This is a genomic window from Agrococcus versicolor (assembly GCF_039531815.1).
Classification (GTDB): domain Bacteria; phylum Actinomycetota; class Actinomycetes; order Actinomycetales; family Microbacteriaceae; genus Agrococcus; species Agrococcus versicolor.
In genome coordinates this window covers 310627-363838 of record NZ_BAAAQT010000005.1, presented here as the reverse complement: position 1 = coordinate 363838, position 53212 = coordinate 310627, and the positions used below count along the sequence as shown (strand labels likewise).

The window sequence follows — 53212 nt, the reverse complement described above, 5'->3', positions numbered from 1 at the left end:
GCACCGCGATCATCGCGGTCGTGCTCGCCGTGATCGGCGCGCTGCCGCTGTGGATGCTCGCCGTGCTCATCGTCTTCGACGTCGCCTCCACCCTCTTCGGCGTCAAGGCGGCCGCCGAGGGCCGCCTGCCCGTCACGTGGGTGGGCAAGGTGCGCACCTTCGTGCTCTTCCTCGGCCTCGTCTCGCTCGTCGCGGCCGTCACCGTCGCGCCGTGGCTCCTCGTGCCCGCGTACGTGCTGCTCGTCGCCGGCCTCGTGCTCCACGTCTGGGCTGCGGTCGGCTACATCTCGTCGGCGCTGCGGCAGGCCCGCGAGCGCCGCGCCGTCCGCTAGCGGTCAGCCTTCGCCCTCGAGCGTGCGCGCCACGCGCTGCAGTCGGCGCCGCGTCGCACGACGCATGTGCCGCGCGAAGCGCGTCACGACCTGCTCGACGAGCTCCGCGTTCGGGTTCGCCGGATCCCAGCCCGCGATGAGCGGGAACGTCACGGGCTCGCGATCGGCGACGACCGGCACGGCGACGCAGCCGGGGAACGGATCGTCGGTGAGCACGGCGACGCCCTGCCCCGTCCGCACGAGCACGCGCGCGATCGACGGATGCCGCACGACCGTGTGCTCGCGGTAGGCGGCACCACGGGCGTGCACCGCCTCGTCGAGCACCCTTCGTGCGGCGCTGTTGGGCGTGAGCAGCACGAGCGGCTCGGCGAGGAGCTCGTCGACCTCGACGCCACCGCGTCGCGCGAGCGGATGCGACGCCGGCATGTGGGCGCGCACGACGCCGTCCGCGAGTCGCCTGTGGACCCATCCCGGCGCGGGGGCGCGCGTCGAGACGCCGAGGTCCGCGCCGCGCGCGCGGGCGACGTCGAACACGCGGAACGGATCCGCGGCCTCGCAGTCGAGCACGGGCAGGCCCTCCCCGTCGGCGACGAGGAACGGCACGATCGCGGAGTCGATCGTCGCGGACGGTGCGATGACGTGGAGGCTCGTGCGCTGCTGCTCCGCCTCCTGCTTCGTCCGACCGATCACGTGCTCGGCCTGCGCCAGGAGGTCGGAGACGCGATCGTAAAATCTCGCCCCGTCCCGGGTCGTGCGCAGCGCGCCCGCGCCGCGCACGAGGAGCGTGACGCCCAGCTCGTCCTCGAGCGCGCGCATCTGCCTGCTCATCGCGGGCTGCGTGATGCCCACGCGACGCGCACCGCCCGACACCGACCCCTCCTGGACGACGGCGACGAAGGAGGCGAGCACGCGCAGGTCCGGCATGCCTCCAGAGCATAGGGACCTGCAGAGGATGCATTCGACAACCTGTCGGTGCCGTCGCACGATGGGTCGCACGCATCAGCGCGTCATCGAGAGGACCCCATGACCACGACGGCAGCAGCGACCGACCCGCGCACGCGGGCTCGCAGGGCGCGCTTCGGCTCCTTCGTCGGCACCGCGATCGAGTGGTACGACTTCTACCTCTTCGGCACGGCGGCCGCGCTCGTGCTCCCGGCGGTGTTCTTCCCGGACGCGGACGCCGCCACGGGCCTGCTCGCGTCGTTCGCGACGTTCTGGGCCGGCTTCCTCGCCCGCCCGCTCGGCGGCCTCGTCTTCGGCCACTTCGGCGACCGGCTCGGCCGCAAGCACACCCTCGTCATCACGCTCATGATCATGGGCGTCGCGACCTTCTGCATGGGACTGCTCCCCGGCGCCGACTCGTGGGGCGTCGCGGCACCCGTGCTGCTCATCCTCCTGCGCGCGCTGCAGGGCATCGCCGTCGGCGGCGAGTGGGGCGGCGCCGTGCTCATGGCGTCCGAGAGCGCCCCGAAGGGCGAGGGCGTGCGCTCGGGCATGTGGGTGCAGCAGGGCTCCCCCGTCGGCAACATCCTCGCGACGGTCGCCTTCCTCGCGGTCGGGACCCTCGACATGGACGCGTTCCTCGCCTGGGGCTGGCGCATCCCGTTCCTGCTGTCGGCCGTGCTCGTCGTCGTCGGCCTCGTCATCCGCCTCAAGGTCGAGGAGTCGCCGGAGTTCGAGCAGCGCAGCGCCGAGCACGTCGTGCCGCGCCTGCCGCTCGGCGAGCTGCTGCGTCATCACTGGCGCATGCTGGTGGTCGGCACCCTCGCGTGCGGCCTCGGCATCGGCGGCGCGTACTTCACGTCGACGTTCATGCTCTCGTACACGACCACCGAGCTGGGCGTCGATCGGCAGACGATGCTCATGGTCCTGCTCGCGACGGTCGTCGTGCAGTTCGCCTGGCAGCCCGTCGCCGCGCGCCTCGCGGAGCGGTTCGGCACGACGAGGTTCATGGTCGTCGTGCTGCTCGTCGCCATCGCGATCGCCTTCCCGGCGTTCCTGCTGATCTCCAGCGGCGAGCCATGGGCGATCCTGCTCGTGCTGTGCGCCGTCATGCTGCCGACGTCCGGCTACTACGCCGTGCTCGCGGGCTTCCTCGCGCAGGCGTTCCCCGTGGAGATCCGCTACACCGGCATCTCGGCGTCGTACCAGCTGTGCGCGACGCTCATCGGCGGCACGACGCCGCTGCTCGCCCAGCTCTCGCTCACCCTCGCCGGCGGCAGCTGGGTCGGCATCGCCGCCTTCTACGTCGTGCTGATCTCGGTGACGCTCGTCGGCGTCGTCGGCGTCGGCCGGATGTCGGGCTTCTCGGCTCGCTCCGAGCGCGCCGCGCGCGAGGAGGTGGCCGCATGAGGCTCGACGCCATCCTCGAGCACGGCAGAGTCTGGACGGGCGACGCCGCACGGCCCAGCGCCTCGCGCGTCGGCGTCCTCGGCGGGCGCATCGTCGGGCTCGACGAGGAGCTCGACGGCGTGACCGCCGACGCCGTCGTCGACCTCGGCGGCGCCCCCGTCGTGCCGGGCTTCCACGACGCGCACCTGCACTTCTCCCTCTACGGGCAGAAGCTGCTGCGCCTCGACCTCTCCGCGACGGCCTGCCCCACGCTCGACGACGTCTACGCGACCGTCCGCGCAGCCGTCGACGACGCCCCTGCGGGCACCTGGATCCTCGGCCGCGGCCACGACCAGAACAAGCTCGGCGCGCATCCGACGCTCGCCGTCCTCGACAGCATCGCGCCGGAGCATCCCGTCTACCTCGAGCACACCTCCGGGCACATGGGCGTCGCGAACGGCGCCGCCCTGCGCGATGCCGGCCACGCCGACCTCCTGCGGGTCCCCGACCTGCCGGGCGGGCACGTCGAGCGCGACGCGGACGGCATGCCGACGGGACTGCTGCAGGAGCGCGCGCAGGAGCTCGTCACCCACCGCTTCCTGCCCGTCGACCTCGCGACGCATCGCGCGGGCTCCCGGCTGGCGTCCACGGCGCTGCTCGCGATGGGCATCACGTCCGTCACGGAGCCGGGCATCGGCGCACCGGGCCAGGTCGGGCAGAGCCCCGTCGAGCTGCGTGCATACCAGGACGGCATCGAGGCCGGGGACATCCGGCTGCGCATCGACGCGATGCCGTACCACCGCGTGCTGCACGACCTCGGCGGCATCGGCGGCGGCGAGACGGGCTTCGGCCTCGACCTCGGCATCCGCTCGGGCTTCGGCGGCGACCGGCTGCGCATCGCCGGCGTCAAGGTGCTGAGCGACGGCTCGCTCATCGGCCGCACGGCGGCGATGTGCTGCGACTTCGACGACGATCCCGGCAACGCCGGGTTCCTCATCGACGACGTGCAGGACCTCACGCGCACGATCGTCGCAGCGCACGCCAACGGGTGGCAGGTCGCGACGCACGCGATCGGCGATCGCGCGCTCGACGCCGTGCTCGACGCCGTCGCGGAGGCGCAGCGCGTCGCCCCGCGCCACGACCCCCGCCATCGCATCGAGCACTGCGGCGTCTCGCGCCCGGACCAGCTCGATCGCGTCGCATCGCTCGGCCTCATCCCGTCGCCGCAGGGTCGCTTCGTGTCGGAGACGGGCGACGGACTGCTCGCGGCCGTGGGGCCCGAGCGCATGGCATGGGTCTATCGGATGCGGTCGTGGCTCGATCGCGGCATCGTGCTGCCGGGCTCGACCGACGCGCCGATCGTGCACGCCGACCCGATCTGGAGCATGCAGGACATGGTGTCCCGCCGCACGGCCGCGGGCGCGCCGCTCGCGCCCGACGAGGCCGTCACCGCCGAGGAGGCGCTGCGCGCCTACACGTTCGGGTCGGCCTACGCGACGCGCGACGAGGCCAACCGCGGCTCGATCGCCCGCGGACGCCTCGCCGACCTCGTCGTGCTCTCCGACGACCTGCTGCAGGTCGACCCGTCGCGCATCGCCGACGTGCGCGTCGGCGCGACGATCGTCGGCGGCGAGGTCGTGCACGACACGGGTGCCGTCACGGTGCGGTGATCGTGCGCAGGATGCACGTGTCACCCGCGCGGGTGACGCATCGTGCGCAGGCGGCGCGTCGTCGATTGCGCGCATCGCATCGCACCGGGAGCATGGGTGCCACGCCGCGCGATCCGCGGCAGCCCATCGCGAAGGAGCGAGCCCCATGAGCGCCATCCCCGACCTCGGCCACGAGCACGTCGTCACCGCATCCGGATCGAGGTCGGGCCTGCCGATCACGGTCGCCCTGCACTCGTCCGTGCTGGGTCCCGCCCTCGGCGGCTGCCGCATGTGGACGTACCCGACCTGGGCGGACGGGCAGGCGGACGCGCTGCGGCTCTCCGCCGCGATGACGCTGAAGAACTCCGCGGCAGGGCTCGACGCGGGCGGCGGCAAGGCCGTCATCGCGGTGCCGATGGGGACGGTGCTCGGCGCCGACCTGCGACGCGCGGCGCTGCTCGACCTCGGCGACCTCGTCGAGACGCTCGGCGGCCGCTACCGCACCGCCGAGGACGTCGGCACGACCGAGCGCGACATGGTCGTCGTCCGCGAGCGGACGCGCCACGTCGTCGGCCTCCCCGCCGAGGTCGGCGGCGTCGGCGAGCCCGCCGTCGGCACCGCGCTCGGCGTCCTCGCCGCCGTCGCGCCCACGCTCGAGGAGGCCTTCGGCGACGGCGGCATCGCCGGTCGATCGTTCGTCGTCTCCGGGCTCGGCCAGGTCGGCGGCCGCCTCGCGCGCATGCTCGCCGAGGCCGGCGCCGACCTCGTCGTCACCGACGTCGTCCCTTCGAAGCGCGCGCTCGCCGACGAGCTCGGCGCGCGGTGGATCGCGCCCGAGGAGGCGCTCGTCACGCCCGCCGACGTGCTCGTGCCCGCGGGGCTCGGCGGCGTCCTCACCGCCTCCGCCATCCGCTCCCTGCCGGTGCGCGCCGTCGTCGGCCCCGCCAACAACCCGCTCGACGAGCGCGCGGGCGCCGTGCAGCTCGCCGAGCGCGGCATCGTCTACGCGCCCGACTTCGTCGTGAACGCCGGCGGCGTCATCCACCTCACGCTGCTCGCCGACGGCGCGTCCGCCTCGGAGGTCGAGGCGCGCCTGCTCGGCATCGGCGACACGACGCGTCGCGTGCTCGCATCGGCGCGCGAGCGCGGCACAACGCCCCTCGAGGCGGCCGAGGCCCTCGCGGCCGAGCGCATCGACGCCGCACGCCTCGTGCACGCCTGAGCCGCGTCGAGGCCGCCCTCGCTCAGTCGGCGGGCGCGGCCTCGGCGATCGCGCGCAGCCGCGCGACGTGCTCGGCCCACCACACGGCATCCTCCCCCGGGAGGTTCGAGACGTCGCGGCGCATGCCTGCGGCGCCGTCGACGCCCTCGCGCAGCACGTCCATGTGGCCGGCGTGCCTCGCGACCTCGGCGACGAGGTGCACGAGCACGCGGTGCAGCGTCACGGCCTCGCCCTGCTCGCCCCACCACGGCACCCGGCCGACGGCGCCGAGGTCGAGCGCCGCGACCGTCGCCTCGGCATGCGCCTGCACGCGCAGGTAGCGGTCGACGACCTCCGCCATGGGCTCGTCGGCGGCGGCCCACATGTCGGCGTTCGGCTCGGCCTCGTCGTCCATCCACGGCATGGGCTCCGGCCACGGCCGGTCGAAGCACAGCCCGAGGTACTCGGCCTCGGTCGACGCGACGTGCTTCACGATGCCGAGCAGGCTCGTGCCCGTGGGCGTGCGCGGCATCCTCGCCTCGCGCTCCGAGAGGCCCTCGAGCTTCCACAGCAGCGCGTCGCGATGCACCTGCAGGTATCGGAGCAGCGTCGCCTTCTCGTCCATGCCGACAGCATGGCGCACGCCACCGACGACCGCGCGCGCGAACGAGGCCGCTCGACGACCGCCGTGCGGTGCCGAGCGGCCTCGATCGATCGGGTCAGCCGCGCTCGCGCAGCGTCTGCTCCAGCAGCGTCACGAGCGTCTCGAGCCGCATGTCGACGCTCGTCGCATCCTGCTCGATGCCGTCGAGCGCCGCCTGCGCGAGGCCGGCCTTCGAGTCGAGCAGCTCGGCGATGCGCGTGTCGACCGTGTGCGCGGCGACGATGCGCCACACCGTGACCGGCATCGACTGGCCGATGCGGTGGATGCGGTCGATCGCCTGCGTCTGCTCGGCATCCGTCCACGAGAGCTCGGCGAGCACCATGTTCGACGCGACCTGCAGGTTGATGCCGATGCCGGCGGCCGTGAGCGAGCAGACCGCGACGGCGACCGTGGGGTCGTTCACGAACGCGTCGATCGCGGCCTGGCGGACGGCGGGCGTCTGGTCGCCGCGGATCGAGACCGTCTTCAGGCCCCGCTCGGCGAGCGTGCGCTCGGCGATGTCCATGGCATCCACGTGCTTCGCGAAGAGCACGACCTTGCCGACGCTGCGCGCGAGCTGCGCGGCGTAGTCGGCCGCGAGCGCCGCCTTCGCCGTGCCGATCTGCCGCACGAGACGGAAGACGTTCTCGCCGGAGCCCGCACCGTCGTCGCCGTCGACCTCGCTCGTCGCGATGCGACGCACGAGGGCGAGGTCGATGCCGTCGGTCGGCTCGGTGCGCGCCGCGACCGCGCGGTCGTAGCGGGCGACGAGGCGCGCGGCGAGCTCGCGCTCGGCCTCGCGGATCGACCTCGCGGCGACGGCGTCGAGCTCGACCGGCAGGTCGGCGATCGTGCGCGCCGGGATGTCGGAGGCGACGTCGACCTTGCGCCTGCGGACGATGCCCATGTCGACCACCGCGTGCCGTGCGGCACGGTAGAAGGCCGAGTCCATCGGCGTCAGGTGCGTCGCCTCGAGGGCGTCGGTGAGCTCGGCGTTCGGCTGCCGACCGTCGATCCAGCCCAGCAGCTGCCAGATCGCGCGGAAGTCCTCGATGTCGTTGATGAGCGGCGTGCCCGTGAGCGCCATGAGGAGCGGCCGACCGTGGCGCGCGCGGATGGACGCCGCGATGTCGAGCACGTGGCGCGACCGCTTCGAGGTCGTGTTCTTGATGAAGTGCGCCTCGTCGACGACGAGCCCCTGGAAGCCATGGCGACGCAGCCAGCCGACGTGGCGGTCGAGCACCTCGTAGTTGATGACGATGACGTCGGCGAAGCCGTCGAGCCTCGCGCCGTCGCCCTGGACGATCGAGACCGAGCGTCCGGGGATCCAGCGCTCCGCCTCCCGCGCCCAGTTCATCTTCACGACGCTCGGGCTCACGACGAGCAGCGGGAAGGCGCCCGCGGCCTCGGCCGCGATGAGCGCCTGCGCCGTCTTGCCGAGGCCCGGCTCGTCGGCGAGCAGGAAGCTGCGGTGACCGTCGGAGACCGCACCGACGAGCTGCGCCTGGTGGCGCATGAGCTCGAGGCCGCGGGGCGTGAAGCGGTCGACGCCCTCGGGCAGCTCCATCGTCGCCGCCGTGCCGTCGGCGCCGTACTCGAACGAGTGGAACAGCGGGTCGAGCAGGTCGAAGCCCGCGAGGCGGTCGGGCTTCGGCGCGCGACGCGGCACGTCGAGGTCGGGGGCGAGGAACGGGCTCGCGAGCTGCTGCGCCTCGACCGACGACGGCACGACCTGCCGCTCGAGCTCGATCGTCGCGACCGGGTCGGGCACGGGCTGCGGCTCGGGCTCGACCTCGATGCCCGCGGCCTGCAGCATCGTGCGACGCGCCTCCTGCGCGGCGGCCGACGGGGGCGCGCCCTCGCCGAGCAGCGGCAGCAGGGAGGGGTCGCGCGAGGCGGCCTTGCCGAGGATGAGGGCGATGCCGTCGAGGCGCTTGAGCTCCTCGGCGCGGCGCTCGTGGCCGAGCCCCGCATCCCCCTTCACGCGCGTGCGCTCCTCGCGCACGAGCATCGCGGCGGCCTGGAGCTTGGCGCGAGCGCTGCGGCTCGCGGCGCCGCGCTGCACGCTGCCCTCGACCTCGCGCGCGGCACGCGCGAGCCTCGGGATGATGCCGCCCTCGCGACGCTGCTGCTGCTGGTGACGCTGCGAGTCCGGCCGATCGGCCGTCGCAGTGCCCGCTCCCTGCGGATCTGCCACTGGTCTCCTCTCGACGCTGTCGCGTCGTCGTGTTCGCACGTCGCGTCGAGGTCGCCGTCCGCGAGCCTGGTGGATCCGCGAGCGCGGATCGGCCATGGGCCTGACGGTGGCGGGGGCGGGATCGGTCGTGCCCGAGATCAGGGCGACGACCGGCCGGACGCCGGTGCTGCACGCCATGCTACCCCGTCGCGGCGCCGAGCGCCCCTCGGGCTGCGGGGGCGTGGCGGCAGGGGTCGGACGCGAGGGCAGGACTGGTCGCTGTCGCACCTCGGATGTGGCTCGTGGGGTGCAACCGTGACCAGTCGGCGTGCAACGGTGACCAGTCAGGGTGCAACGGTGACCAGTCGGGGTGCGAGCGTGTCCGGTCGGGGGCGTCGGCGCGGACGCGTCGGGCGGGGAACCGTCAGGGCGCGCGGTGCGGGCGCTCGCGCACGGCCGCTCGGAGGGCGTCGGTCGCGAGGGCGACGACGAGCACGAGGGAGCCGACGAGGGCGAGGGTCATCGCGACGAGCATGCCCGGCAGCACCGACAGTCCGACGATCCACGGCACGACGAGCGCGAGGGCGAGCGTGATCGCCGCGACGACCGCGAGCGCGCCGGCGGCGGCGACGATCCGGAGCACGCGCCGGTCGAGGACGGCGAGCACGACGCGGTCGTGCCAGGCGTGCCAGCCGTCGACCACGTCGTCGATCGTCCGCGCGTCGCGATCGTCGATCGGCACCGTCGCGACGGCGAGCCCGAGCGAGGTCGCGACGATCGGGATGCGCGCGATGCCGCCGTCGACGCGGTCCGCGACGACGTGCACGACGTCGGCGTGGAGGACGACGAACCCGGGCGCGGCGCTCGCGGCGAGGCCGTCGCCGACGACGACGTCGACGTCGCCCGTGTCGAGGCGGGCGAGCAGCGTCGGCAGCTCGGCGGGGTCGTTGCGGCCGTGCCCGCCGAGGACCGCCACGACGTCGGCACGGCTCGCGGCGACGCGCAGCGCGTCCGCGAACGCCGTCGCGCCCTCCACGCCGGGCGCGACGGGGACGACCTCGATCCGCGCGTCGGTCGCGGCGTGATCGGCGGCGGCGACCGCGACGTCCGCGGCGGCGGGCACGACGAGGACCTCGACGTCGAGCTCGGCGCCCTCCGCCGTGCCGAGCAGCTCGGGCACGAGGACGTCGAGCACGTCGGCGTCGTGCGACGGCACGACGATCGCGATGCGCAACGGGGAGGATGCGTCGGACGCCGACGCGTCGGGCTCGTCCATGCCGCCGAGCCTACGACCGGGAGCCGAGCGCCTCCCGAGGGCGGGTCAGGACGCCTGGACGAGCATGTCGTCGGCGTTGTCGCCGATCCACGCGAGCAGCGGCAGCATGCGCTCGACGAGCTCGCGACCGCGGTCGGTGAGCCGGTAGTCGACGTGCGGCGGCACCGTCGGCAGCGACTCGCGCTCGACGAGGCCGTCGGCGACGAGGATGCGCAGCGTCTGGGCGAGCATCTTCTCGCTGATGCCGTCGACCTCGCGTCGCAGCTCGCTCCAACGATGCGTGCCCTCGCCGAGCGTGCACAGCACGAGCACGCCCCAGCGGCTCATCACGTGGTCGAGGACCGTGCGGGTCGGGCACGCGTGCGTGAACGCCCCCGGTCGATCGGCCCGGATCTGCGCAAGACTCACCATCACGTCAGTACCCTACTGGAAGGTGGGTACCCGCCGATGGGAATGCTTCCTCCGCCTCCGTCGCTGCACGTCGATGGACCGCGCGGCGACCGCGCGGCAGTCTCGGAAGGACTCCCCATGACCATCCTCGTCACCGGATCCACCGGCCACCTCGGCCGGCTCGTCGTCGAGCGCCTCGTCGCACGCGGCGCCGCCCCCGCCGACGTCGTCGCCGGCGCCCGCTCCCCCGAGCGCGTCCAGGCTCCCGAGGGCGTCCGCACGGCGCACGTCGACTACGACCGCCCCGAGACGCTCGAGCCCGCCTTCGCCGGCGTCGACACCGTCGTGCTCGTCTCCGGCTCCGAGCCCGGCCGCCGCACGCCCCAGCACCGCGCCGTGATCGACGCCGCCGTCGCCGCGGGCGTCGGCCGCATCGTCTACACGAGCATCTTCGGCGGCGACGGCTCCCCCCTGCCGCTCGCGCCCGAGCACGTCGAGACCGAGGCGGCGCTGCGCGCCTCCGGCATCCCCGCGACCATCCTCCGCAACGGCTGGTACACCGAGAACTACGCCGCCGACGTCGCACGGGCGCGCGAGACGGGCGAGATCGCCGGCTCGGCGGGCGACGGCCGCGTCGCGAGCGCGAGCCGCGTCGACTTCGCCGACGCCGCCGCGGTCGTCGCGCTCGACGACGCGCACGCCGGCCGCACGTACGAGCTCGCCGGCGACGTCGCCTGGTCGTACGACGACCTCGCCGCCGCGATCGGCGAGGTCGTCGGCCGCGAGGTGCGCTTCGTGCGCCTGACGACCGACGAGCACGTCGCCGCGCTGCAGGGCGCCGGCCTCGACGCGGGCACCGCGGGCTTCGTGGCCGCGCTCGACGGCGGCATCTCCGCCGGCGCGCTCGACACGTCCGACCGCACGCTCTCGCGCCTCATCGGTCGCCCGACGACGCCGCTCGTCGACGGGCTGCGCGCCACCGCCTGATCCGCGAGCGGATGCGGGATGCGCGTCGCCCAGGCGATGCGCATCTCGCACCGCCGTCCCCGGCCGACGGTGCCTGCGGTGTCGATGGTGCCGCCTACGCTCGCCGCCATGACGCTGCGACCCGTGGAGTGGGAGATCCGCCACCCCCTCTCGGGCGAGCTCGTCGCCATCGTGCGGGTCGTCGCGCTCGGCGCGCGGCACGAGTGGTACGCCCGTGCCGTCACCCCCGAGGACGACCGCGCGAGGCGCACCCTCATCGGCTACTGGGGCAGCCCCGACGAGGCGCATCAGGGCGTCCTCGCCCTGCACGAGCGCCGCACGGGTCGCTCGCTCGCGCCCGGCGGCGAGGGCGCGCCCTCGGTGCCGCTCGTGCCGATGAAGCCCCCGCCCGACGAGCAGCGGCAGCGCGGCATGGCGGCTCGCCCGCGGCGCCACGCGGCGCGCGCCTGAATGGTATGCACCACGACACGCGCCGCGCCGGGCTGGTAGCGGGCCTCTCACCCGTCGGCTCGTACCATCGGATCCGCTGCGCGCGTGCGACGCGCGCGGACGATGACTCAGGAGGCACCGTGTCGACTGCCAAGAGGCTGCAGGCGATCCGCGACGAGACGACGGCGCGCGCCATGCGCGCCGACATGCCCGCGGAGATGACCGAGGCGATGCTGGGCATCTGGGCCGCGCTCGAGGAGATCGCGACCGCCGTGGACTCGCGCGGACGCGCATCGTCCGGCGACGGCATCACCCCTCGCGAGCTGAGCCGCGAGATCGGCCAGCCCGACCGTCGCATCCGCGCGTTCCTGCGCGAGCCCGACGACGGCGGTCCCGCCTTCTCGCACACGAAGCACAAGCACTGGAGCCTCGACCCCGACGAGGCCGAGCGCGTCCGCAGGCGCTTCGCAGCCTGACGCGTCACCCGCTCCGCGGCATCCGCGGAGCCCTCGCGGCCGCACCGTCCGTGGGCCGACGGATCCTGAGCGCGCGCCGAGTGCGCCGCGCCGGCGATGGCCTACGATCGTGGCACGGAAAACCCTATGTCGCAGGAGGATTCCGATGAGCACGTCAGGAGCCGTACGAGCGATCCGCGAGCGCGCGATGGGGCGCATGCGCGCCGAGCAGGACCCGGCCAAGGCCGTCGCGTACGCGCTCGCCGGGCTGTGGGATGCGGTGGAGGTGCTCTCGCTCGCGCTGGACGACGTCGAGCACGTGGACGCCGAGGCGCGTGCCGAGCTCGAGCATCTCGTGCGCTCGCTCCCCGCACGCCTCGCGAGCGTCGACGACGAGGGGCTCGCGACCGCTGCGGTCGCCGAGCACCTCGCGGAGGTGCTCTCGCTGCGCACGCGCGCGCACCGCGTCGAGGCGACCCCCCCCGACCAGCCCGGTCGTCGGCGCTGCGGCGCCTGAGCGCGGCGCGACCCGCTCGACCACGCGGAGGAGGGCCCGGCATGCCGCCGGGCCCTCCTGCGTGCTGCGCCCGGTCGACCCGGGCATGCGATCAGCCCTTCGCGCTGCGGCGGCGGACCACGACGATCGCGACGACCGCGATGGCCGCGAGCGCCGCGACGATCGCGACGACGATGCCGACGGGTGCGCCCGCCTCGTCGTCGTCGGCTGCCGCGGCCGGGGCGGCCTCCGCGGGCTCCGAGGCTGCCGGGGCCTGCGACGCCGACTCGGCCTCGACGGCCTCGAGCTGGCCGCGCACGACGCCGGGCAGGAAGTCGGCCGTGTGCGAGTCGCCCGTGAAGGCGGCCGGGTCGGCCTCGAGCTGCGCGAGCGAGAAGCCCGTGCCGGTGTCGACGCCGTCGGCGCTCAGGATGCCGGTGGCGAACGGCCCCTGGAGGCAGCCCTCGCTCCTGCGCTCGTCGCCGGTGCCCTCGGGGTTCGGGAACGCGATGCGCGGCGGTCCCGCAGCACCCGCGGCGGCCTCGTGGACGTGCGTCGCCGTGATGGCGGGGCTCTGGTACTCGCCCGTCACGCCCGTGAGGGTGATGGCGTAGCAGACGATCTCCTCGTCGGCGTTGATGCGCAGCTGGAAGTCGCCCGTCGCGCCCTCCTCGCCCGGAGCGGCCGAGCCGTCGCTCGCGATGACCTGGTCGGCCGTCGCGGCGACCGCGAGGGTGCTCGTGAACGTGTCGGGCTCGTCGACCTCGAGGGCGCCCTGGGCGAGCTGGCCCCGCACGACGCCGGCGGTGAAGTCGACGGTGTGCGCGTCGCTCGTGAAGCCCGCGGGGTTCGCCTCGAGCTCGGCGAGCGAGAAGCCCTCGCCGGTGTCGACCCCCTGCGCGTCGAGCACGCCGGTCGTGAACGGGCCCTGGAGGCATCCCTCGCTCACGCGCACGCCCGAGCCGTCGTCGACGGGGTTCGGGAAGGCGATGCGCGGCGGCCCGGGCTGCCCCGCCGCCGCCTCGTGGATGTGCGTCGCGGTCTCGGCGGGGCTCTGGTAGTCGCCGGTCACGCCCGTGAGGCGGATGGCGAAGCAGATGATCTCCTCGTCGGCGTTCACGCGGTACTCGAAGCGGCCGGTCGCGCCCTCCTGGCCGGGGGTCGCGACGCCGTCGTTCGACACGACCTGGTCGGCCGTCGCGGTGACGACGAACGCGCTCGTGAACTCGGCGGGCTCGGAGACGTCGGTCGCGGCGTGCGCGACGACGGGTGCGGTCATCGCGAGCGCGGCGGCTGCGACGCCGCCGATCGCGATCGCGCGGATGGATCTGCGGTCGGACATGCTGTGCTCCCTCTCGGTGGGTGCCCGCTCGGTGCGGCCTCATGAGGGGGTACGCCCGGATCGCCCCGTCCGTTCATCGAGGGCGAGGATCCGCATCCATCACGAGGATCCGCATCGGCGGATCGGATCCGTCGCGTCGGCGAACGCGGCGCCCTGCTCCGACGTACACCCTCGTGGGAGGACCGCACGGCGCGGCTACCCTGGGGAGGCGACGGTGACGATCGCGATGCCGAGGTCTGCGGCGGGACGGGGGCGCATGCGCGAGCACCGGGACGACGCCGCCGCGGGCGTCCACGCCGCTGCGAGCGACGCGCGCTTCGACGTGCGTGCGGCGTTCGCCGAGCACGGGCCTGCGCTGCTGGGCTTCGCCGTCAACGCCCTGCACGACCGTGCGCTCGCCGAGGACTGCGTGCAGGAGACCTTCCTGCGCGCCTGGCGCGCTCGCGCGTCGTTCGATCCCGCCCGAGGCAGCCTGCGGACGTGGCTGTTCGCGATCGAGCGCCGGATCGTGCTCGACGTGCACCGTGCCCACGCGCGCAGGCCGAGGCTCGTGCCTCAGGGCGAGCATCCCGAGCCCGTCGCCGACGTGCGCGATCCCCTCGAGCGGCTCGGCATGGTCGAGGCGCTCGCGCGGCTCAGCGCGCCGCAGCGCGAGGCGATCGTCGCCGTGCACCTGCACGGCCTCTCCTACGCCGAGCACGCGGCGGCGACGGGCGTGCCCGCCGCGACGCTGCGCACGCGCGTCTTCGCGGGGCTGCGAGCCCTGCGCACCACCCTCGACGAGATGGACGCCACCGATGCATGACGACACCCCGGACCGGCACGCCGAGCTCTCCGCAGCGGCGCTCGCCGGCGAGCTCACCGCGGCCGAGGAGGCCGAGCTCGCCGCGCTCGACGCCGCGAGGCCGGACGCGGAGGCGGAGCGTGCCGAGCTCGCGGCGCTCGTCGCACGGCTCGAGGGCGTCGAGGCGTGGGACGACGCCGAGCCGTCCGACCCGCTCGCGGCGCGCATCGCCGCGATCGACGACGCGGCGGACGTCGCGGCGCCCGCGCCCGCGATCGCACCCGCTCCCCCGACCGCGCCCGTGGCCGCACCGGTCTCGCTCGACGCCCGACGGCGGCGCCGACGTCGGCTGCTGCCGCTCGTCGCGGCGGCCGCGGCGTGCCTCGCGATCGGCGTCGGCATCGGGGCCGCTGCGTTCGGCGAGCGCGGCGGCGAGGACGTCGCCGGTGCGCCCGGGGCGCTCGGCGCGATCGAGGAGGTCGACTTCGTCGGCGCCCCCGCGAGCATCGCGATCGACGGCGCGGTCGTCGCCCACACCTGGGGCACCGAGACCGTCCTGACGATCGAGGGCCTCGCCGCAGGCGAGACCTACACGGTCGTCGTCGTGGGCGAGGACGGCACGGAGCACGCCTCCGGCGCCATGCTCGGCTCCGAGGTCCCCGTCGACTGCCGCCTGAACGCCGCCGTGCTGCGCGAGGACGTCGCGAGCGTCGAGATCCGCACGTCGTCGGGCGACGAGCTCGCGCACGCCGACGTCGTCGACGTGTGAGACGTCGGTGGCTCGTGCTGGACTGGATGACATGGACGAGGGCTCGCACGCATCGCGCATCGCGGCGGAGCGCGTCGTCGCGCAGGAGCGGATGACGCGGCTCGAGCAGCAGCTCGTCGAGCTGCGGGCGCTGCGGCGCGGCGAGTCGGACGACGACGAGCACGACCCGGACGGCGTGCCGCTGTCGGAGGAGTGGTCGCGGCTCGAGGGGCTGCGGGAGGCGGCGGCGCGGGCGATCGTCGAGCTCGACGCCGCGGCCGATGCCGTCGCGCGCGGCGAGGCGCCGCGCTGCGTGCGCTGCGGGGCGCCGATCCCGGCCGGCAGGCTCGCAGTGCGGCCGCAGGCGCGCACGTGCGTGGCGTGCGCGGCATGAGCGCCGAGCACGGCCGCCGGGTCGATGTCCACCCCGCGCGCTCGCGCGGGCGCATGCCTAGCGTGGTCGCATGAGCGACGAGCGCCCCACCGACCCCGACCGCGATGCCGACGACGCCCTGCTGGGCGGCACGGAGGACGCCGCGGTCGACGAGCGTGCGGAGGCGCTGCGCGACGAGGGCATCATGCCCGACGTCGCGTCCATCCGCGCCGACGAGCGCGAGCGTCCGGGCGCCTGAGGTCGGCGAGCCGGGTCAGCGCAGGTAGCGCTCGGCCTTGCGTCGCAGCGCCTCGCCGCGCGTGGGGTCGAACGTCCAGCCGGCGGTGCGTGCCGGACGACGCGTGTCCTCGCGGAGCACGTCCGTCTCGAGCGCCGCGACGTCGAGCCTGGTGGTGGAGAAGCCGAGGCGAGCGAGCTGCGTGTGGAGCGCCTCGACTGCCTGATCGCGTGTGTCGTAGTGGTCGCCCATCCTCGCAGTCTGACAGGTCGGTGGCCCGCCGCGCGCCGCGAGCGAGCGCCAGCGGGCGCGATGGCGCCGGCCGCCGCCTATGCGGAGCTTGCGATCGCGAGCTGCGAGGTCTCCTCGTTCGCGGGCACGCCGGAGCCGCGGATCGTCCAGGGCAGCCCCGCGGCACGCGCCGGGCTCGCGACGTCCTGCCGCTGGCAGTGCACGTGCGGCTCCGTCGAGTTGCCTGTGTTGCCGCACTCCCCCAGCAGGGCTCCCGCGACCACCGCGTCGCCCACGCGCACGTCGACGCTGCCGTGACGCAGATGGGCGATCGCGAAGTGCGAGCCGTCGCCGAGGCGCAGCACGACGTGGTTGCCGAGCATGCCGCGCACGCCGCGCAGCTCGCGCGGGATCGACGCGAGCACGAACCACGCCAAGCCGAGCCACGACGAGCGGCTGCGGTGGTCGCGGATGCCGTCGACGACGCGCACGACCGTCGCGTCTGCGGGGGCGTGCACGGGCCTGCCGAACGCGGGGAACCGCTCGGGCGGCAGGAACGCGGCGCCGGCCTCGCCGAACCTCGGACGCTCGACGCCCTCGGGCGCGTAGACGAGGTCGACGGCGTACGCCTGCCCGTAGCCGTGCGTGCCGTGGCTCGGCACCTTCGTCGTCGGCGAGTTGAGCGCCATCCACGGCCCGTCCACGGGGCTGTCGAGCTCGAGCGGCTCGCCACCGACGACGGGCGCGGCGAGCGACAGCATCGACGAGGCGACCATGAGCACGACGCCCGCGACGACGAGCATCGCGCCCACGATCCCCATCTCGACGACGCCGGCGACGTCGAGCGCGATGAGCGCGAGCGCCGCGAGCACGACGAGCACGCCGATCGTCTGGATGGGCATCCGAAGCCTCGCGCACAGCACCGCCATGCGCCGAGCATCCCAGCCCAGCCTGACCGCGGGCGTGGAGGTCAGCTGGCCCGCGCGACGCGTCGCCGCAGCGCCGCGGCGAGGAACGGCGCCGTCGCGCTCGCCTCCGACGCCGCGACCTCCTCGGGCGTGCCCTCGGCGACGACCATGCCACCGGCCTCGCCCGCACCCGGACCGAGGTCGACGACCCAGTCGGCCTCGGCGACGACGCGCATGTCGTGCTCGACGAGGATGACGGTGCTGCCGCCGTCGACGAGCCGCTGCAGATGGCCGAGGAGCCGATCGGCGTCGGCCGGGTGGAGGCCGGACGTGGGCTCGTCGAGCAGGTACAGGGTGTCGCCGCTGCGGGCGCGACGCAGCTCGGAGGCGAGCTTGACGCGCTGCGCCTCGCCGCCGGAGAGCTCGGGCGCGGGCTGTCCGAGCGCGACGTAGCCGAGCCCGACGTCGAGCAGCGCGTCGAGATGCCGCACGACCTCGGCGTCGTCGAAGGCCTCGCGGGCGTCGGCGACGCTCAGCGCGAGGACGTCGGCGATCGAGCGGCCGTCGAGCTCGATCTCGAGCGTCTCGGGCGAGTAGCGGGCGCCGCCGCATGCGGCGCACGGCGCCTGCACGGTCGGCAGGAAGAGCAGCTCGACCTCCATCGTGCCCTCGCCCTTGCACGTCGGGCAGCGGCCGCTCGGCTGGTTGAACGAGAAGCGACCGGCGCCGTAGCGGCGGCGACGCGCCTCGGGCGTCGCGGCGAAGAGGGTGCGCACACGATCGAAGAGGCCCGTGTAGGTCGCGACGTTCGAGCGCGACGTGCGCCCGATGGGGCGCTGGCTCACCTGCACGACGCGACGCAGCCGATCGCGCGGCCCGACGACGCGCCCCGTCGTCGGCGCCGGTCCGGGCGCGAGCAGCAGCTCGTCCGCCGCCGGCGCGGCCGTCGGCTCGTCGGCGTCCGTCCCGTCGTCCTCCGCGCCGAGCAGGTCCGGGATCGCCTGCGTCACGAGCGACGACTTGCCGGACCCCGACACGCCCGTGACGGCCGTGAGCGCGCCGATGGGGAAGCCGACGGTCAGGCCGCGGACCGTGTTGCGCGTGAGGTCGACCACCTCGAACCGCTCGTCGACCGGCCGCCGCTCGCGCAGCGGCGCTGCGGGACCGTCGACGTCGTCGAAGAGGTAGCGGCGCGTCACCGACTCCTGCGCGTCCCGCAGCCCGTCGAGCGGGCCCGAGTAGACGACGGTGCCGCCCGTGGTGCCGGCGCCCGGACCGATGTCGACGATCCAGTCCGCCGCGCGGATGACGTCGAGCGCGTGCTCGACGAAGAAGACCGAGTTGCCGGCGGCCCGCATGGCGCGCAGGATGCCGAGCAGCGCCTCGGTGTCGGCGGGATGCAAGCCCGCGGACGGCTCGTCGAGCACGAACACGACGCCGAAGAGCTGCGAGAGCACCTGCGTCGCGAGCCGCATCCGCTGCAGCTCGCCCGACGACAGCGTCGGCGTCGCGCGGTCGAGCGACAGGTAGCCGAGGCCGAGGTCGGCGAGCGGCCGGATACGCCCGAGCGCCTCCCCCGCCAGCCGCTGGGCTGCGAGGCGGCGCTCCGCCGCCATCGGCGCGGTCTCGTCCTGCGGCGACCAGTCCGGCGCGAGCGCGCGCTCGAGCAGCGCCGCGACGTCGTCGATCGGCATCGCCGAGAGCTCGGTGACGTCGCGACCCTCGAAGGTCACGGCGAGCGCCTCCGCCTTCAGCCGCCTGCCGTCGCACGCGGCGCACACGACGCTCACCATCGACTCCGCCGCGCGCTGCCGCATGCGGGCGCTCTTCGAGCCGGCGAAGGTGTCGAGCACGTAGCGCCGCACGCCGACGAACGAGCTCATGTACGACGGCTCGTCGCCCGCCTCGACGGCTGCCCAGACCTGCCGCGGCGTCAGCCCGCGATAGACGGGCACCTGCGGCGTCTCCCACGTCTGCAGCGCCCACTCGCGGCGCTCCTCGGGGATGTCGCGCCACGGCACGTCGGGGTCGTAGCCGAGCGAGACGAGGCTGTCGCGCAGCTGCTGCCCGTGCCATGCGGTCGGCCAGGCGGCGAGCGCGCCCTCGGCGATGCTCAGCGCGTCGTCGGGCACCATGCGCTCGACGGGCACGTCGTAGACGCGGCCGATGCCGTGGCAGACGGGGCACGCCCCCTCGACCGTGTTCGCCGAGAAGTCCTCCGCGAGCAGCATCGGCGCGCCCGCCGGGTACGTGCCGACGCGGGAGAGCAGCATGCGCAGCACGTTCGCGATCGTCGTCGCGCTGCCGACGGTCGAGCGCGCGCTGCCGCCGGATCGCTGCTGCGGCAGGGCGACCGCGGGCGGCAGGCCGTCGATGGCGTCGACGTCGGGCGTGCTCACCTGGCTCATGAGCCTGCGCGCGTAGGGCGCGACCGACTCGAAGTAGCGGCGCTGCGACTCGGCGTAGATCGTGCCGAACGCCAGCGAGCTCTTGCCGGACCCCGAGATGCCGGTGAACGCGACGAGCGCGTCGCGCGGGATGTCGACGTCGACCGCGCGCAGGTTGTGCGTCCTCGCTCCGCGGACGGCGACGCCGTCCGCGCCGGTGGCTCGCTCGCGCTGCGACTGCTCCACGGATCCCTCTCGTCGACGACGTCCGCCACGGCTCGGTGCACGCGGCGGTCGCATCCAGCCTGGCAGCCTCCTGAGCCCACGCCCGGCGGATGCGCTCGCGGCGTAGGCTGCGCCCAGGAGCTGCACCCGGTTCCCCGACGATGGGAACCCGATGACCGCCCCGGCTCGCACGACCGCCGACCTGCTCACCCTCGGCCTGCTCGCAGGCTCGTCGATGGAGAACGAGCAGCGGCTCCCCATCCATCCGCACCATCTCGACCGCATCGACGACGACGTGCGCGCGGCGATGATCGTCGAGCACGGCTACGGCGCCGACCTGCTGCTCGCACCCGGCTACGTCGAGTCCCGCGTGGGCAGGATGGGCACGCGCGAGGAGGTGCTCGCCGCCGCCGAGGTGCTGCTGCTGCCGAAGCCGCAGCACGACGACGTCGCCGCGATCCCCGAGGGGCGCGTGCTGTGGGGCTGGCCGCACTGCGTGCAGGACGTGGGGATGACGCAGGCCGCGATCGACCGGCGGCTCACGCTCATCGCGTTCGAGGCCATGCACCACCGCAACCGTCGCGGCGAGTACAGCCTGCACGTCTTCCACAAGAACAACGAGCTCGCCGGCTACTGCTCCGTCCTGCACGCCCTGCGCCTCGTCGGCTCGACGGGCGACTACGGCCCGCGGCTCAGCGCCGTCGTCATCGGCTTCGGCGCCACGGCGCGCGGCGCCGTCACCGCGCTGAAGGCGCACGGCGTCCACGACGTGCAGGTGCTGACGCAGCGCGACGTCGCGGCCGTGAGCGCGCCCATCCACTCGGCGAACATCGTGCAGCTCTCGACCGACGGCGGCGAGGACGGCGCGACGCACCTGAGCGAGGTGCTCACCCCCGACGGCGAGGTGCTGCTGCCCGACTTCCTCGCCTCGCACGACATCGTCGTGAACTGCACGCTGCAGGACGTCGCGGCGCCGCTGACCTACCTGCGCACCGAGGACCTCGCCGGGTTCGCGCCCGGGAGCCTCATCGTCGACGTCTCGTGCGACGAGGGCATGGGCTTCGAGTGGGCGACGCCGACGACGTTCGAAGACCCGATGCTCGTCGTCGGCGAGGGCGTGCACTACTACGCCGTCGACCACAGCCCGTCGTACCTCTGGAACTCGGCGTCCTGGGAGATCAGCGAGGCGCTGCTGCCGTTCCTGCGCACCGTGCTCGAGGGGCCGGCGTCGTGGGCCGAGGATGCGACGATCGCGCACGCGATCGAGATCCGCGACGGCGTGGTCGAGAACCCGAGCATCCTCGACTTCCAGGGCCGCGCGGCCGAGCACCCGCACGCGCGCATCGCGTCGTAGCGACCGGGAGCGCGGGGTCGGCTAGCCGTCGACGCGCGAGGGCTGCAGCCGCGCGAGGCGGGTGCGGGCGAGCAGGAAGACGCCGAACACGCCGAGGCCGACGGCGATGAGGAGCAGCAGGACCGTGCCGAGCGGCAGCTCGACGATCCAGCGCAGCGCTCCGTCGAGGCCCGTGGCACGGTGGGCGTCGCCCGTGACGACCGCCGTGACGACGACGACGCCGACGATGCCGAGCGCGACGCCCTTCGCGACGTAGCCGATGGTGCCGAGCAGCAGCACGACGCCGCGCATCCGGCCGCCGGGCAGCCGGATGAGCCTCGCGAAGGTGCCCCGCACGCCGATGCTCGCGAACCCGATGCCCACGCCGAGGAAGGCGCAGCCGACGCCGAGCAGGATGACGACGCCGGGCTCGCTGCGCAGCAGCGCGTCCGCGAGGCGCGCGACGTCGGCCGAGCTCGGACCGGAGGCGCCGAGGGCGACGAGCAGGGCGCTCGAGCCGAGCACGAGGTAGACGACGCCCTTGGCGGCCTCGACGACGCGCTGCCCCCAGCGCCGCAGGCGATGCGGCTCCTCGACGAGCACGAGCGCCTGCGTCACCTGCCACAGGCCGAGGGCGAGGAGTCCGACGACCGCCGCCCACAGCAGCACGACGCCGAGCGGCGTGCTCGCGAGCTGATGCAGCACGCCCGACTGGTCGACGGAGGCGTCGTCGGCGTCGCCGAGCGCGAGGCGGATCGCGATGCCGGCGAGCAGCAGGTGGAGGAGGCCGTTGAGCGCGAAGCCCGAGCGTGCGACGCGGCGGAAGCGGCGGATGCTCGTGCGCGGCAGCGGCGAGGCGGTGCGCGCAGGCGTCATCCCTCGTCCCTCCCGTCGGCGTGGCGCCGCGCCGATGGGTTCGCGGCGGGCTCCGGCAGAGACTACGCGTCGCAGCAGCCACGAGGCGCGAGCGCGCGAGGCGTGCGGCATGCTCGAGGGATGGACGACCTCGTCGTGGCTCCGGGCCCGGGTGCGCCGCGCGGCCTGCGCATCCCGGCGACCGAGCTCGACGAGCAGTTCTCCCGCTCCTCCGGTCCCGGCGGCCAGGGCGTGAACACGGCCGACTCGCGCGTGCAGCTGCGCATCGACCTCGCCACGACGACGGCACTGAGCGACGTGCAGCGCGCGCGGGTGCTCGATCGGCTCGCGCCGCGGCTGGCCGGGACGGTGCTGACGATCGCGGCCGAGGAGCATCGCTCGCAGCGGCAGAACCGCGTCGCCGCGCGGCAGCGCCTCGCGACCCTGCTGCGCGACGCCGTCGCACCGCCCGTCCCCCGCCGGGCGACGCGACCCACGCTCGGCTCGCGCCGTCGACGGCTCGACGAGAAGCGCAGGCGGGGCGAGACGAAGCGCCACCGCGGCCGGCCCGGATCCGACGGCTGAGCGTCGACCGGACGCGCCGCGCGGTCGGCGCAACGGGTCGCGCACGATCGAGCGACGGAGGATCGTGTCCGTCATGAGCGACACCATCAGCGGCAGCATCGGCGATCCCACCGAGTCCGACCCCGACTTCGCGACGGACCCCGCGACCGAGGAGCCCGTCGCCGACGGCCCCGAGGGTGCGCCCGGCACCGACGAGATCGAGCCCGAGGAGTACGCCTCGCCGACGGCGTAGTCGCGGGCGAGCCGCGGTCGAGCCGCGGTCGTCAGGCCGCCGGCGAGCGGGCGTCGAACCGGCGCCGGTAGCTCGACGGGGTGCTGCCGAACGCGGCGACGAAGCGCTGGCGGAGGGTCACGGGGCTGCCGAAGCCGCATGACGCCGCGATCTCGTCGATCGGCAGGTCGGTCGTCTCGAGCAGGCGCCGCGCCTCGTCGAGCCGTCGCGACCGCACCCACGCCGCGGGCGTCCCGCCCGTCGCGACGCGGAAGGCGCGCACGAACGTCCGCCGGCTCATGTGCGCGGCGGCGGCGAGCCGCTCGACGCTCAGGTCGTCGGCCAGGTGCTCGAGCGCCCACGCCGACGCGACGGCGACGGGATCGGTCGTGGGGCGCTCAGGCGCCATCGGTCGCTCGACGAACTGCGCCTGCCCGCCCTCGCGGTGCGGTGCGACGACGAGGCTGCGCGCGACGCGGTTCGCGGCCTCCGCCCCCAGCCGCGTGCGCACGACGTGCAGGCAGGCGTCGAGCCCCGACGCCGTGCCCGCCGAGGTCAGCACGTCGCCATGGTCGACGTACAGGGCGGACGGATCGACCTCGACCAGCGGATGCCGCTCGCCCAGCGCGTCGGCGGCGAGCCAGTGCGTCACGGCGCGGCGGCCCTGCAGCACGCCGAGGTCGGCGATCGCGATCGCGCCGAGGCACAGGCCCGCGAGCGTCGCGCCGCGCGCGCGCGCAGCGAGGAGCGCACGGCGCAGCCCGGGGCCGGGCGGCGGCCCGTCGACGGCCCACGAGGGCACGACCACGAGGTCCGCGTCGGCGGCGGCGGCGAGCCCCGCGACCCTGCCGATCGCGTAGCCCTCGTCCGTGCGCACCGAGCCCGCGCGATCCGAGAACAGCGTCGTGCTCCAGTCGGCGAGCCCGAGCCGGGCCACCTCGTCGAAGACCATCTGGGGCACCGCGAGGTGGAACGTCGTGATGCCGTCGAAGGCGTAGATCGCGATCCGCATGCCTGCCTCCCGTGGCCTGGTCGCAGCGTGGGTCTGCTCGTCGCAGCGTGGGTCAGGCCGCGGCTGCCGCGCCCTGCATCGCCGAGGTCACGAGGTCGCTGCCGGCGATCGGCGAGGACGCGGCCACGGCCTCAGACCACGCCGACGTCGTCGAGACGGCCGCGAAGTTCGAGTGCAGCAGCACCATGAGCGTCTCGTGCACCTGCCTGGCGGAGACGGTCCCCGCCTCGTTCGAGAGGTGGATCGCCCCGGTCGCGTCCGAGAGCACCTCGACGGCGAGGCCGAGGGGCTCGGCGGCCGCGGCGGAGCCGAGGACGCAGTTGTTCGTCATGAAGCCCACGAGGGCGACGGTGTCGACCTCGCGCTCGCGCAGCCACGCGACGAGGGCCTCGTCGGCGAAGACGCTCGCGACGGTCTTCGTGCTGCGCAGCCACTCGGGCCGCTCGCGCTCGGCGACGCCCGGGTGCAGGCGCCAGCCGTCGGAGCCCTCGGCGAAGATCGGCGCGCCCGCGGGCAGCTGGTGCTGCACGGCGACGATCGGCAGACCGGCAGCCTCGGCCGCGTCGATCGCGGCGGCGACGTTGGCCGCCGCGACGTCGCGATCGGGATGCTGGACGGCGAGCGGGCCGTCGAAGTAGTCCTGCTGCACGTCGATGACGACGAGTGCGCGGCGGGGCTGGGTCATGGCGATCCTCCTTCGATGCCGCCGAGCGGCGACCCCCTCAGCCTCGCGCGTCGCCGCGCTCGTCGCGAGGGGCACGTGCGACGTCGACCGATGGGATCGGGCCACGCTCGCGGGTTCCCTACGAGCGGCCGGCCACGGCGACCTCGCGCTGCTCGGCCACCTCGTCGGGGTCGGGCGGCAGCGGCACGGTCACGGCCCACGCATCCATCGCCTGCAGCACGGGCTCGAGGCTGCGCCCGAGGTCCGTCAGCTCGTAGACGACGCGCGGCGGGATCTCGGCGTGGACCGTGCGAGTGACGATGCCGTGCGTCTCGAACGTCCGCAGGCGGCGCGTGAGGGTGTGGGCGCTGATGCCCTCGAGGCCCTCGCGCAGCTCGGTGAAGCGCGCGGGACCGAGCAGGAGGTTGCGGACGATGAGCGTCGCCCACGGACCCTCGAGCAGCGAGAGGAAGCGTGCGACGCCGCAGTCCGGCCAGGGTGCGCAGGAGAACGACATGGCAGCAGGCTACCGAGTCGGTGCAGTTGATGTAACCGATGCATCGCATGCACCATCGGAGCATGACCTCACTCATCCACGGCGCCAACGGCGCTCAGGGCGGCCCTGTCGCCGCCGTCCTCCGCGCATCCGGCACCACCGTCCACGCCGCCGTGCGCGACGCCGCCGCCTACCGCGGCGACCACCACCCCGTCCAGGTCGACCTCGCCTCGGCCGACTCGCTCGAGCAGGCCTACCGCGGCGTCGACGGCGTCTTCGTGCACCTGCCCGTCGGCGCACCCGACGTGCAGCTCGCGCACGCGCACGCCATCGTCGCCGCCGTCGCGGCCGCACGCCCCGGTCGCGTCGTCGTCTCCACGAGCGGCTACGCCACGACCGCGGGCACGCCGGTCGGCGAGCTCGTCGAGGGCATCGAGCGCACGGGCGTCTCGCTCGCCGTCGTCGCGCCGCGGCTCTTCCTCGAGAACCTGCTGCTGCCGACGGTCGTCGCCCCCGTGCGCGCCGACGGCGTCCTCCGCTACCCCATCCGAGCCGACTACCGCGTCTCGTGGGCGTCGCACCTCGACGTCGCGGACGTCGTCGCGCGCCTCCTGACCGACCACGCCGTGACGGGCGTCGTGGGCGTCGGCGCCCTGCCCGGCCTGCTCGGCACCGACCTCGCCGCCGGCTTCGCCGCCCACCTGCGCCACGACGTGACGTTCGAGCCGCAGGACGTCGACGCCTTCGGCGCCTCGATCGAGCCGATGTTCGGCGCCGAGGGCGCCGCCCCCGTCGTCGACTCGTACCGCTGGCGCGCCGAGCAGCCCGACGAGCTCGTCGACGAGGCCACGAGCGCGCAGCGCCTGCTCGGCCTCGAGCCGCGCACCGTCGAGGCCTGGCTGGGCGACCTGGGCGTCTGACGCCCCGGGCCCGCGCGACGCGCCGGGTCAGGCGAGCAGCACCTCGACCTGCCCGGCGACGTCGCGCACCAGCGCCTCGTTCGAGGCCCCGGCGTTCGCGGTGGATGCGAGGGTGACGAGCATGATCGCCGAGACGATGTGCGCGAGCGCCGCCGCGCGGACCGCGGCGTGCCCGTGCCGTTCGAGCACGGCCGCGATGGCCGCCTCGGTCGCCGCCGTGTGGCCGAGCGCGGCGCGGTGGTGCGGCTCGGTGGGATCGCCGAAGACGATCTCGCGCAGGTAGGTGCGCCCGTTGTCGACCTGCGTGCGATTGCACGCGACGATCGGGCGCACGATGGCGAGGATCGCGCCCAGCGCGTCGTCGACGTCGGCGGCCGCCGCGATGCCGCGCTCGAGGGCGAGCTCGTAGGCGGAGTTCTGCACGAGCAGCAGGAGCTCGCCCTTCGTCCTCGCGTAGAGGAAGAGGGTGCCCGCACCGATGTCGGCGCGCTCGGCGATCTCCTGGGTCGTGACGTCGTCGATCCCGCGATCGGCGAGGAGCTCGCTCGCGGCCTCGACGATGCGCCGCAGCTTCTCCTGCTTGCCCCGCTCCCGCCGACCGGGCGCCGAGGAGACGGATGCCATCGCCTGCCCTTCCTGCCGAGGTGAACGGACTCGCAAGCGACTCTAGCCATCGTGCCGTGCGGGCTCGACGCCATCGTCCAGGCGCGCGCCGCATGATCGGGCGGCTCAGCGCGGCACGTCCGACAGCGTCTCGGCGAGCTGCGCCTGCAACGTCGCTCGCGCGCGGGCGTGCCTGCTGCGCACGGTCGCGGCGTTGAGCCCGAGCAGCCGCGCCGCCTCGGCGAGCGTGAAGCCGTCCCAGTAGACGAGGCGAATGATCTCGCGATCTCCCTCCCGCAGCGTCTCGATCGCCGCCCGCAGCTCCTCGAAGTCGTCCGCGGGAGCCTGCACGATCGCCTCGCGCACCTCGAGCGCGAGCCGCTCCCCCAGGCTGCGGCTGCGCCGCACCGACCGTCGATGCTGCGAGAGCACCTTGCGGGCGACGCCGAACATCCACATCCGCGCCTCGGTGGGATCGAGCGGCACCGCGCCCTCCCGACGCCAGACGACGACGAGCGTCTCGCCCAGCAGGTCGGCGGCGTCCTCGGGCGATGCGACGCGACGCAGCAGGTAGTCGAGCACGCGCGGCGCCTCGCGCGCCACGAGCGCGGCGATGCGCGCCGAGCCCGGCGCGCCGTCGACATCCGTCGGCCGGCTGCGAGCGCTCAATGCAGCGCTCCCGTGCACGTCGACGTCATGCCCATGCCGCCGTCCGTGAAGATGTCGGGCGCGCCCGCGAGGAGGACGTCGTTCTCGGCCTGCGCCCACGGCGACACGCGCCCCTCGTCCTCGTACCGCAGCGCGAGGTCGTAGACGCGCTGGCCGACGCCCGACCAGTCCTGCGCGGCGAAGTACGCGACGGCCTCGAGGTTCGTCTCGACGTAGTCGGTCTCGCCGTTGAACAGGTCGACCTCGCACGCGATCGACGTGCCGGTGTCGGTCACGTACGTCATGGGGATCGTGAGGTCGGGCACCTGGCGCACGTCCGTGCCGCCGGTGAAGACGAGGGCGCCGGGGATGATCGCGAGCGCCGGCAGCGCCACGATCGCGACGCGTCGCCGCGCACGTCGCCTGCCGTGCGCGACGGCTCGCGCCCGCTCGGCCATCCGATCGATCTCGATGCGCACGGCGGCGTCCGCCGCGACCGTGGTGGGTGCGCTGCTGCGCAGCAGCCGGGTGATGCTCGCGTCGTCCATCGTGGACCCCTTCGTTCGCTCTACCCCGTACGTGGCCGGCTGCGACCGAAGCGTTGCACGCCGGCGGTCGTCCGCGTGGGCGTGTCGTCGTGCTCGCGTCGACGCGGCGGCCCGCCGACCGCCGTGTCCCCCGCGTCCCGCACCGACTGCGCGCCCCTCGGCGCGTTTGCTATCCTGGGTGCAGCAAGGGGAGTACTCCCGTCTGCGGCGAACCCGTCATTCCGAGCGCTTGCGCTCCGGGTCGTCGGTCCCGCGTCGACGTCGTCGATGCGGGGCGGAGGAGACCTTGGTGTCCGATACGCACACCAACCCCTGGAGCATCTCCATGCAGGTCACACCCATGGTCTGGGTCATCACGATCGCGGTCACGATCGCGTTCTTCGTCTACGAGTTCTTCGCGCACGTGCGCAAGCCGCACGAGCCGACGATCGGCGAGTCCGCGCGCTGGTCGGCGTTCTACGTCGGGCTGGCGCTGCTGTTCGGCGTCGGCATCGGCGTGACGAACGGCTGGACGTTCGGTGGCGAGTACTTCGCCGGCTACCTGACCGAGAAGGCGCTGTCGCTCGACAACCTCTTCCTCTTCATCGTCATCATGACCGGCTTCGCCGTGCCGAGGATCTACCAGCAGAAGGTGCTGATGATCGGCATCGTCATCGCGCTCATCATGCGCGGCGGGTTCATCGCGGTCGGTGCGGCGCTCATCGAGAGCTTCTCGTGGGTGTTCTACCTCTTCGGCGCGCTCCTCTTCGTGCTCGCCTGGCAGCAGCTGAAGGGCGATCACGGCGACCCGGCCGACAACGCCTTCATGCGCCTCGTCCGCCGCATCCTCCCCGTCACCGACGAGTACCACGAGGATCGCCTCGTCGTCCGGAAGGACGGCCGGCGCTTCGTCACGCCGATGCTGCTCACGATCCTCGCGATCGGATTCATCGACCTGCTGTTCGCGCTCGACTCGATCCCCGCCATCTACGGCCTGACCGAGGAGGCCTACATCGTCTTCACGGCCAACGCGTTCGCGCTCATGGGCCTGCGGCAGCTGTACTTCCTCATCGGCGGGCTGCTCGAGCGACTCATCTACCTCGGCCAGGGGCTCGCGGCGATCCTCGGCTTCATCGCCGTGAAGCTCGTGCTCCACGCGCTCCACGTCAACGAGGTGCCGTTCATCAACGGCGGCCAGCCCGTCGAGTGGGCGCCGGAGATCCCGATCTGGCTGTCGCTCGCCTTCATCGGCACGACGATCGCGGTCGCGACGGTCGCGAGCCTCGTCGCGACCCGCGGCGGGCGCGCCCCCGGCGGTCACGCACGCGAGGTCGAGGAGCATTCCGACGCGAGCGCCTGACGCCCGAGGGCGAGGTGCGGCACGGCGCAGGCGGGACACCCGCCTGCGCCGTGCCCGTTCCGTGAGTACACTCATTCCTGAGCACGATCACCGAGCAGGGAGTGCAGCATGCGAGCGTTCGCCGTCACGCGCTACGGGCAGCCGATGACCGAGATCGACGCGGCCGAGCCCGTCGTCGGCGAGGACGACGTGCTCATCCGCGTCGAGGCCGCAGGTCTCAACCACATCGACGAGCGGATCCGCAGCGGCGACTTCCGGCAGATCCTCCCCTACCGGCTGCCGCAGGTGCTCGGCGCGGACGTCGCGGGCACCGTCGTGCGCGTCGGCGCCCGCGTGCGCGACCTGCAGCCGGGCGACGCAGTGTTCGCGAGCCCGGCCTCGGCACGCATCGGCGCCTTCGCCGAGCGCATCGCCGTGCGCGCGAGCGAGGTCGCTCCCCGCCCCGCATCCGTCGACGTCGTCGAGGCCGGATCGCTGCCGCTCGTCGCCCTCACGGCCTGGCAGGCGCTCGTCGAGCGCGGCCGGGTGCAGCCGGGCCAGCGCGTGCTCGTGCACGCGGGCGCCGGCGGCGTCGGCACCATCGCCATCCAGCTCGCGAAGCATCTCGGCGCGACGGTGGCGACGACCGCGAGCGCCGCGAACGCCGACCTCGTGCGTTCGCTGGGCGCCGACGTCGTCATCGACTACCGCTCGGAGGACTTCGGCGCCATCCTCCACGACTACGACCTCGTCCTCGACAGCCTCGGCGGCGAGAACCTCGAGCGCTCGCTGCGCGTGCTCCGGCCCGGCGGCATCGCGATCGGCATCGCGGGACCGCCCGATCCCGCCTTCGCGCGCAGCCAGGGGCTTCCGCTGCCCGTGCGGCTCGTCATCCGCGTGCTGAGCGCTCGGATCCGCAGGCTCGCGCGACGCCTGGGCGTGCGCTACGAGTTCCTCTTCATGCGTGCCGACGGCGCGCAGCTGCGCGAGATCGCGGCGCTCGTGGATGCCGGCGTCATCCGCCCGATCGTCGACCGGGTCGTCGACCTCGACGACGTCCCGAGCGCCGTCGAGGGACTCGGATCGGGCGGCGGGCGCGGCAAGCGCGTCGTACGCGTGGCGGGCTGAGGCCGAGATCCCGGCGAGGGTGAGGGCGGACGGCCCGACGCAACCCGGTTGCCTGCAGGCGTGCACGCGACGAGCCTCGAGCGCATGACGGACTCGACGCACGACGACCTCCCGAACGACCCCGCCGCACCGGGCGACGACGAGACCCTGCTGCCGGACTCGGCGCCGCGCAGCGGCCCGCTCGCACCCTCCGACGACCCCGACGGCGACGACGACGAGTCGACGGTCGGCAGCCCTCCGTGAGGATCGCGCGACGCTCGTAGGGTGGCCTCGGGGCCCGACGCCGGGCCCCGACCGCCGCCCACGACCGTCAGGACCCCGATGCCGCTCGACGTCGCCTCCCTCCGCGCCCGCTTCCCGTCCCTCGGCTCGGGCATCGCCCACTTCGACGGACCCGGCGGCACGCAGACGCCCGCGATCGTCGGCCAGGCGATCGCTGGCGTGCTGTCGCGGCCGCTGTCGATCCGCGGCACGGGCATCGAGAGCGAGCAGAACGCCGAGGATGCCGTCGTCGGCTTCCGCAGCGCGGTCGCGGACCTCGTCGGCGGCGACCCGCGCGGCATCGTGTTCGGACGGTCGGCGACGCAGATCACCTACGACTTCTCGCGACACCTCGCGAAGACGTGGGGCCCCGGCGACGAGATCGTCGTGTCGCAGCTCGACCACGACGCCAACGTCCGGCCGTGGGTGCAGGCCGCCGAGGCCGTCGGCGCGACAGTGCGCTGGCTCGCGCTCGATCCCGCGACCGCCGACCTGCGGCTCGACGAGCTCGACGAGGTCGTCACCGAGCGCACGCGCCTCGTCGCCGTGACGGCAGCGTCGAACCTGCTGGGCACGCGCCCGCAGGTCGCGCGCATCGCCGAGCGCGCCCATGCGGTCGGCGCGCTCGTCCACGTCGACGGCGTGCACCACGCCGCGCACGCGAGCATCGACGTCGACGCGCTCGGCGCCGACCTCTACGTCTGCTCGGCGTACAAGCTCTTCGGGCCGCACTGCGCCGCGCTCGCCGCCTCGCCCGCGCTGCTCGAGACGATCGTGCCCGACAAGCTCGTGCCGTCGACCGACGTCGTGCCCGAGCGCTTCGAGCTCGGCACGCTGCCCTACGAGATCCTCGCGGGCGTCACGGCCGCCGTCGACTTCACGGCGTCGATCTCGTCGGCCGAGGGATCGCGCCGTGCGCGCCTCGCCGACGCGCACGCGCTCGTCGACGCGCACGAGCTGCGGATGCGCGACCGGCTCGAGGCGGGCCTCGCCCACCTGGGCGACCGCGTCACGGTGCACTCCATCGCCCGAGACCGCACGCCCACGATCTTCCTGACGCCCCACGGCATCCCCGCCGACGCGCTGTCGCGCACGCTGCGCACGCGCGGCATCCTCGCCCCAGCCGGCTCCTTCTACGCGCACGAGACCTTCCGCGCGCTCGCCACGGGCGCGGAGGGCGGGCTGCGCGTCGGCATCGCCGCCTACACCGACGACGAGGACGTCGACCGACTGCTCACCGCGCTCGACGAGCTCGTCTGACCCGGGGTCGCCTCCGGGCGACGCACCCGGGTCGGCGCGGCCGGCGTCGGCGCAGCCGGGGTCAGCGCGGCCGGGGCGGCTGCCGCCGCTGCAGCGACAGCTCGCCGCCCTGCCTGCCGCCGTACGGCCTCCCGTGGTCGGCGAACTCCTCGCGGTAGTACGCGAGTCGCCACCCACCGAGCTCGATGCGCGCGCCCGTGCGCAGGATGCGCTCCTGCATGAGCGCGTCGGGACCCGTGCCGCTGCCGCCGCCGGTGGGGGCGATCGGATGCAGCACGTACTCGTCGTCGCCGCGGTGCCGGATCTCGGCGTGGACGCCCTCGAGACCCTCGAGCCGCAGGTCGACGTCCGGCCCCGATCCGATGCGCGTGATCTCGGGCAGGAGGTCGAACACGCGCGGCGGCCCGCCGTCCCATCCGCCGTCCCCGCCGGCGAAGATGAGCCTCGGCCTGCCGGCGCCCGGCTGCGCATGCGTCGTCGTGGCGTGCCAGCGGCGTGCGGAGCGGCCGAGCGTCGGCGCGATGGGCAGCAGCGTGGCAGGCGGCAGCGCGACGCCCGCGAGCGGCGCTCCCCTGCCGACGTGCGCGAGCGCGCCGAGGCTGCCGAGGCGGACGTGCGGCGAGCGCGTGACGAGCCGCTGCACCGCGGTGGCGTGCACGTCGCCGACCGCGACGAGGAGGCCGTCCGGCCCCTCGACGCGCACCGACACGCCGCGGCTCGCGAGCCCGTCGGCGAGCGGCAGCAGCTCGCCCAGCATGCGGCGACCGCTGCGCGGCAGCCGGGTCGCGTCGCTGACGGTCACGACGACCTCGGTGCCCGATGCCGTCACCGTGGCCGAGAACGGCGCCTGCCCGTCCTCGGCGTCGGCCTCCTCGATCGAGAGGGCGATGTCGAAGCGGATCATCGCCGGGCGATCAGCGCTCGGGCTGCGCGGGCGCGCCGTCGGACGCGTGGTCGCTCGTCGTCACGCGCAGGGTGCCGTCGATGCGCCACGTCGCCCGCGGCGAGTCCGGCCCGATGTCGCGCGGCACCTCGATCGTCATGTCGACGAAGGTGTAGTCGATGGCGGCGCCGCGGCCGGTGAGGTACGACCACATCTCGCGGCCGAGATCGGTCCAGTCGGCGATCGTCGCGCCCTCGGGTCCGGATGCGGAGCCGGGCTGCTCCTCGTGCTCGCGTGCGTCGGACATGGCGTGCTCGCTCTCGTCGGGACGACGTCGTCGTCGTGTGCGCCGAGCATGCACCGACGGGCGGTGGATCTCCTATGGATCCGAGCGCCTGCCGCGCGCGATGTCGGATCGGACGACGTCGTCGCTCGGACGTGGTGGGATCGGCCAAGCAGCGACGACCTCCGGCCTCGTACGGTCATGCCATGTCGACCACCACCGCCTCCGCGCACGAGCTGCGCGACTGGCTCGCGAGCGAGCTCCCCCGGCTGATCGAGGCGCACGGGGTGCCCGCCGCCTCCGCCGCCGTCCTCGTCGGCGACGAGATCGTCGACGCCGCCGCCGGCATCCTGCACGTCGGCACGGGCGTCGAGGCCACGACGGACGCGCTCTTCCAGATCGGCTCGCTCACGAAGGTGTGGACGGCGACGCTCGTGCTGCAGCTCGTCGACGACGGGCTGCTCGACCTCGACGAGCCCATCCGCACCCACCTGCCGGACTTCGCGATCGCCGACGACGCGGCGGCCGCCACGATCACCGCCCGCCACCTGCTCTCGCACCGCGCGGGCTTCGAGGGCGACGTCTTCACCGACACCGGGCGCGGCGACGACTGCGTCGAGCGCTACGTCGCGTCGCTCGGCGACATCCCGCAGCTCTTCGCGCCCGGCACCGAGTTCTCGTACAGCAACGCCGGCTTCATCGTGCTCGGCCGGCTCGTCGAGGTGCTGCGGGGCGTGCACTTCGAGCAGGCGCTGACCGAGCGCATCATCCAGCCGCTCGGCCTGACGCATGCGGCGCCCGGGCCCTACGAGGCGATCGTGCACCGCGTGGCCCAGGGGCACGTGCCGACGCCCGACGGCCCCGTGCCCGCCCCGATGTGGGCGCTCGCGCGCTCGAACGGCCCCGCGGGCTCGAGCCTCGCGATGCGACCTGCCGACCTGCTGGCCTTCGCGCGCATGCACGTCGCCGGCGGCGTCGCGGCCGACGGCACGCGCCTGCTGAGCGAGGCATCGGTCGCCGCGATGCAGGACGTGCAGGGCGTCATCCCCGACATCGGCATCATGGGCGATGCGTGGGGACTCGGCTGGGACCTCACCGAGACGCCGCACGGCCGCATGGTGTCGCACGACGGCGGCACGTTCGGCCAGAGCGCCTTCCTGCGCGTCATCCCGAGCGCCGGCGTCGCGATCGCGCTCTGCGTCAACGGCGGCGACGCGATGGGGATGGCCCGCGCGCTGCTCGGCCCTGCGCTCGAGCGGCTCGTCGGCGCCGACGTCCTGAAGCCCCTCCCCGTGCCGCAGGACGTCGACGCGGTCGTCGACGAGGCGACCGCGGAGCGCTTCCTCGGCACCTATGCGACGTCGATCATGGAGACGACCCTGTCGCGCGACGAGGACGGCCGCCTGTGGGCGGACGAGGTGCCCCAGGGCATCCTCGCCGCCATGGGGCAGCCGGCCAGCCGGCTTCGCGTCGTCCCGCACGGCGCGGGCCTCGTGGCGACCGAGCCGCGCGCGGGCATGCACACGCTGTACGCCTTCACGGGCGGCGAGGGCCCGGCTGCGTTCCTGCACGCCGGAAGGGCGATGCCGCGGCGGGCGTAGTCGCGCGGAGGGCATCGTCGCGCGGCACGTCGTCGCGCGGCACGCACGGCATGCCGAAGCCCCGACGCTGTCGCGAGACGTCGGGGCTTCGGGGTCCGTGGCCGGGCGGTGAGCCCGGCGCGATCCTCAGTCGACGAGCAGCGCGAGCACCTCGTCGGTCGTCGTCGCCGTGCGCAGCCGCTCGACCGCCGCATCGTCGAGCAGGCGCTCGGCGATGGCGCTCAGGATCGGCAGGTGCTCGCCGTCGAGTCCTGCGATGCCGATGACGACGTACGCGGTCCCGCCGTCGAAGTCGACGCCGTCCGGCACCTGCACGACGGACACGCCCGAGCGCACGATCTCGGACTCGGAGCCGCCCTCCCCGTGGGGGATCGCGACGTGGTTGCCCAGGTAGACCGACGTCCGAGCGTCGCGCTCGTGCATCGACGCGACGTAGCGATCGGTCACGTAGCCCTCGCGGACGAGGATGGCTCCCGCGGCGTCGATCGCCTCGGACTTCGACGCGAACGACGCGCCGAGGATCACGTTCGCTGCGACGAGCACGTCACCGTCGCGCTGCCCGCCGGCGGGCGCGCCCGCGGTCGACGTCGTCGCCACGGGCACGGCGCTCTCCGACGCTGGACCGACCGTCACGGGCGTCCGCTCGAGGAGCCGGACGATGTCGTCGTACTGCTCGCTGTGCATGAAGTTCGTGATCGTCATGAAGCGCTTCGTGCCGTCGTCGTGCAGCTGCCGTGCGCGATCGACGAGCTGCGTGTGCGTGACGATGAGGTCGGCGTCCGCGGGGATCTCCTCGATCTTCGCGTTGCTGACCTCGACGTCGAGCATGCGCTTGCGCACCTTCGACTTCAGGATCGACGCACCCATGGCGCTCGAGCCCATGCCCGCGTCGCAAGCGACGACGACCTTCCGGATGCGGCCGCCCGCCCCGCCCTCGAACGCAGCGAGGTTGTGACGGTCGCGCTCCTCCGCGCTGCCGTCCGAGAGCTCGACGTCGTCGTCGTGGCGCTTCCGCTCGCCGCGCAGCAGCGCCCATCCGATCACGAACGACACCGCCATGCCGCCGAAGAAGCCGGCCAGGTTGCCGAGGATCGCGCCGGCGGGCGACAGCGCCATCATCGCGAAGAAGCTGCCGGGCGACGGCGTCGCGACCGTGCCGCCACCGAGCAGCTGCAGCAGGAAGAGCGACGTCGCCATCCCACCCATCGTCGCGAAGACGAGCTTCGGCTTCATGAGGACGAACGGGAAGTACACCTCGCCGATGCCGCCGACGCCGGCGATGAGCGCGGCCATCGGGGCGGTGCGCTTCGCCATGCCGACGCCGAACAGGCTGATCGCCAGCAGCGTGCCCACCGACGGCCCCGGGTTCGCGTCGACCAGGAAGAGGATCGACCGGCCCTGCTCCGCGACCTGCTCGATGCCGAGCGGGCCCATGATGCCGTGGTTGATGGCGTTGTTGAGGAACAGGACCTGCGCGGGAGCCACCAGGATCGACACGAGCGGCAGGAGTCCGAGCTCGAGGATCCAGTCCACGCCGGCGGACAGGCCGGTCAGCACGACGCCGAAGACCGGGCCGATGCCGAGGTAGCCGGCGACCGCGAGGATCAGGCCGAGGATGCCCATCGAGAAGTTGCTGATGAGCATCTCGAAGCCCGGCTTGACCTTGCCCTCGAACAGGCGATCCACCTGCTTCATGAGCCATGCGGCGACCGGACCCATCACCATCGCTCCGATGAGCATCGTCACGTCGGCGCCGACGACGACGCCCATGGTGGCGAGGACGCCGATCGCCCCGCCACGTGCACCGTGGACCATGCTCCCGCCCGTGAAGCCGATGAGCATCGGCAGCGCGTAGGTCATGATCGGGCTGACGAGCTCTGCGAGGCTCTCGTTCGGGAACCATCCCGTCGGGATGAACAGCGCGGTCAGCAGTCCCCACGCCACGAAGGCGCCGAGGTTCGGCATGACCATGCCGCTCAGGAAGTTGCCGAACCGCTGCACGCGCACGAGCGCGCCTCTGCGTCGCGGCGACGCGGGCTCGGGCCCGCTCGGATCCGTCATCGTCGGAGCGTGCTTCGTCGCATCGTCCATGTGCTGTCCTTCGTCGAGGTGGGTCGTCGCGTCAGCGCGACTTGCCGCCGGTGATGTTGATGGTGGTGCCGGTGATGTAGCTGGATCGGTCCGAGACGAGGTAGCCGACGAGGTCCGCGACCTCGTCATGCTCCCCGACGCGGCCGAGCGGGATCGTGCGCGCGTACGCGGCGTCGATGACCTCGAGCTCGTCGACGTCCATGCCGCGCGTGTAGGCGAGGGCGCGATAGTTCTCGTCGCTGTTCATGTTCGTGCGCTTGTTGATGCCGGGGGCGATGCCCACGACGCGGATGCCGTTCGGGCCCAGCTCCTTCGCCCACGATCGGGTGAAGCCGTTGAGCGCCGCCTTCGTCGCGGAGTAGATGCTCTGCCCCTTCGACCCCTCGACGCCCGCCTCGGACGAGACGTTGACGATGACGCCGCCGCCTTGCTCGACCATGCGACGCGCGACCGCCTGGGCGCAGAGGAACGGTCCCTTCTGGTTCACGGCCGTGATGAAGTCGAAGTCCGCCTCGGTCGCCTCGTAGCCCGGCTGCTCGCCACGCACGTCGACGAGCAGGCGCGGCCGATTGACGCCGGCGTTGTTCACGAGCGCGTCGACGCGCCCGTGGGTCGCGATCGTCTCCGCGACCATCGCCTCGACGCTCGCGGCGTCGGTCGTGTCGCACGCGATCGCCGTCGCGGCGAGCCCGTCGGCAGCGTCGCCGGGTCGGAGGTCGGCCACGACGACCGTCGCACCGTTCCCGGTCAGCGAGCGAGCGATCTCCGCGCCGATCCCGGAGGCGCCGCCGGTGACGACGACGACCTTCCCGGAGAGGTCGATCCAGCCTGTGCTCGTGGTGATGGTCATGGGGGTCACTCCAGGTTCGCGTGGTGGCGCCACAGGTCGTGCAGCGGCGTGCCGGATCGGTCGACGAGCATGAGCGCGATGGCGTCGCCGAGCAGCAGCAGGCACTGCTCGAAGAGGCTCGTCATGGGCTGGGCCGACGGGATCTCGCCGGGCAGCCCCAGCTTCGTCTGGACGGGCAGGCGCACGAAGAGGTCGGCGTGCTGCCCCATCGCGCTCGCCGGGTTGGCGCCGACGTGCGCGACGGTCGCCCCGTGCTGCTTCGCCTTCGCGGCGATCGCGAGCGGGAAGAGGCTCTCGCCGCTGCCGGAGCCTACGACGAGCAGATCGCTGCTCGTGATCGCGGGCTCGGTGATCTGGCCGACGACGACGGCGTCGATGCCGAGATGCGCGAGGCGCTTCGCGATGCCCTCGAGAGCGAGCTTCACGCGTCCGACGCCGACGAAGAACACGCGGTCCGCCGCGAGGATGCCCTCGAGGAGCGCGTCGACCTGCGCGGTGTCGATCGCCGACATCGCCTCCGAGATCTCGGTGACGATGCGCTGCTGCGCGATCGCGAAGCTCATCGGGTGCCACCGCCGGCTGCGACGCACGCGTCGAGTCGCGCACGGTTCTCGGCGAGGGAGCCGTCCTTCGAGAAGAGGCTCGTGCTGCCGAGCACGAGGCTCGTCGCCCCCGCGCGCACGAGCCCGGGCACGGTCGCGAACGAGACGCGTCCATCGACCTGCACCGCGGTGGCCAGGCCCTGCTCGTCGACGAGACCACGAAGCCGTGACACCTTCTCGGCCGCGTACGGCACCTGCTGCTCGGAGGCGTTCGTGGCGTAGCCGGGGTTGATGAGCATGAGGCACACCGAGTCGACGAGCGGGAGCACGAACTCGAGCACCGACAGCGAGGTCGCGGGGTTGAGGGCGACGCCGACCTTGGCGCCGGCCGACCGAGCGAGGCCGATGAGGCGGTCGACGTGCAGGGTCGTCTCCACGTGGAACGTGACGGACTCCGCGCCGAGCTCGAGCATCTCCGTGACGAAGAGCTCGTTGTCGGTCGTCATGACGTGGGCGTCGAACGGCAGGCTCGTGACGTCGCGCATGCGCCGGATCGTCTCGAGCCCGAGCGGCATGCTGGGGCTGAAGCGCCCGTCGAGCACGTCCACGTGGAGGACGTCGGCGCCCGCCGCCTCGACCTCCGCGATCGACCCCTCGAGGTTCGCGAGGTCCGCGCACATGATCGATGCCGCGTACTGGATGCGTGCCACTGCAGCGTGTCCCATCGTCGTCGTCGACGTGCCGCGAAGATGCGAGCACGTGTCGTGGAGCGACGCTAGGCGACCCCTTAGTGCCTCTTCAACGACAGACTTCTGCTCGCCTGTGGCAGTATTCGGTCATGGTCAGCACGCTCCCCGACCTTCGATGGCCCGTCGTCCCCGACGGCGGCGTCGCACCCGAGCATGCCGCCAGCAGCATCGCGACGCGCATCGCCTGCATGGGGTCGACGAGCAAGGCGGAGCTCGTTCGCGCCTCCGGCATGCCGCGTTCCTCCGTCAGCGCGCAGGTGGACTGGCTGCTGCACCACGGCGTCCTCGCGCGAGCGCAGCAGCGGCCGCACGTCGGCCGAGGACGACCGGCCGAGACCGTGGAGCTGCGTGGCGATGCTGCGCACGTCTACGCGGTGGAGATGGGTGCGACGGCGACGACCGCCGCGATCGTCGACCTTCGAGGACGCGTCCTCGCGCGCAGCCGCATCTACCTGCCGACGTCCGGGCCGCCGTCCCTCGCCCTCGAGCGGCTGGGAGCGATGCTGCACGGGCTCCGCGACGAGGTCGCGTCCTCGAGCGCGCGATCGTCGGAGCCCCGACGCGTCGCGGCCATCGCCTTCCCCGCGCGCATCGACTCGCGCACGCACGCGCCGCTGCGACCCACGGTCCTCCCCTCGTGGGACGGACACGACGTCGTCGGCGAGCTCGAGGCGGTGCTCGGCTGCCCCGTGCTGCTCGAGAACGACTGCGCCGTCCGCGCGATCGCCGAGGCGGGCCTGCTCGGCCCCGACTCGCTGCCGCTGCTGTCGGTGCAGGTCGGGACGGGCGTCGGTGCGGGCATCGTCGACGGTGCCGGCGAGATCTACCGCGGCGCGAACGGATCCGCGGGCGACGTCGGGCACATCCCCTGCTCGGCGGGCGGCGAGACGCTCTGCGCCTGCGGGTCGCGCGGATGCGTCGAGGCCGTCGCGGCCGTGCCCGCGATGCTCGCGAGGCTGCGCGCGCTCGGCATCGTCGACGACGAGAGCGAGCTCGAGGGCTCCGACCTCCTCGCGCATCTGCTGCGGCAGCAGGACCCGAGGGCGACGCAGGTCGTCCGAGAGAGCGCGGAGATGGTCGGCGAGGTGGTCTCGGCGCTCTGCAACGCGCTCAATCCTCGTCGCGTCGTCATCACGAGCGGGCTCTCGAGCGTGACCCATGACCTCCTCGCGGGCGTCCGCAGCGTCGTCTACGCCCGGACGCGAGCGCTCGCGACGAAGGATCTCGTCGTGGACTACAGCAGCATGGCGCCCGACCTCGGCATCGCCGGCGCATACCTCCTCGGTCGGCGCCTCCTGCTCCAGCCCGAGCAGCTCAAGCGGTTCCGGGCCCCGGCGGTGCGCTGACCCGCGACGCACGTGCGGCGCGGCCGCGTTCGTCGCCGTGAGAGGCTGACCGCACCGATGTCGACGTCACGCACGCCCCCCAGCGACTCCCCCGGACCGGCTCGCCCACCCCTCCTGCGCGCGCTCCACGACGCCCTCCTCGCCCGCATGGGCCCGCAGGGCTGGTGGCCCGCCGAGGGGCGCTTCGAGATGATGCTCGGCGCGATCCTCGTGCAGCACACCCGGTGGGAGAACGCCGTCATCAGCCTCGCAAGGCTGCAGGAGGCAGGCCTGCTCGATCCGCCCGCCCTCGCCGAGACCACGCCCGAGCGCCTCGTGCCGCTGCTGAACCGCAGCGGCTTCATGATGGCGAAGGGCCGGGCGTGCATCGCGCTCGCGCGGTGGACGGTGGACGTCGGCGGCGAGACCGGCATGCTCGAGCACCTCGGCGACGCCGCGCTGCGCGCATCCCTGCTGCAGGTCACGGGCGTCGGACCCGAGACGGCCGACGTCATCGCCCTCTACGCCTTCGACCGCGGCGTCTTCGTCGCCGACGCCTACGCGTGGCGGCTGCTCACCGCGCTCGGGCTGGAGGCGCCGCGGCCGTACGAGGCGCTGCGGCGCCACCTCGCCCCGCTCGTCGCCGAGGCGGACCTGACGGTGCCCGAGCAGCAGGAGCTGCACGGCCTCATCGACGAGTTCGGCAGGCTCGCCGCGCGCGACCCTGCGCTCGTCGCGGCGCTGCGCGCCGACCTCGGCGATGCGCTGCGCGTCGGCCCGCCCGCTCGCTGAGCCCGGACCGGGCGATACGGCGGAGGTCGCGACCGGTCAGCGCCCCAGGCGATCCGCGATCGCGCGCGCCATCGCCTCGGGCGACTCGAGCGGCACGAAGTGGCCGCCCGGCACCACGCGCAGCGCGACGTCCGTGAACCACGTCTCGAGCTCGTCCGCCCAGGCGATCGGGAAGAGCGGGTCCCGCTCTGGCCAGAGCATCGTCGTGGGGATGCTCGTCGGCCGGCCGCCGGCGTAGCCGACGGTGTCGCGGTACCAGGCGATGCTCGCGGCGAACGCGCCCGGTCGCGCATAGGCCGCCACGACCTCGTCGAACCGCGGCGTGCGCACCGGCTCGTCGGAGGCGGCCCACGACTCGACCAGGAAGCCGAGGTAGTCGCGCACCGCGTCCTCCCGGCCGTCGACGAGCCGCGCGGCCACGGGCGTGCGATGGAAGTGCTGGTACCAGAATCGCGACGCGAGGTCGCCCGCGGCGGCCCGCGCGCCGATCCCCGGATAGCCCGGCGTCAGCACGGCGCCGACGATCCTCGACGCATCCGCGCGCATCATCGCCTGCGCGATGCGGCTGCCGATGTCGTACCCGACGAGCAGCAGCGGGACGCCGCCCGGCAGCGCCGCGAGCAGCCGCTGCGCGTGCGCGTCGGCCGACGCGGAGCCGGTCGGCATCGCGCCCTCGAAGCCCTCGCCGATCCCGGCGAGCGCGGGAGCGACGCACCGGACCCCGGGCAGGAGGGCCCTGACCCGGTCGTAGTCGGAGGGCAGCCCCGGCCACCCGTGGAGGAGGACGACGAGCGGTTCGGTCATGACAGCCCATCCTGCGGCATCCGATGCAGCGGCGGCCCGGGAAGCGGTGCGCTGCGCGACGTCGGCGTCGCTGGCGTCAGGCCCGATGGCGTAGGAACCTCCATCGTCGGGAGACCTCGACGTCTATCTGCGGACCGACTCGGCGGGGCGCGATCGTCTCGTGCGTTGGCGGACTAAGGGAGCTTGGACGCGAGAACGTCGGCCGCCAGGATCTCGGGTGCTGCGCCGAGGAGGTGCTGGTTGGCCATCAGGGCTGCGACGATGGCGCCGTTGGCGTGGGCGTCGCGAGCGGCCTCGTCGGGGAATGCATCGAAGATCCAGAAGGTGTCGGCGTGGGTCCTGACCGCGAACCAGACAATCGTTCCTGCTTCTTCGTTGGCGAGTGCGACAGCGCCGGCGAGCAGATCAGCGAGCGCGTCGTACTGTCCATCGGCCGCGACGATCTTGGCGACGAAGGCATACGGAAGTGATGCGGGTGTGGACATGAGGGGGTTCTCCTTGAAGTCGGGGTTCTTCGTGGGACGAGTTCAGCGTATGACGAGCGAGGGCCGGTGGGGAGTGGCGTATACGGCAGTATTGCTATTGTTCACGCCATGCGTATCGGACTGATCGCGATCGACGGCTGCTTCGGTTCGGCTATCGCGTCGATCATCGACATCGTGCGGGTGGCCGACGGAGCCCGCGGCGATGTCGACCCGCGGATCGACCCGATCGAACTCGCCATCCTCGGACCGAAACGGCGAGTGACCACGACGGCATCGATGACCCTGTCGGTGGACCACCCGCTGTCGGAGTCCGGAGAGTTCGACGTGGTCGTCGTCCCTGCGCTTGGAACCCTCACGGCCGCCGCGACCCACGACGCCCTCCAGAGCCGAGATGCTCGTGCGGTCATCGCCTCACTCGGGCGCCTCGACGACGCGACCACCCGGATCGCCGCGGCGTGCACCGGCGTGTTCGCCGTCGCCGAGACCGGACGGATGCATCATCGGCGGGCGACGACCAGCTGGTTCCTGGGGCCGGAGTTCCTGAAGCGCTATCCGACCGTCGCCCTCGATCTCGACACCATGGTCGTGGTCGACGGGAACCTCGTCACCGCCGGCGCCGCCTTCGCCCACATCGACCTCGCGCTCTCACTCGTGCGATCGATCAGCCCCGACCTGGCCCAACATGTCGCCAAGCTCCTCATCATCGACGAGCGCCCGTCGCAGGCGGCGTTCGTCGCCTACGAACATCTCCGGCACGAGGACCCGATCGTCGTCGAGTTCGAACGCTTCGTGCGCGCCCGCCTGGACGAACCGTTCAACGTCGCCTTCGTCGCGCAGTCGCTCGGCACCAGCCGGCGCACCCTCGAACGACGAGTCCGTGCGGCGCTCAACCTCACTCCGCTCGGCTTCGTCCAACGGCTTCGCACCGAACGAGCTCGGCACCTCTCAGCAACCACGGACCTCACCTCCGCCGAGATCGCGCTACGGGTCGGCTACGCGAACGCCGAGACTCTGCGCTCCCTCCTGCGCAGGGAGCGACGCCGTTCCTGACCTATCGCCATGCCTGTAGCTTGTGTCCTAGCACTCGGCTGGAACCACCTCTCAGCACGTCGCGTCGACGCTCCTGCGTCGCCCCTGGACTACCCACTCGACACGCCCGCAGCACAGCCCATGTGACGTGCCCCGGCTCGGCCTCCGTGGCATCGACGCCGGCTCGATCGCGCGTGCACACGAGCTCGAGGCGATCGGCTTCCTGCAGCTCACGCTCGCAGTCGGCGAGCAGATCGCCTGGACCGGCGGCTTCGCCGTGGCTGCCTGACGAACCGAAGCTGAAACGCGGGGCGGGCACACGCCCGCCCCGTCGCCCGCACCGAGAGAGGAGCGGCCGTGCCCGCTGCAGATCATCCGCCTGAGCGAGGCGTCCTGGCCGACGTGCGCGCCGCCCACTCCTTCGAGGGAGCCCAGCGCGTCACGCTGCTGCTGCATGGCTTCGGGTCGCACGAGCACGACCTCGTCGCCCTCGGCCCTGCCGTCGGCGGCGCGGCGCCGTGGGCGTCTTTGCGCGCACCCCTGCGCGCTGGCGCTGGCGCCGCCTGGTTCCCCATCGCCACTCCCGGGAACCCGGCGCGCGAACCCGTGGAGTCGGCGACAGCCGCGATCTGGGCGTGGGTCGACGAGCACGTCGACCAGGCGACCGACATCGTGGCGGTCGGCTTCTCGCAGGGCGGCCTGATGGCGACGCAGCTCCTGCGCAGCCGGCCAGAACGGGTCGTCGCGACCGTCGCGCTCGGCGGGTTCGTGCTCGATGCTCCCCAGTCGGGCGACGAGGCGCTCGCTGCAGCGCGGCCTCCAGTCTTCTGGGGACGCGGCGCCGACGATCTCGTGATCGCCGGGCCGGCCGTCGCGAGGACGGCGTCCTGGCTCCCCCCGCGCTCGACGCTCGACGAGCGCGTCTACCCGGGCCTCGCCCACGGCATCCACGCGGCGGAGATCGCGGACGCACGCGCCTTCGTCGACGCCGTGGCTCCGACGAGCTGAGCACGCGCGACCGCCGGCCTCCCCGACGGCGTCTCAGCGCGCGCGCGCTGCGAGCTCCGCCCGGTTCCGCGCCCCGATCTTCTGCAGCAGGTTCGACACGTGGAACTTCACGGTGTTGACGCTGATGCCGAGCGTGCCGCCGATCTCCTGGTTCGTGCGACCGTCGACGACGAGCCTGAGCACGTCGCGCTCGCGTGCGCTGATGCCCGCCTGATCCTCGAGCGGCTCGTCGAGGCTCGGCGGGTCGAGCGGCAGGGTGATGCGCACCTCCGAGCCCCAGCCGGGGGTCGACGCCACCTCGACGTCGCCGTCGAGCGCAGCCACGCGCTCGCCGATGGGCCGCATCGCGTCGTCGTGCACTGAGAGATCGCCGCGGCCATCGTCGCGGATGCGCACGAGCAGGTTGAGCCCGTCGCAGTCCCACTGGATCCGCACGCGACGCGCCTCGCCCGCGTCGACGAAGGCCAGCACGGCCGTGCGCACGATCGCGCGAGCGGCATGCGCGACTTCGCCAGGCAGCGCACGGCCCGTCGCGGGCGGCTCGACGAACTGCACGTCGAGCTCGCCGAAGCGCACGAGCGGCCGCAGGTCGGAGCGGAGCCGCGCGAAGGCGCCGACGACGGGCTCGAGGATCGCGTTCCGCTGCTCGTCGGTCTGCGTGCGGAGCCCGACGAGCGCTGACGCTGCGACGTCGATCGCCATCGACCGCGCCGCCTGGTCGGTGAGCTGCGGCGAGCGCAGGATCGCGAGCACCGACTCGAGCGTGACCGAATGCCGGTCGGCGAACTCGGCGCCGAGACTCGCGAGGTCGGCGGCGAGCCGCCTCGACGCGGGCGAGGGATGGTCGGTCGTCGTGGCCATGCGGCCAACCTACCCACCACCCATCCGGGTAGGCATGCCACTCCTCGCGCAGGGTGCAGGACGCGGCCTGCGGCGCGGACCATGGAGGCATGGCATCCGCAGACGTCTCCGCGTCGATCCGATCGATCTCCGACGAACTCGAGCGAGCGAGCACAACGGTCGCCGAGGCCGACCTGTCGGCGTTCGCAGCGCTCCTCGACGACGCCGAGCGGGTCTTCGTGCACGGCGCAGGACGCTCGGGGCTCGCGCTGCGGATGACGGCGATGCGGCTCATGCACCTCGGCAAGCGCGTCCACGTCGTCGGCGAGACGACCGCTCCTGCGATCGGCGATGGCGACGTGCTGCTGACCGCGAGCGGGTCGGGGTCGACCGGCGCTGTCGTGACTGCCGCGCGCACCGCCGCGGAGGCAGGCGCAGGCATCGCCGCGATCACCGCGGTCGCCGACTCGCCGCTCGGCGAGCTCGCGGATGCCGTCGTCGTCGTCCCGGCCGCGGCGAAGCTCGACCGCACGGGTGCCGCGAGCGCCCAGTACGCGGGCAGCCTCTTCGAGCAGACGGTCGTCGTCGTCGGCGACGCGGTCTTCGACGCCCTCTGGCACGCGTCCGGCGCGACGGCGGACGATCTCTGGCCGCGGCACGCCAACCTCGAATGACCCGGCACGCGCACCCACCCAAGGACCACCACGAAGGGAACACCATGCAGCTGCAGTTCGCCATGGACACGCTCACCACCGAGGCCGCCCTCGAGCTCGCCGCCGCGGCCGCGCCGCACGTCGACATCCTCGAGCTCGGCACGCCGCTCATCAAGAGCGCCGGGCTGTCGGCGGTGACCGCCATCAAGCAGGCGCACCCCGACAAGATCGTCTTCGCCGACCTGAAGACGATGGATGCGGGCGAGCTCGAGGCCGACATCGCGTTCGCAGCGGGCGCCGACCTCGTCACCGTGCTGGGCACGGCGGGCGACAGCACCATCGCGGGCGCCGTGAAGGCGGCCGAGAAGCACGGCAAGGGCATCGTCGTCGACCTCATCGGCGTGCCCGACAAGGCAGCGCGCGCGAAGCAGGTCGTCGCGCTCGGCGCCGCGTTCGTCGAGATGCACGCCGGCCTCGACGAGCAGGCCGAGGAGGGCTTCACCTTCTCGACGCTCCTCGACGACGGCAAGGCCTCGGGCGTGCCGTTCTCGGTCGCTGGCGGCATCAGCGTCGCCACGATCGCATCGGTGCAGGACGCGGGCGCCACGATCGCGGTCGCGGGCAGCGCGATCTACAGCGCGCCCGACGTGGGCGAGGCTGCCGCGGCGCTGCGCGCTGCGATTCGCGAGGGCTGAGCGCTCTCATCGGGTGACGAAGGCGGGTGCGGCGGGGGCCACGCCCGCCTTCTGGCGCGACCGCGAACCGATCTCTGGACGCGTCCACGAGCTCAGAGCGCAGAGACGGTCGCTCGTGTCCCGTCGGCGCGGTGCGCAGCCGACGAGCCACCTAACGCACCGGACCTCCCTCGCGCATGATGTGCGCGAGCAGACGCGGGTCGCAGGCGATGGCCTTGGTCGACGAGATGGCCAGCGCCAGTGGACGCTCACCGGCATCGAGCGCCTTCGCGAGAGCGCGGGCCTTCTGCTTGTTGACGTAGCCGCAGTGGCGCCTCGGCGAGGCGTCGGCGGTGCAGGTGGGCGACGTCGACTTCCTGCGTCGCCAGATCCACGTGCAGCGCCAGGTGCAGCGTGCCGACGGCGGCAGCGTGCGCATCACGCCGCCCAGGTACGGCAGCGAGCGCGTCGTCTTCGTGCCCGACGAGCTCATCGAGATGATCGCTCGTCACATCGAGCAGATCGGCGTGCACGGCGACGAGCAGTGGCTCTTCGGCAACGGCCGCGGTGAGCCGCCCCATCAGAACACCGTCGGCCACTGGTGGCGATCGCTCTTCCGACGCTCGGGGCTCGAGCCGTTCCGTCTCCACGATCTGCGGCACTTCTCCGCATCGGGGCTGATCGCCGCCGGCTGCGACGTCGTCACGGTGCAGCGCGCCCTCGGGCACGCGAAGGCCACCACCACCCTGTCGACCTACAGCCACCTCTGGCCGACCGCCGAGGACCGCACGCGCGCAGCCGCTTCTGACCTCATGCGTTCGATCGCGCCTTCCAGAGAAGCCGAAGCGGATGCCGGCTGAGGTCAGCGGCGGCGAACGCCAGCGTGAGGTTCTGGAGCTGGTTCAACTGCTGAACCAGTTTCCGTCCGCCTCGTCGAACTTGTGGTTGAAGCAATTCCCGATCGGCTCGTGTTCGATCACGAGCTATGCCATCGGGACGGTGCTCCACCGTCGCCACGACGAGGACTGGATCCTTCTGTCACACTCAGCGAGCGAGGACCAAGTGACCGGCGATCAGGTTCCGTACACGCACACATGGCTTTGCCTCGATCCAAGCGGCCGAGGGCCGACGGTTGACGCGACCGCGCATCAGTTCCCGCAACTCGCGCTCACTGGACCCTACGTTGGCAATTCCGCAACGCCCTACCTCGCGCGCTTCGCGGCGCCGAATGACCACATCCAGGCTGTCTCGGTCGCACACGTAGAGCCATGGTGGCACCACGGCTACACTGCGGAGGTCTACGACTGGTTCTTCGCCGAGTTGGGGCTCGACACCACAAGAGATCTGTGCAAACGGAGCCGCTGCGGACCATCTGCGGACCGCACAGCGATCGAGGCCGCAACTCCCCCGCGATTCCGCGGGAAGAGCGCCCGGATCACACGTTGAAGCGGAACTCCACCACGTCGCCGTCGACCATCGTGTAGTCCTTGCCCTCGATGCGCACGCGGCCCTTGGCCTTCGCGTCGGCCATCGAGCCGGCGGCGTCGAGGTCGTCGAACGACACGACCTCGGCCTTGATGAAGCCCTTCTCGAAGTCCGTGTGGATGACGCCGGCGGCCTGCGGGGCCGTCCAGCCCTTCCGGATCGTCCAGGCGCGCGACTCCTTCGGGCCCGCCGTGAGGTAGGTCTGCAGGCCGAGGGTGTCGAAGCCGATGCGAGCGAGCTGGTCGAGGCCCGACTCGTCCTGGCCGAGCGACTGCAGCAGCTCGAGCGCCTCGTCGGGCTCGAGGTCGACGAGCTCCGACTCGACCTTCGCGTCCAGGAAGACGGCCTGGGCGGGGGCGACGAGCGCGGCGAGCTCCGCCGTGCGGGCATCGTCGGTGAGCACGGCCTCGTCGACGTTGAAGACGAACAGCATGGGCTTCGCCGTCATGAGGCCGAGCTCCCGGAGGAGGGCAAGGTCGACCTTGGAGGAGGAGAGCAGGTCGCCCGCGTCGAGCACGGCCTTCGCCTCCTCGGCGGCGGCGAGCACGGCGGGGTCCGCCTTCTTGCCGCGCACCTCCTTCTCGAGGCGCGTGATCGCCTTCTCGAGCGTCTGCATGTCGGCGAGCGCGAGCTCGGTGTTGATGGTCTCGAGGTCGCTCGCCGGGTTCACGGCGCCTGCGACGTGCACGACGTCGCCGTCGGCGAAGCCGCGCACGACCTGCGCGATCGCGTCGGCCTCGCGGATGTTCGCGAGGAACTGGTTGCCGAGCCCCTCGCCCTCGCTCGCACCGGCGACGATGCCGGCGATGTCGACGAACGACACCGTCGCGGGCAGGATCTTGGCGCTGCCGTGGATCTCGGCGAGGCGCGTGAGCCGCGGGTCCGGCAGCTCGACCATGCCCACGTTGGGCTCGATGGTCGCGAACGGGTAGTTCGCCGCCAGCACCGAGTTCTTGGTGAGCGCGTTGAAGAGGGTGGACTTGCCCACGTTGGGGAGTCCGACGATGCCGATGGTGAGTGCCACGAGGGTCGAGCCTACCGGCGGTGCCGCTGCGGCCGATCCAGGCCGCACCGGCCGACCGGGCCTGCAGCACGCTGCGAGAGGATGTCGGCATGACGGCCGCACCCGGTTCCCCGAACCTGCCAGACGGCTGGAGCGCCCGCGCCCCCGAGCCGGACGACGTGGACGCGCTCGTGCGCCTGCACGTCGACGCGCTCGCCGCCGCCGGCCGCCCGGCGCCCGGCGACCTCGCCCACGAGGCCGCGCGCATCGAGGAGCTCGTCGCAGGAGCGAGCTCGTGGACGCGCCGCCAGCTCGTCGCCTCCCCGGTCGGCGAGGCACCCGCCGCGTGGGCGACGGTGCACGATCGCGCCGCCGGTCGCACGATCGTCGGCGTCGAGGTCGCGGGCCCCGACCGCATCTCCGAGCCCGTCGCCGACGAGGTCGCCGCGGCGATGCTCGCGTGGGCGGCGCAGGCGGCGAGCGGCATCGCACGTCTGCGCGGCCTCGACGCGGCGCAGCTCGACGCGAGCGCCCACAGCGCCGACGCGCGCCTGCACCGATGGCTCGCGCGCGCCGGCTATCGGCACGTGCGCACCTGGCTGCAGATGGCACGCCTCGTGACCGCCGACGATGCGCCCGCTCCGGCGCCGCGCGCGGGCGTGACGGTGCGCCGCGTCCGCACGTCCGCCACCGGCATCCCCGTCGCCGCCGACCTGCAGGCCGTGCATCTCGTGCTCGAGCGGTCGTTCGCCGACCACTTCAACTCCTACCGCGAGTCCTTCCCGGAGTTCATCGCGCGGCTGCGGGAGGACCCGGGACACCGCTGGGACCACTGGTGGCTCGCCGAGGCGACGATGGAGGACGGCTCGGTGCTGCCCGGCGGCGCGCTCGTCGCCTCCGCGATGCCCGCCGACGCCTCCGGGGCGCGCGGCACGTACGTCGAGTACATCGGCGTGCACCGCCGCGCGCGCGGACGGGGCGTCGCGAAGGCACTGCTCGCGGCCGTGCTCGCCGACGCGGCCGACCGCGGCATCCCGCAGGTCGCGCTCGAGGTCGACCGCGACTCCCCCACGGGCGCCGACGGCCTCTACCGCGCGCTCGGCTGGGCCACGGCGTACGAGACGCAGTCGTGGCACGCGCAGCTCGTCGTGGAGGCGGACGACCACGACTCGGATCGGTGACGCGCGCCGGGTGACGTCTCAGATGCGACATCAGATCGCCAGGAATGCGCACCGGTGACGCGAGGTTGACCCACGGCATGCAGATCGAGATCTGGTCCGACATCGCGTGCCCGTGGTGCTACATCGGCAAGCGTCGCTTCGAGGCGGCGCTCGCGCAGTTCGCCCACCGCGACGCCGTCGCCGTCACGTACCGCTCGTACCAGCTCGACCCCACGCTCCCCGAGCACTACGACGGCACGGAGGCCGAGTACCTCGCGAGCCGCAAGGGCATCCCGGTCGAGCAGGCCGAGCAGATGTTCGCGCACGTCGCGCAGCAGGCCCGCACCGTCGGCCTCGCGTACGACTTCGACGCGCTCGTCGTCGCCAACAGCATGCGCGCGCACCAGATCCTGCACCTCGCCCACGAGCACGGTGTGCAGTCGGAGGTGAAGGAGGCGCTGCTGGCCGCCCACTTCGAGCAGGGCCGCGACATCGGCGACCCCGGCCTCCTCGCATGCATCGCCTCGGCCGAGGGCGTGCCCGTCGACGCCGTGCAGCACGAGCTCGCGACCGGATCCCGGATCCCCGCCGTGCAGCAGGACGTCGCCGACGCCCGCGCCCTCGGCATCCAGGGCGTGCCGTGCGTCGTCATCGACCGGCAGTACGCCGTGTCGGGCGCGCAGCCGACCGAGACCTTCCTCGGCGCGCTCGAGCAGGCGTGGGCCGCCCGCTCGCCGCTGCAGCCCGTCGGCGCCGCCGACGGCGAGGTCTGCGGCCCCGACGGCTGCTGACGCGACCGCGCACCGCCGGATCGACGCGTGAGCGGCACGCCGGGCGCGATGCGCAGGCGACGCTCCGCTCACGCGTGATCGCGGCGGCTCCGAGCCGCTAGCCCACCCGCACGCGCGTGGGCGTGAGCCTCGCGATCATGCGCAGGTGCCCCTCGTCGTCGGGCGGCAGCGGCTCGCCGTCGTACTTCACGGCGAGATGCGTCGCGAGCGACGACGTCGGGTCGTCGGAGAGCTCGACGGTGCCACGCACCTCGAGGAAGTGCTCGGGATCGACGCGCGAGGTGATGAGCACGCTGACGCGGTTGTCGCGCTGGATGTTGCGCGTCTTCCGCAGGTGCCGCTTCATCGGCATGAGCAGCGTGTCGCCATCGCGACCGACCCACACCGCCGTCACCTGCGGCGAGCCGTCGGGCTCGATGGTCGCGAGCGCCGCGACGTTCGGCTCGTCGAGGAGGTCCGCCGCCTGGTCGGGGATGCGTGGCCCGCTCATGCGGCGCCCTCCACGGGCTCCGGCCGCTCCATGAGGGCGATGACGGTGCCTGCCGGGTCGGTCGTCCACGCGATGTCGGGACCGTGCCCGCCGCGCACGATGCCGCGCTCGTCGTGGCGGAAGCCGTCGTAGCGCACCATCTCGGCGCCGCGCGAGACGATGTCGTCCACGGCCTTCGCCAGGTCGGGCACCGCGAGGTTGAGGATGGTGAAGGCCGCGGGCGTCGTGCCGGGTCGCGGGTAGACGAGCACGCCGGCGCCGCCGGGCAGCTCGAGGAAGAGCATGCCGGCGTCCTCCTTGACGACGAGGCCGAGCACCTCCCGGTAGAACGTCGCAGCGGCGTCGATGTCGGGCACGGCGAAGCCGCTGAACCCCTCGATGTAGTCGGGCATGTGCCACCTCCTGTCCCGAGCCTGCCACGCGCGACGCGGCTGCGACAGGGCGGGCACGATGCGGCGCACGGGGGTGGGACGATGGCAGGGTGCAGCATCCCGCACCCGTCGGCGTGAGCGTCGAGGCCCCACCGCTCGGCGGCCCGCGCATCCTGAGCCAGCGCTGGAGCGACGTCGTCTTCGTGCACTGGCGCGTCGACCCGGCGCTCGTCGTGCCGCACCTGCCGGAGGGATGCACGCCCGACACGTTCGACGGCAGCGCGTGGGTGGGGCTCATCGCCTTCCGCATGTCGCGCAGCGCCTTCCTCGGCGGGCCGCCCGTGCCGTGGCTCGGCGAGTTCCCCGAGGTCAACGTGCGGCTCTACGCCGTCGACGGCGAGGGCAGGCGCAGCGTCGTCTTCGCGAGCCTCGACGCCGAGCACCTCGTGCCGGTGCTCGTGGCGCAGGCGGCGTTCGGCCTGCCCTACCGCTGGGCGTCGATGCGGCACGGGCGGCGCCACGACCTCGTGGCGTACCGCACCCGGCGCCACGGCGACCACGATGCCCGCTCGCATCTCGTCGTGCGCGTGCCCGGCGGGCCGGACGTCGCGACGCCGCCCACGCCCGATCCGCTCGCGACCTTCCTCACCGGCAGGTGGGGCTTCCACGAGCGGCACCTGGGCCGCACGATCTTCTGCCGCAACGAGCACGAGCCGTGGCCGCTGCAGCCCGCGCAGCTCGTGCACCTGCGCGATGGGCTGCTCGCCCGGGCGGGCTTCCCGGGCATCGCGAGCCGCGAGCCCGACAGCGTGCTGTACGCCGCGGGCGTGTCGACGTCGTTCTCGGTGCCACGGCGCTGAGCCGGGCGGCGCGCGCCGTCGCGACGGCCTGGCCGCTGGTCGGCGGCTGGCCGTAGGGTCGGGGCATGGCGATCCGCAAGGTGGTGTCGATCCACGGCTCGGTGCAGGGCGTGGGGTTCCGGTGGGCTGCGCAGGCCGAGGCCGAGCGGCTCGGGGTCGCCGGCAGCGCCCGCAACCTGCTCGACGGCTCGGTCGAGGTCGTCGTCGAGGGCGAGCCCGAGGCGGTCGAGTCGATGCTCGGCTGGCTGCAGCAGGGTCCGTCGTCCGCGAGCGTCGCGGGCGCCGAGGTCGTCGACCACGAGCCCGAGGGCATCACGGGCTTCACGATCCACTGACGCGCGTGCCGACGGCGCGCGCAGCGAGGAGCACGATGGACGCGTGGCGCACGCTCGACGGCAGGCCGCACGCATGGTTCGCCTCCCCCTCCCATGCGGCCGGCGCCGCGCTCCTGGCACGCATCGTGGAGACGGCGGGACGCGTCGTCGACGTCGACGTCCGCAGCCGCGGCGTGCGGGTGCGGCTGCTCCCCGGCGACGCCGGCCTCTCCCCCGCGATCGACGCGGCGGCCGCCGGGCTCGGGCTCATCCCCGAGCCGCACCGCCTGCAGACGCTGCGCCTCGTGCTCGAGACGCCCGATCCCGAGCGCGTCGCGCCGTTCTGGCTGCAGGCGCTCGGCTACGAGCGCTCCGGCGACGACCTCGTCGACCCGTGGCAGCGCGACCTGCCGATCCGCCTCGTGCGCGATCGTGACGAGCGACCGCTGCGCGAGCGCCTCCACGTCGACGTCGTGCGCCCCGCGGCCGCGCTCGCCGCAGCCGCCGAGACGCTCGGTGCGGCCGCCGGCCCCTGGGGCGTGCGGCATGCCGACGCCGACGGCATCGAGCTCGACGCCGTCCCGGGCGACACGCTCGCGGGCGCGCCCGACTGGTGGACGCTCTTCGCCGCCGTCGCCCGCTTCGCGGTGCCCTCGCCCGCCGTCGCCGTCGCGCTCGCGGCCGAG

The 53212-nt window shown here is 73.5% G+C and carries 62 protein-coding genes and 1 pseudogene (1 of these 63 cut by a window edge); 35 read left to right on the top strand and 28 right to left on the bottom strand.

Features of this window, described 5'->3' with window-relative positions:
* Positions 1 to 332 carry the 3' portion of a CDP-alcohol phosphatidyltransferase family protein gene (locus ABD249_RS04575; RefSeq protein WP_344340844.1) on the top strand. It extends 241 nt beyond the left edge of the window, so the window shows 332 of its 573 coding nt (coding positions 242-573); the start codon falls outside the window, past its left edge; the stop codon is at positions 330 to 332.
* A gap of 3 nt (positions 333 to 335) precedes the next feature.
* On the opposite strand, the gene ABD249_RS04570 is transcribed toward ABD249_RS04575, so the two are convergent.
* A complete protein-coding gene (locus ABD249_RS04570; protein ID WP_344340841.1) occupies positions 336 to 1256 on the bottom strand; it encodes a LysR family transcriptional regulator in 921 nt (306 codons plus the stop codon).
* Positions 1257 to 1355: 99 nt separating this feature from the next.
* Between ABD249_RS04570 and ABD249_RS04565 the strand changes: the two genes are divergently transcribed.
* The 3 genes from ABD249_RS04565 to ABD249_RS04555 all read left to right on the top strand — a co-directional run bounded on the left by ABD249_RS04565 (position 1356) and on the right by ABD249_RS04555 (position 5534).
* Complete coding sequence (locus tag ABD249_RS04565) at positions 1356 to 2684, top strand: MFS transporter (RefSeq protein WP_344340839.1); 1329 nt, start codon at positions 1356 to 1358, stop codon at positions 2682 to 2684.
* Positions 2681 to 4333, top strand: a complete 1653-nt coding sequence (locus ABD249_RS04560) for an amidohydrolase (RefSeq protein WP_344340836.1) — start codon at positions 2681 to 2683, stop codon at positions 4331 to 4333. Before ABD249_RS04565 ends, ABD249_RS04560 begins: the two co-directional genes overlap by 4 nt.
* A 145-nt stretch (positions 4334 to 4478) precedes the next feature.
* Positions 4479 to 5534: a Glu/Leu/Phe/Val dehydrogenase dimerization domain-containing protein gene (locus ABD249_RS04555; protein ID WP_344340833.1), complete on the top strand. Its 1056-nt coding sequence runs from the start codon at positions 4479 to 4481 to the stop codon at positions 5532 to 5534.
* Between the two features lie 22 nt (positions 5535 to 5556).
* Here ABD249_RS04555 and ABD249_RS04550 read toward each other — a convergent pair whose 3' ends face one another.
* From ABD249_RS04550 to ABD249_RS04535, 4 genes are all read right to left on the bottom strand, one after another.
* The gene (locus ABD249_RS04550; RefSeq protein WP_344340831.1) at positions 5557 to 6138 is read right to left on the bottom strand and encodes a DinB family protein; all 582 of its coding nucleotides are present in this window, start codon (positions 6136 to 6138) and stop codon (positions 5557 to 5559) included.
* 94 nt (positions 6139 to 6232) lie between these two features.
* The gene (locus ABD249_RS04545; RefSeq protein ID WP_344340828.1) at positions 6233 to 8353 is read right to left on the bottom strand and encodes a DEAD/DEAH box helicase; all 2121 of its coding nucleotides are present in this window, start codon (positions 8351 to 8353) and stop codon (positions 6233 to 6235) included.
* Positions 8354 to 8756: 403 nt separating this feature from the next.
* Entirely contained in the window at positions 8757 to 9608 is an 852-nt protein-coding gene (locus ABD249_RS04540) for a hypothetical protein (protein ID WP_344340826.1), read from the bottom strand.
* A 45-nt stretch (positions 9609 to 9653) separates the two neighbouring features.
* On the bottom strand, positions 9654 to 10022 hold the full coding sequence (locus ABD249_RS04535) for a winged helix-turn-helix transcriptional regulator (protein WP_344340823.1): 369 nt from the start codon (positions 10020 to 10022) through the stop codon (positions 9654 to 9656).
* Between the two features lie 114 nt (positions 10023 to 10136).
* Between ABD249_RS04535 and ABD249_RS04530 the strand changes: the two genes are divergently transcribed.
* From ABD249_RS04530 to ABD249_RS04515, 4 genes are all read left to right on the top strand, one after another.
* Complete coding sequence (locus ABD249_RS04530) at positions 10137 to 10985, top strand: SDR family oxidoreductase (protein ID WP_344340821.1); 849 nt, start codon at positions 10137 to 10139, stop codon at positions 10983 to 10985.
* 108 nt (positions 10986 to 11093) lie between these two features.
* On the top strand, positions 11094 to 11435 hold the full coding sequence (locus ABD249_RS04525) for a hypothetical protein (RefSeq protein ID WP_344340819.1): 342 nt from the start codon (positions 11094 to 11096) through the stop codon (positions 11433 to 11435).
* Positions 11436 to 11554: 119 nt separating this feature from the next.
* Entirely contained in the window at positions 11555 to 11890 is a 336-nt protein-coding gene (locus tag ABD249_RS04520; protein ID WP_344340816.1) for a hypothetical protein, read from the top strand.
* Between the two features lie 145 nt (positions 11891 to 12035).
* Positions 12036 to 12386 carry a hypothetical protein gene (locus tag ABD249_RS04515; RefSeq protein WP_344340813.1) on the top strand — a complete coding sequence of 117 codons (351 nt, stop codon included), beginning with the start codon at positions 12036 to 12038 and terminating at the stop codon, positions 12384 to 12386.
* A 91-nt stretch (positions 12387 to 12477) separates the two neighbouring features.
* Here ABD249_RS04515 and ABD249_RS04510 read toward each other — a convergent pair whose 3' ends face one another.
* Entirely contained in the window at positions 12478 to 13707 is a 1230-nt protein-coding gene (locus ABD249_RS04510) for a CHRD domain-containing protein (RefSeq protein ID WP_344340810.1), read from the bottom strand.
* A gap of 256 nt (positions 13708 to 13963) precedes the next feature.
* On the opposite strand from ABD249_RS04510, the gene ABD249_RS04505 reads away from it, so the two are divergent.
* The 4 genes from ABD249_RS04505 (at position 13964) to ABD249_RS04490 (ending at position 15871) form a co-directional block, all read left to right on the top strand.
* On the top strand, positions 13964 to 14512 hold the full coding sequence (locus tag ABD249_RS04505) for a sigma-70 family RNA polymerase sigma factor (protein WP_344340808.1): 549 nt from the start codon (positions 13964 to 13966) through the stop codon (positions 14510 to 14512).
* Complete coding sequence (locus ABD249_RS04500; protein WP_344340805.1) at positions 14505 to 15260, top strand: hypothetical protein; 756 nt, start codon at positions 14505 to 14507, stop codon at positions 15258 to 15260. The genes ABD249_RS04505 and ABD249_RS04500 overlap by 8 nt, the downstream gene beginning before the upstream one ends.
* A 31-nt stretch (positions 15261 to 15291) precedes the next feature.
* Positions 15292 to 15633 (top strand): TraR/DksA family transcriptional regulator, encoded by a 342-nt coding sequence (locus tag ABD249_RS04495; protein ID WP_344340803.1) that lies wholly within the window; start codon positions 15292 to 15294, stop codon positions 15631 to 15633.
* Between the two features lie 70 nt (positions 15634 to 15703).
* Positions 15704 to 15871 (top strand): hypothetical protein, encoded by a 168-nt coding sequence (locus ABD249_RS04490; RefSeq protein WP_344340801.1) that lies wholly within the window; start codon positions 15704 to 15706, stop codon positions 15869 to 15871.
* A 15-nt stretch (positions 15872 to 15886) separates the two neighbouring features.
* Here the strand turns inward: ABD249_RS04490 and ABD249_RS04485 are convergent, their stop codons facing one another.
* From ABD249_RS04485 to ABD249_RS04475, 3 genes are all read right to left on the bottom strand, one after another.
* A complete protein-coding gene (locus ABD249_RS04485) occupies positions 15887 to 16102 on the bottom strand; it encodes a hypothetical protein (protein WP_344340798.1) in 216 nt (71 codons plus the stop codon).
* Positions 16103 to 16179: 77 nt separating this feature from the next.
* The gene (locus ABD249_RS04480) at positions 16180 to 16983 is read right to left on the bottom strand and encodes a M23 family metallopeptidase (RefSeq protein ID WP_344340796.1); all 804 of its coding nucleotides are present in this window, start codon (positions 16981 to 16983) and stop codon (positions 16180 to 16182) included.
* Between the two features lie 68 nt (positions 16984 to 17051).
* Positions 17052 to 19622 (bottom strand): excinuclease ABC subunit UvrA, encoded by a 2571-nt coding sequence (locus ABD249_RS04475; RefSeq protein ID WP_344340794.1) that lies wholly within the window; start codon positions 19620 to 19622, stop codon positions 17052 to 17054.
* A 151-nt stretch (positions 19623 to 19773) separates the two neighbouring features.
* Here ABD249_RS04475 and ABD249_RS04470 point away from each other — a divergent pair, with 151 nt between their 5' ends.
* On the top strand, positions 19774 to 20955 hold the full coding sequence (locus ABD249_RS04470) for a N(5)-(carboxyethyl)ornithine synthase (RefSeq protein WP_344340791.1): 1182 nt from the start codon (positions 19774 to 19776) through the stop codon (positions 20953 to 20955).
* A gap of 21 nt (positions 20956 to 20976) precedes the next feature.
* Here the strand turns inward: ABD249_RS04470 and ABD249_RS04465 are convergent, their stop codons facing one another.
* Positions 20977 to 21810: a DUF1206 domain-containing protein gene (locus ABD249_RS04465; protein WP_344340789.1), complete on the bottom strand. Its 834-nt coding sequence runs from the start codon at positions 21808 to 21810 to the stop codon at positions 20977 to 20979.
* Between the two features lie 120 nt (positions 21811 to 21930).
* On the opposite strand from ABD249_RS04465, the gene arfB reads away from it, so the two are divergent.
* Positions 21931 to 22374 carry an alternative ribosome rescue aminoacyl-tRNA hydrolase ArfB gene (gene arfB, locus ABD249_RS04460; protein ID WP_344340786.1) on the top strand — a complete coding sequence of 148 codons (444 nt, stop codon included), beginning with the start codon at positions 21931 to 21933 and terminating at the stop codon, positions 22372 to 22374.
* 73 nt (positions 22375 to 22447) lie between these two features.
* Positions 22448 to 22606, top strand: a complete 159-nt coding sequence (locus ABD249_RS04455) for a hypothetical protein (RefSeq protein ID WP_344340784.1) — start codon at positions 22448 to 22450, stop codon at positions 22604 to 22606.
* Between the two features lie 31 nt (positions 22607 to 22637).
* On the opposite strand, the gene ABD249_RS04450 is transcribed toward ABD249_RS04455, so the two are convergent.
* The 3 genes from ABD249_RS04450 to ABD249_RS04440 form a co-directional block, all read right to left on the bottom strand.
* Complete coding sequence (locus ABD249_RS04450; RefSeq protein WP_344340782.1) at positions 22638 to 23597, bottom strand: GlxA family transcriptional regulator; 960 nt, start codon at positions 23595 to 23597, stop codon at positions 22638 to 22640.
* Between the two features lie 52 nt (positions 23598 to 23649).
* Positions 23650 to 24282, bottom strand: coding sequence for an isochorismatase family protein (locus tag ABD249_RS04445; protein WP_344340779.1), 633 nt, complete (start codon positions 24280 to 24282; stop codon positions 23650 to 23652).
* Positions 24283 to 24400: 118 nt separating this feature from the next.
* Complete coding sequence (locus ABD249_RS04440) at positions 24401 to 24778, bottom strand: winged helix-turn-helix transcriptional regulator (protein ID WP_344340776.1); 378 nt, start codon at positions 24776 to 24778, stop codon at positions 24401 to 24403.
* Between the two features lie 62 nt (positions 24779 to 24840).
* Between ABD249_RS04440 and ABD249_RS04435 the strand changes: the two genes are divergently transcribed.
* Positions 24841 to 25677: an SDR family oxidoreductase gene (locus ABD249_RS04435; protein ID WP_344340774.1), complete on the top strand. Its 837-nt coding sequence runs from the start codon at positions 24841 to 24843 to the stop codon at positions 25675 to 25677.
* Positions 25678 to 25704: 27 nt separating this feature from the next.
* Here the strand turns inward: ABD249_RS04435 and ABD249_RS04430 are convergent, their stop codons facing one another.
* From ABD249_RS04430 to ABD249_RS04420, 3 genes are all read right to left on the bottom strand, one after another.
* Positions 25705 to 26301, bottom strand: a complete 597-nt coding sequence (locus ABD249_RS04430; RefSeq protein WP_344340771.1) for a TetR/AcrR family transcriptional regulator — start codon at positions 26299 to 26301, stop codon at positions 25705 to 25707.
* Positions 26302 to 26406: 105 nt separating this feature from the next.
* Positions 26407 to 26949, bottom strand: a complete 543-nt coding sequence (locus ABD249_RS04425) for an RNA polymerase sigma factor (protein ID WP_344340768.1) — start codon at positions 26947 to 26949, stop codon at positions 26407 to 26409.
* A complete protein-coding gene (locus tag ABD249_RS04420) occupies positions 26946 to 27476 on the bottom strand; it encodes a hypothetical protein (protein WP_344340765.1) in 531 nt (176 codons plus the stop codon). Before ABD249_RS04420 ends, ABD249_RS04425 begins: the two co-directional genes overlap by 4 nt.
* A gap of 325 nt (positions 27477 to 27801) precedes the next feature.
* On the opposite strand from ABD249_RS04420, the gene ABD249_RS04415 reads away from it, so the two are divergent.
* From ABD249_RS04415 to ABD249_RS04400, 4 genes are all read left to right on the top strand, one after another.
* Positions 27802 to 28815 (top strand): TerC family protein, encoded by a 1014-nt coding sequence (locus ABD249_RS04415; RefSeq protein WP_344340762.1) that lies wholly within the window; start codon positions 27802 to 27804, stop codon positions 28813 to 28815.
* A gap of 108 nt (positions 28816 to 28923) precedes the next feature.
* Positions 28924 to 29922 carry an NADP-dependent oxidoreductase gene (locus ABD249_RS04410; RefSeq protein WP_344340758.1) on the top strand — a complete coding sequence of 333 codons (999 nt, stop codon included), beginning with the start codon at positions 28924 to 28926 and terminating at the stop codon, positions 29920 to 29922.
* Positions 29923 to 30006: 84 nt separating this feature from the next.
* Positions 30007 to 30165: a hypothetical protein gene (locus ABD249_RS04405; RefSeq protein WP_344340756.1), complete on the top strand. Its 159-nt coding sequence runs from the start codon at positions 30007 to 30009 to the stop codon at positions 30163 to 30165.
* 78 nt (positions 30166 to 30243) lie between these two features.
* Positions 30244 to 31443: a cysteine desulfurase-like protein gene (locus ABD249_RS04400; protein WP_344340753.1), complete on the top strand. Its 1200-nt coding sequence runs from the start codon at positions 30244 to 30246 to the stop codon at positions 31441 to 31443.
* Positions 31444 to 31504: 61 nt separating this feature from the next.
* Here ABD249_RS04400 and ABD249_RS04395 read toward each other — a convergent pair whose 3' ends face one another.
* Entirely contained in the window at positions 31505 to 32347 is an 843-nt protein-coding gene (locus ABD249_RS04395; RefSeq protein WP_344340751.1) for an FHA domain-containing protein, read from the bottom strand.
* Between the two features lie 10 nt (positions 32348 to 32357).
* Complete coding sequence (locus ABD249_RS04390; protein WP_344340748.1) at positions 32358 to 32633, bottom strand: hypothetical protein; 276 nt, start codon at positions 32631 to 32633, stop codon at positions 32358 to 32360.
* Between the two features lie 182 nt (positions 32634 to 32815).
* Between ABD249_RS04390 and ABD249_RS04385 the strand changes: the two genes are divergently transcribed.
* Positions 32816 to 34210, top strand: a complete 1395-nt coding sequence (locus tag ABD249_RS04385; protein WP_344340745.1) for a serine hydrolase domain-containing protein — start codon at positions 32816 to 32818, stop codon at positions 34208 to 34210.
* Positions 34211 to 34336: 126 nt separating this feature from the next.
* On the opposite strand, the gene ABD249_RS04380 is transcribed toward ABD249_RS04385, so the two are convergent.
* From ABD249_RS04380 to ABD249_RS04365, 4 genes are all read right to left on the bottom strand, one after another.
* The gene (locus ABD249_RS04380; protein WP_344340742.1) at positions 34337 to 36271 is read right to left on the bottom strand and encodes a PTS mannitol transporter subunit IICBA; all 1935 of its coding nucleotides are present in this window, start codon (positions 36269 to 36271) and stop codon (positions 34337 to 34339) included.
* Positions 36272 to 36332: 61 nt separating this feature from the next.
* Positions 36333 to 37151 carry a sorbitol-6-phosphate dehydrogenase subunit gene (locus ABD249_RS04375; RefSeq protein WP_344340739.1) on the bottom strand — a complete coding sequence of 273 codons (819 nt, stop codon included), beginning with the start codon at positions 37149 to 37151 and terminating at the stop codon, positions 36333 to 36335.
* Between the two features lie 5 nt (positions 37152 to 37156).
* The gene (gene hxlB / locus ABD249_RS04370) at positions 37157 to 37714 is read right to left on the bottom strand and encodes a 6-phospho-3-hexuloisomerase (RefSeq protein WP_344340735.1); all 558 of its coding nucleotides are present in this window, start codon (positions 37712 to 37714) and stop codon (positions 37157 to 37159) included.
* Complete coding sequence (locus ABD249_RS04365; RefSeq protein ID WP_344340733.1) at positions 37711 to 38418, bottom strand: ribulose-phosphate 3-epimerase; 708 nt, start codon at positions 38416 to 38418, stop codon at positions 37711 to 37713. The genes hxlB (ABD249_RS04370) and ABD249_RS04365 overlap by 4 nt, the downstream gene beginning before the upstream one ends.
* 113 nt (positions 38419 to 38531) lie before the next feature.
* On the opposite strand from ABD249_RS04365, the gene ABD249_RS04360 reads away from it, so the two are divergent.
* Both ABD249_RS04360 and ABD249_RS04355 read left to right on the top strand, forming a co-directional pair.
* Complete coding sequence (locus ABD249_RS04360) at positions 38532 to 39788, top strand: ROK family protein (protein WP_344340730.1); 1257 nt, start codon at positions 38532 to 38534, stop codon at positions 39786 to 39788.
* A 147-nt stretch (positions 39789 to 39935) separates the two neighbouring features.
* Positions 39936 to 40559 carry an endonuclease III domain-containing protein gene (locus ABD249_RS04355; protein WP_344340727.1) on the top strand — a complete coding sequence of 208 codons (624 nt, stop codon included), beginning with the start codon at positions 39936 to 39938 and terminating at the stop codon, positions 40557 to 40559.
* A gap of 36 nt (positions 40560 to 40595) precedes the next feature.
* Here ABD249_RS04355 and ABD249_RS04350 read toward each other — a convergent pair whose 3' ends face one another.
* Together ABD249_RS04350 and ABD249_RS04345 are read right to left on the bottom strand one after the other, a co-directional pair.
* On the bottom strand, positions 40596 to 41363 hold the full coding sequence (locus ABD249_RS04350) for an alpha/beta fold hydrolase (RefSeq protein ID WP_344340724.1): 768 nt from the start codon (positions 41361 to 41363) through the stop codon (positions 40596 to 40598).
* Between the two features lie 173 nt (positions 41364 to 41536).
* Positions 41537 to 41848: a putative quinol monooxygenase gene (locus ABD249_RS04345; RefSeq protein ID WP_344340721.1), complete on the bottom strand. Its 312-nt coding sequence runs from the start codon at positions 41846 to 41848 to the stop codon at positions 41537 to 41539.
* Between the two features lie 108 nt (positions 41849 to 41956).
* On the opposite strand from ABD249_RS04345, the gene ABD249_RS04340 reads away from it, so the two are divergent.
* The 3 genes from ABD249_RS04340 (at position 41957) to ABD249_RS04330 (ending at position 43885) form a co-directional block, all read left to right on the top strand.
* Complete coding sequence (locus tag ABD249_RS04340) at positions 41957 to 42898, top strand: GlxA family transcriptional regulator (protein WP_344340718.1); 942 nt, start codon at positions 41957 to 41959, stop codon at positions 42896 to 42898.
* A gap of 127 nt (positions 42899 to 43025) precedes the next feature.
* Positions 43026 to 43166: a hypothetical protein gene (locus ABD249_RS04335; RefSeq protein WP_344340715.1), complete on the top strand. Its 141-nt coding sequence runs from the start codon at positions 43026 to 43028 to the stop codon at positions 43164 to 43166.
* Positions 43167 to 43234: 68 nt separating this feature from the next.
* Positions 43235 to 43885 carry an alpha/beta hydrolase gene (locus ABD249_RS04330; RefSeq protein WP_344340712.1) on the top strand — a complete coding sequence of 217 codons (651 nt, stop codon included), beginning with the start codon at positions 43235 to 43237 and terminating at the stop codon, positions 43883 to 43885.
* A gap of 33 nt (positions 43886 to 43918) precedes the next feature.
* Here the strand turns inward: ABD249_RS04330 and ABD249_RS04325 are convergent, their stop codons facing one another.
* Positions 43919 to 44746 carry a LuxR C-terminal-related transcriptional regulator gene (locus tag ABD249_RS04325; RefSeq protein WP_344340709.1) on the bottom strand — a complete coding sequence of 276 codons (828 nt, stop codon included), beginning with the start codon at positions 44744 to 44746 and terminating at the stop codon, positions 43919 to 43921.
* An 89-nt stretch (positions 44747 to 44835) separates the two neighbouring features.
* Here ABD249_RS04325 and hxlB (ABD249_RS04320) point away from each other — a divergent pair, with 89 nt between their 5' ends.
* The 4 genes and pseudogenes from hxlB (ABD249_RS04320) to ABD249_RS04305 all read left to right on the top strand — a co-directional run bounded on the left by hxlB (ABD249_RS04320) (position 44836) and on the right by ABD249_RS04305 (position 47498).
* A complete protein-coding gene (gene hxlB / locus ABD249_RS04320; protein ID WP_344340706.1) occupies positions 44836 to 45399 on the top strand; it encodes a 6-phospho-3-hexuloisomerase in 564 nt (187 codons plus the stop codon).
* A gap of 44 nt (positions 45400 to 45443) precedes the next feature.
* Complete coding sequence (gene hxlA / locus ABD249_RS04315) at positions 45444 to 46073, top strand: 3-hexulose-6-phosphate synthase (protein ID WP_344340703.1); 630 nt, start codon at positions 45444 to 45446, stop codon at positions 46071 to 46073.
* Positions 46074 to 46396: 323 nt separating this feature from the next.
* Positions 46397 to 46912, top strand: a pseudogene (locus ABD249_RS04310) (site-specific integrase); the annotation flags it as partial.
* The gene (locus tag ABD249_RS04305) at positions 46902 to 47498 is read left to right on the top strand and encodes a hypothetical protein (RefSeq protein WP_344340700.1); all 597 of its coding nucleotides are present in this window, start codon (positions 46902 to 46904) and stop codon (positions 47496 to 47498) included. The pseudogene ABD249_RS04310 and the gene ABD249_RS04305, both read left to right, overlap by 11 nt.
* On the opposite strand, the gene ychF is transcribed toward ABD249_RS04305, so the two are convergent.
* Positions 47488 to 48561: a redox-regulated ATPase YchF gene (gene ychF / locus ABD249_RS04300; protein WP_344340697.1), complete on the bottom strand. Its 1074-nt coding sequence runs from the start codon at positions 48559 to 48561 to the stop codon at positions 47488 to 47490. The two genes, ABD249_RS04305 and ychF, sit on opposite strands and share 11 nt — an antisense overlap.
* A gap of 89 nt (positions 48562 to 48650) precedes the next feature.
* Here ychF and ABD249_RS04295 point away from each other — a divergent pair, with 89 nt between their 5' ends.
* Positions 48651 to 49721 carry a GNAT family N-acetyltransferase gene (locus ABD249_RS04295; RefSeq protein WP_344340694.1) on the top strand — a complete coding sequence of 357 codons (1071 nt, stop codon included), beginning with the start codon at positions 48651 to 48653 and terminating at the stop codon, positions 49719 to 49721.
* 77 nt (positions 49722 to 49798) lie between these two features.
* Complete coding sequence (locus ABD249_RS04290) at positions 49799 to 50491, top strand: DsbA family oxidoreductase (RefSeq protein ID WP_344340691.1); 693 nt, start codon at positions 49799 to 49801, stop codon at positions 50489 to 50491.
* A gap of 97 nt (positions 50492 to 50588) precedes the next feature.
* On the opposite strand, the gene ABD249_RS04285 is transcribed toward ABD249_RS04290, so the two are convergent.
* Both ABD249_RS04285 and ABD249_RS04280 read right to left on the bottom strand, forming a co-directional pair.
* Positions 50589 to 50981 (bottom strand): PPOX class F420-dependent oxidoreductase, encoded by a 393-nt coding sequence (locus ABD249_RS04285; protein WP_344340689.1) that lies wholly within the window; start codon positions 50979 to 50981, stop codon positions 50589 to 50591.
* Positions 50978 to 51373 (bottom strand): VOC family protein, encoded by a 396-nt coding sequence (locus tag ABD249_RS04280; RefSeq protein WP_344340685.1) that lies wholly within the window; start codon positions 51371 to 51373, stop codon positions 50978 to 50980. The genes ABD249_RS04285 and ABD249_RS04280 overlap by 4 nt, the downstream gene beginning before the upstream one ends.
* A gap of 89 nt (positions 51374 to 51462) precedes the next feature.
* Between ABD249_RS04280 and ABD249_RS04275 the strand changes: the two genes are divergently transcribed.
* The 3 genes from ABD249_RS04275 to ABD249_RS04265 all read left to right on the top strand — a co-directional run.
* Positions 51463 to 52212, top strand: coding sequence for a YqjF family protein (locus ABD249_RS04275; RefSeq protein ID WP_344340683.1), 750 nt, complete (start codon positions 51463 to 51465; stop codon positions 52210 to 52212).
* Between the two features lie 65 nt (positions 52213 to 52277).
* Positions 52278 to 52547: an acylphosphatase gene (locus ABD249_RS04270; protein WP_344340680.1), complete on the top strand. Its 270-nt coding sequence runs from the start codon at positions 52278 to 52280 to the stop codon at positions 52545 to 52547.
* 35 nt (positions 52548 to 52582) lie between these two features.
* The coding region (locus ABD249_RS04265) for a VOC family protein (RefSeq protein WP_344340679.1) at positions 52583 to 53212 on the top strand (630 nt) is incomplete at its 3' end.

Bases quoted from the DNA above. Each gene is read 5' to 3' on its own strand.
- ABD249_RS04570 (WP_344340841.1), bottom strand. From the start codon at position 1,256: ATGCCGGACCTGCGCGTGCTCGCCTCCTTCGTCGCCGTCGTCCAGGAG.
- ABD249_RS04565 (WP_344340839.1), top strand. From the start codon at position 1,356: ATGACCACGACGGCAGCAGCGACCGACCCGCGCACGCGGGCTCGCAGG.
- ABD249_RS04560 (WP_344340836.1), top strand. From the start codon at position 2,681: ATGAGGCTCGACGCCATCCTCGAGCACGGCAGAGTCTGGACGGGCGAC.
- ABD249_RS04555 (WP_344340833.1), top strand. From the start codon at position 4,479: ATGAGCGCCATCCCCGACCTCGGCCACGAGCACGTCGTCACCGCATCC.
- ABD249_RS04550 (WP_344340831.1), bottom strand. From the start codon at position 6,138: ATGGACGAGAAGGCGACGCTGCTCCGATACCTGCAGGTGCATCGCGAC.
- ABD249_RS04540 (WP_344340826.1), bottom strand. From the start codon at position 9,608: ATGGACGAGCCCGACGCGTCGGCGTCCGACGCATCCTCCCCGTTGCGC.
- ABD249_RS04530 (WP_344340821.1), top strand. From the start codon at position 10,137: ATGACCATCCTCGTCACCGGATCCACCGGCCACCTCGGCCGGCTCGTC.
- ABD249_RS04525 (WP_344340819.1), top strand. From the start codon at position 11,094: ATGACGCTGCGACCCGTGGAGTGGGAGATCCGCCACCCCCTCTCGGGC.
- ABD249_RS04515 (WP_344340813.1), top strand. From the start codon at position 12,036: ATGAGCACGTCAGGAGCCGTACGAGCGATCCGCGAGCGCGCGATGGGG.
- ABD249_RS04510 (WP_344340810.1), bottom strand. From the start codon at position 13,707: ATGTCCGACCGCAGATCCATCCGCGCGATCGCGATCGGCGGCGTCGCA.
- ABD249_RS04505 (WP_344340808.1), top strand. From the start codon at position 13,964: ATGCGCGAGCACCGGGACGACGCCGCCGCGGGCGTCCACGCCGCTGCG.
- ABD249_RS04500 (WP_344340805.1), top strand. From the start codon at position 14,505: ATGCATGACGACACCCCGGACCGGCACGCCGAGCTCTCCGCAGCGGCG.
- ABD249_RS04495 (WP_344340803.1), top strand. From the start codon at position 15,292: ATGGACGAGGGCTCGCACGCATCGCGCATCGCGGCGGAGCGCGTCGTC.
- ABD249_RS04490 (WP_344340801.1), top strand. From the start codon at position 15,704: ATGAGCGACGAGCGCCCCACCGACCCCGACCGCGATGCCGACGACGCC.
- ABD249_RS04485 (WP_344340798.1), bottom strand. From the start codon at position 16,102: ATGGGCGACCACTACGACACACGCGATCAGGCAGTCGAGGCGCTCCAC.
- ABD249_RS04480 (WP_344340796.1), bottom strand. From the start codon at position 16,983: ATGCCCATCCAGACGATCGGCGTGCTCGTCGTGCTCGCGGCGCTCGCG.
- ABD249_RS04470 (WP_344340791.1), top strand. From the start codon at position 19,774: ATGACCGCCCCGGCTCGCACGACCGCCGACCTGCTCACCCTCGGCCTG.
- ABD249_RS04465 (WP_344340789.1), bottom strand. From the start codon at position 21,810: ATGACGCCTGCGCGCACCGCCTCGCCGCTGCCGCGCACGAGCATCCGC.
- arfB (WP_344340786.1), top strand. From the start codon at position 21,931: ATGGACGACCTCGTCGTGGCTCCGGGCCCGGGTGCGCCGCGCGGCCTG.
- ABD249_RS04455 (WP_344340784.1), top strand. From the start codon at position 22,448: ATGAGCGACACCATCAGCGGCAGCATCGGCGATCCCACCGAGTCCGAC.
- ABD249_RS04450 (WP_344340782.1), bottom strand. From the start codon at position 23,597: ATGCGGATCGCGATCTACGCCTTCGACGGCATCACGACGTTCCACCTC.
- ABD249_RS04445 (WP_344340779.1), bottom strand. From the start codon at position 24,282: ATGACCCAGCCCCGCCGCGCACTCGTCGTCATCGACGTGCAGCAGGAC.
- ABD249_RS04440 (WP_344340776.1), bottom strand. From the start codon at position 24,778: ATGTCGTTCTCCTGCGCACCCTGGCCGGACTGCGGCGTCGCACGCTTC.
- ABD249_RS04435 (WP_344340774.1), top strand. From the start codon at position 24,841: ATGACCTCACTCATCCACGGCGCCAACGGCGCTCAGGGCGGCCCTGTC.
- ABD249_RS04430 (WP_344340771.1), bottom strand. From the start codon at position 26,301: ATGGCATCCGTCTCCTCGGCGCCCGGTCGGCGGGAGCGGGGCAAGCAG.
- ABD249_RS04420 (WP_344340765.1), bottom strand. From the start codon at position 27,476: ATGGACGACGCGAGCATCACCCGGCTGCTGCGCAGCAGCGCACCCACC.
- ABD249_RS04415 (WP_344340762.1), top strand. From the start codon at position 27,802: ATGCAGGTCACACCCATGGTCTGGGTCATCACGATCGCGGTCACGATC.
- ABD249_RS04410 (WP_344340758.1), top strand. From the start codon at position 28,924: ATGCGAGCGTTCGCCGTCACGCGCTACGGGCAGCCGATGACCGAGATC.
- ABD249_RS04405 (WP_344340756.1), top strand. From the start codon at position 30,007: ATGACGGACTCGACGCACGACGACCTCCCGAACGACCCCGCCGCACCG.
- ABD249_RS04400 (WP_344340753.1), top strand. From the start codon at position 30,244: ATGCCGCTCGACGTCGCCTCCCTCCGCGCCCGCTTCCCGTCCCTCGGC.
- ABD249_RS04395 (WP_344340751.1), bottom strand. From the start codon at position 32,347: ATGATCCGCTTCGACATCGCCCTCTCGATCGAGGAGGCCGACGCCGAG.
- ABD249_RS04390 (WP_344340748.1), bottom strand. From the start codon at position 32,633: ATGTCCGACGCACGCGAGCACGAGGAGCAGCCCGGCTCCGCATCCGGA.
- ABD249_RS04385 (WP_344340745.1), top strand. From the start codon at position 32,816: ATGTCGACCACCACCGCCTCCGCGCACGAGCTGCGCGACTGGCTCGCG.
- ABD249_RS04380 (WP_344340742.1), bottom strand. From the start codon at position 36,271: ATGACGGATCCGAGCGGGCCCGAGCCCGCGTCGCCGCGACGCAGAGGC.
- ABD249_RS04375 (WP_344340739.1), bottom strand. From the start codon at position 37,151: ATGACCATCACCACGAGCACAGGCTGGATCGACCTCTCCGGGAAGGTC.
- hxlB (WP_344340735.1), bottom strand. From the start codon at position 37,714: ATGAGCTTCGCGATCGCGCAGCAGCGCATCGTCACCGAGATCTCGGAG.
- ABD249_RS04365 (WP_344340733.1), bottom strand. From the start codon at position 38,418: ATGGGACACGCTGCAGTGGCACGCATCCAGTACGCGGCATCGATCATG.
- ABD249_RS04360 (WP_344340730.1), top strand. From the start codon at position 38,532: ATGGTCAGCACGCTCCCCGACCTTCGATGGCCCGTCGTCCCCGACGGC.
- ABD249_RS04355 (WP_344340727.1), top strand. From the start codon at position 39,936: ATGGGCCCGCAGGGCTGGTGGCCCGCCGAGGGGCGCTTCGAGATGATG.
- ABD249_RS04350 (WP_344340724.1), bottom strand. From the start codon at position 41,363: ATGACCGAACCGCTCGTCGTCCTCCTCCACGGGTGGCCGGGGCTGCCC.
- ABD249_RS04345 (WP_344340721.1), bottom strand. From the start codon at position 41,848: ATGTCCACACCCGCATCACTTCCGTATGCCTTCGTCGCCAAGATCGTC.
- ABD249_RS04340 (WP_344340718.1), top strand. From the start codon at position 41,957: ATGCGTATCGGACTGATCGCGATCGACGGCTGCTTCGGTTCGGCTATC.
- ABD249_RS04325 (WP_344340709.1), bottom strand. From the start codon at position 44,746: ATGGCCACGACGACCGACCATCCCTCGCCCGCGTCGAGGCGGCTCGCC.
- hxlB (WP_344340706.1), top strand. From the start codon at position 44,836: ATGGCATCCGCAGACGTCTCCGCGTCGATCCGATCGATCTCCGACGAA.
- hxlA (WP_344340703.1), top strand. From the start codon at position 45,444: ATGCAGCTGCAGTTCGCCATGGACACGCTCACCACCGAGGCCGCCCTC.
- ABD249_RS04305 (WP_344340700.1), top strand. From the start codon at position 46,902: ATGCCGGCTGAGGTCAGCGGCGGCGAACGCCAGCGTGAGGTTCTGGAG.
- ABD249_RS04295 (WP_344340694.1), top strand. From the start codon at position 48,651: ATGACGGCCGCACCCGGTTCCCCGAACCTGCCAGACGGCTGGAGCGCC.
- ABD249_RS04290 (WP_344340691.1), top strand. From the start codon at position 49,799: ATGCAGATCGAGATCTGGTCCGACATCGCGTGCCCGTGGTGCTACATC.
- ABD249_RS04285 (WP_344340689.1), bottom strand. From the start codon at position 50,981: ATGAGCGGGCCACGCATCCCCGACCAGGCGGCGGACCTCCTCGACGAG.
- ABD249_RS04280 (WP_344340685.1), bottom strand. From the start codon at position 51,373: ATGCCCGACTACATCGAGGGGTTCAGCGGCTTCGCCGTGCCCGACATC.
- ABD249_RS04270 (WP_344340680.1), top strand. From the start codon at position 52,278: ATGGCGATCCGCAAGGTGGTGTCGATCCACGGCTCGGTGCAGGGCGTG.